Consider the following 57,671-nt stretch of genomic DNA (forward strand, 5'->3'; position numbering starts at 1 on the left):
CAAGTCGCGTGTGCTGCAGTTCGCGTCGCTGAGCTTCGACGCCGCCGTCTCCGAGCTGTGCATGGCGCTGCTCTCGGGCGGGACGCTGATCGTCGCGGGGGCGGACGAACTGCCGCCGCGGGTGTCGCTGGACGCGGTGCTGCGGGAGACGCGTGCGACGCATGTGACGGTGCCGCCGAGCGTACTGGCGGTCGAGGACGCCCTGCCGGACGAGCTGGAGACGCTGGTGGTGGCCGGGGAGGCGTGCCCGCCAGGCCTGGTGGACCGGTGGTCGCCGGGCCGGCGGATGGTCAACGCGTACGGGCCGACCGAGACCACGGTCTGCGCGGCGATGAGCGAGCCGCTGACGCCCGGCCGCGACATCGTCCCGCTGGGGCGGCCGATGACCGGCGTACAGGTCTACGTCCTGGACGAGTTCCTGCTGCCCGTGCCTCCGGGAGTGACCGGCGAGCTGTACGTGACCGGCGCGGGACTCGCCCGCGGCTACCTGGCACGTGCGGGACTGTCGGCGCGGCGGTTCGTGGCCTGCCCGTTCGGGGCGGGGGAGCGGATGTACCGCACGGGTGACCTGGCCCGGTGGACCGACCGGGGCGAGCTGCACTTCGTGGGCCGCGCCGACGACCAGGTCAAGATCCGGGGCCACCGGATCGAGCCGGGCGAGATCGAGGCGGTCATCGCCGCGCACCCGGACGTCGCGCAGGCCGCGGTCGTCGCGCGCCGCGACGGCCCCGACGACGCCCACCGCTTGGTGGCGTACGTGGTGGTCACCGACGGCGAGCGGCCTACCCAGCCTCCTGGCCCCGAGGGACCTCCCGGGTCCAGCGCCCTCCTTGAGCCCCCCGGGCTCCCCGCGTACGTCCGCGACCGGCTCCCCGAGTACATGGTGCCGACCGCCTTCGTCCCCCTGGAGCGGCTGCCGCTCACCCCCAACGGGAAGGTGGACCGGGCCGCCCTTCCGGCCCCCGACTTCGCCGGGCGGGTCACCGGCCGTGCGCCGCGCACCGCGACCGAGCGGGCCCTGTGCGACCTGTTCGCCGAGGTGCTCGGCCTTGAACGGGTCGGCGTCGACGACAGCTTCTTCGAACTCGGCGGCGACTCGATCATGTCGATGCAGCTCGCGTCACGGGCACGCAGGGCAGGATTGACACTCACCTCGCGGCAGGTGTTCGACGAGAAGACGCCCGAACGCCTCGCGCAGGTGACGGTGGCCGCCGAACCGGAGACCACACCCGACGACATCGGCGTCGGCGAGGTGCCCTGGACCCCCGTGATGCACGCGCTGGGCGAGCGGGCGACGAGCCCCGCGTTCGCGCAGTGGGTGGTCGTCGGCGCCCCGGCCGGGCTCGGCCTCGACGTCCTCTCGACGGGCCTCGCCGCCGTCCTGGACACGCACGACATGCTGCGCGCCCGGACCGTGCCCGGCGAGCCGAAGCTGGTCGTCGGGGAACGGGGGTCGGTCGACGCGGCGGCCCTGGTGTCACGCGTCGACGCGACGACGACCACCACCGCCACCACCGCAGCCGCGAAAGCCACCGCCGCCGTCACCCTCGACGAGATCGCCGGCCGCGCGGCCCAGAAAGCGGCGCGACAGCTCGACCCGTCCGCCGGAGTGCTGGCCCGGGCGGTCTGGGTCGACGCGGGCCCCGGCCGCACCGGCCGGATCGTGCTGGTGGTGCACCACCTCGTCGTCGACGGCGTGTCGTGGCGCGTCCTCGTCCCCGACCTGCGTGCCGCCTGCGAAGCGGCAGCGGCGGGCCACGCGCCCCAACTGGAGCCCGTCGGGACGTCGTTCCGCCGCTGGGCGGAGCTGCTGACCGCCGAGGCGGCCGACGAACGGCGGGTCGCGGAGACGGACGACTGGCTGGCCCTGCTCGGCAAGGACGAACAAGCCGTCGCCGCCCGCGCGTTGGACCCGGCCGTCGACACCGTACGTACCCTGCGCCACCGCTCGTGGGCCGTGCCGTCCGAACACGCCGCCACCCTCGTGGGCCGCACGCCCACCGCCTTCCACTGCGGCGTCGACGACGTGCTCCTCGCGACCCTCGCGGGCGCGGTCGGGCAGTGGCGGCCGGAGACCGCGTCCGGACTCCTTGTCGACATCGAGAGCCACGGCCGCCAACCCCTCGGCGACGTCGACCTGTTGCGGACGGTGGGCTGGTTCACCGGTGTGCACCCGGTGCGGCTCGAGGTGACCGGCGCCGACTTGGACGCCGCTAGGGCCGGCGGGCCCGCTGCCGGTACGTTGGTGAAGGCCGTGAAGGAGCAGGCCAGGGCGGTGCCCGGCGACGGACTCGGCCATGAACTGCTGCGCCGGCTCAACCCCGGGACGCGTCCCGTGTTCGAGGCCGCGCCGGCCGCGCAGATCGGCTTCAACTACCTGGGCCGGTTCGCCGCGGGCGGCGGCCGCGCCGCGGGACCGCCGGGGCCGTGGGAGATGACCGGTGAGACCGCGATCGGCGGCTCGGTGGACCCGGACATGCCCGCCACCCACGCACTGGACGCGAGCGCCGTGGTCAGGGACACCGCCGACGGGCCCGCACTGACCATCACGCTGAGCTGGGCGAGCCGGCTGCTGGAGGAGGCCGACGCCGAACAGCTCGGCAGGGCCTGGCTGGCGATGCTGGCCGGCCTGGCGGACCACACCGCCGACCCCACGGCGGGCGGACACACCCCATCCGACTTCCACCTCCTCAACCTCGCACAACACCAGATCGAGGAACTAGAAGCCGGATTCGCCGGCGAGAAGCCATGGCCCACAGCCACCAGCCGTTATGAGGAGACAGACCGATGACGACCCGATCCCGATCCCTCGTCGAGGACGTGTGGCCCCTCTCGCCGCTGCAGGAGGGGATGCTCTTCCACGCCTCCTACGACGACCAGGGCCCGGACGTCTACACCGTGCAGTCGGGCCTCGACATCGACGGGCCTGTGGACACGGATCGGCTGCGGGCGTCGTGGGAGGCGCTGCTGGCCCGGCAGGCCTCGCTGCGGGCCTGCTTCCGCCCGGTGACCGGCGCCCGGATGGTGCAGGTCATCCCGCGCGAGGTGGCGCTGCCCTGGCGGGAGGCGGACGTCAGCGGGCTCGTGGAGCCCGAGGCCCTCGCCGAGATCGACCGCCTCGCGGCCCGCGAGCGCGCCCAGCGGTTCGACCTCGCCGTCCCGCCGCTGCTGCGGCTCCTGCTCGTGCGGCTCGGCGACCGGCGGCACCGGCTCGTCATGACGTTCCATCACATCCTGCTCGACGGCTGGTCGATGCCGGTCCTCCTGAACGAGCTCTCCCAGGTGTACGAGGCGGACGGCGACGCCTCCGTCCTCGGGCGCGTGGCGCCCTACGGCGAGTACGTGGCGTGGCTGGCCCGCCAGGACAAGGACGCGGCACGCGCCGCCTGGCGCGCCGAGCTGGCGGGCGCCGACGGATCGACGCTCGTCGCACCGACGGACCCGAGCCGGGCCCCGGTGCTGCCCGACCACGTGCTCACCGACCTCCCAGCGGAACTCACCACAGGTCTGGTGGAGTTGGCGCGCGGCCGTGGCCTGACCGTGAACACCGTGGTGCAGGGCGCGTGGGCGCTGGTCCTGGCCCGGCTCGCCGGGCGCACCGACGTCGTCTTCGGCGCGACCGTCGCGGGCCGCCCGGCGGAGCTGCCGGGCGTGGAATCGATGGTCGGCCTGTTCATCAACACGCTTCCCGTGCGCGTACGCCTCGACGGCGCGCAGCCCGTGGCCGACCTCCTGGCGCGGCTGCAGGCCGCCCAGTCCGGCCTGATCGCGCACCAGCACGTCGGCCTCGCCGAGGTGCAGAAGCTCGCCGGGCCCGCCGCGGTCTTCGACACGCTCGTCCTGTACGAGAACTACCCGCTGCCGCCCGCGGGCCCCGAGCCCGGCCCGGACGCCGTGACCATCAGGCCCTCGGGAGCGTCGCGCGACGCCTCGCACTACCTGCTCACCCTGGTCGCCGTGCCCGGCGGCGACCGCATGCGCTTCAAGCTGGACTACCGGCCCGACCTGTTCGACCGGGCCGCCGCGGAGTCCGTCGTCCAGCGGTTCGTCCGCGTCCTCGAACAGGTCGTGGCCGACCCGTCGGCCCGCGTGAGCGACATCGACGTACTGGAACAGGCCGAGCGGACCTCGGTGATCGAGCACTGGAACGCGACCGGCCGCCCCCTGTCGGCCGGCTCGGTCGTCGAGGCGTTCGAGGGACGGGCCCGCCGGGCGCCCGACGCGACAGCCGTGCGATGCGGCGAAGACGCCCTCACCTACCGCGAGTTGGACGAGCGGGCGAACCGGCTCGCCCGGCACCTGACCGGACTCGGCGTCGGCCGCGAACACCGCGTGGGCCTCTGCCTGCCGCGCGGCACCGACATGATCGTGGCGGAGCTCGCGGTGTGGAAGGCGGGCGGCGCCTTCGTCCCGCTCGACCCCGACCACCCGGCCGACCGGCTCGCCTACATGATCGCCGACAGCGGCACCGACGTCGTCCTCGCCACCGGCACCGCCGTCGCCGGAGTACCCGTGGGCGCCGCCCGAGTGGTTCTCCTCGACGAGCCGGGGACCGCGCGGGCCATCGCGGCGGAGCCCGCCGGGCCACTGGGCATCCCGGTCGGCGCCGACCAACTCGCCTACGTCATCTACACATCGGGCTCGACCGGCCGCCCCAAGGGCGTCGCCCTCGCCCACCACGGTCTGCTGAACCTCGCCGAGGCGATGCGGCCCGCGCTGGACCTGCGCGACGGCGTCGTGATGCTGCAGTTCGCGTCCTTCAGCTTCGACGGAGCGGTCCTGGACGTCGCCGTCACCCTGGCGGCCGGCGGCACGCTCGCCATCGCCTCCGCGGAGGAGCGCACCGAGCCGACCGCCCTTGCGGACATGATCCGCACGACCGGCGTGGAGGCCGCGAGCGTCGTGCCGTCGGTGCTGCGCGCCCTGGACCCCGACACGGTCCCTGGCGTACGGAACTGGGTCCTCGGAGGCGAGTGGCTGACCGCCGACCTCGCGAGCCGGTGGACGACGCGGGCCCGGGTGTGGAACACCTACGGACCCACCGAGGCCACCGTGATGGCGACCGTCGGCCGGGTCGACGAGGGAATCAAACCGGTGGACGCCCCGCCGGCCATCGGCCGCCCGCTCGGCAACATGCGGACCTACGTCCTCGACGGCTTCCTGCGCCCGGTGCCCCCCGGCGTGACCGGCGAGCTGTACGTCGCAGGGCCGGGCGTCGCGCGCGGCTACGTGGGACGGCCCGACCTGACGGCGGAACGCTTCGTGGCGTGCCCCTTCGGGGACGCCGGGCGCATGTACCGCACCGGTGACCTGGCCCGCTGGACCGCCGACGGACAGCTGTCGTTCGCGGGGCGCGCGGACGAGCAGGTGAAGCTGCGCGGCTTCCGGATCGAGCCGGGCGAGGTCGAAGCCGTCCTCGCCGGACACGCGGCCGTGCGCGAGGCGGCGGTGATCGCCCGCGAGGACCTGCCCGGCGACAAACGCCTCGTCGCGTACGTCGTCCCCGCGACGGACGCCCCGCAGCCCGTGCAGGGGCAGGACGGCGCCGAGGGCCCCGCACTCGACACCGAGGCGCTGCGCGCCTTCGCCGCCACCCGGCTTCCCGAGTACATGGTCCCGGCCACGGTGGTCGTGCTCGACGCGCTGCCGCTCACCGTCAACGGCAAGCTCGACCGCTCCGCGCTGCCCGCCCCCGAACTCGCCGTGCCCGGCGGCCGTGACCCGCGGACGCCCGTCGAGGCCGTCCTGTGCGATCTGTTCGCCGAGGTGCTCGGCGTCGAGCGGGCCGGTGCCGAGGACTCGTTCTTCGCGCTCGGCGGCGACTCGATCTCGTCGATGATGCTGGTGTCCGGCGCCCGCCGCGCGGGCCTCGCGATCACCGCCCGGCAGGTCTTCGAGCACCGCACCCCGGCGGCCCTGGCACTGGTCGCCGTCCCGTCCGACACCGTCGGCACCGGCGTCGGCGACTCCGGCATCGGCGAGGTGCCGCTGACGCCCGTGATGCACGAACTGATCGACCGGGTCGGCGCCGACGCGGTGGGCCGGGTCGTCCAGTCCGCCGTGGTCGAGGCCCCCGCGGGCCTGCGCACCGAGACCCTGGCCGACGCGGTGCGGGCGCTGGTCGACCACCACGACGCGCTGCGGGCCCGCCTGGAGACCGGACCGGAGCGCCGCCTCGTGGTGTCCGGGCCCGGCACCGTGCCCGCCGGATCGTTCGTCCGCCGCTTCGACGCGACCGGTACGGCCCCCGACGACCTGCCGCGCACCATCGCCGAGGAGACCCGGGCCGCCGTGGAGCGGCTCGACCCGCGGGCCGGCGTCATGCTGCAGGTGGTCTGGCTCGACCTGGGCCCCGACACCGCCGGACGCCTCGTCCTGGTCGTGCACCACCTCGTGATGGACGCCGTGTCGTGGCGGATCCTGCTGCCCGACCTGGAGCAGGCGTGCGCCGCGACGGCCGCGGGCCGTACGCCCGAACTGGCGCCGGTGCCCACCTCGTTCCGCCACTGGGCGCGCGCCTTGGCGGAGCAGGCGACGGACGCGGCACGGACGGCGGAGCTCGACGCGTGGACCGAGCTGCTCCAGGGACCCGACCCGCAGCTCACCGCGGTGCCCATGGACCCGGCGCTCGACCTCGCCGACACCGTGCGGCGGGTGTCCGTGACCGTCCCCGCCGACGTCACGTCGGCGCTCCTGACCGGTGTGCCCGAGGCGTTCCACGCGGGCGTCGACGACGTGCTCCTGACCGGGCTCGCCGCCGCCGTCGCGGAGTGGTGCGACGGCGGCACGCCGGACGGCGGGTTCCTCGTCGACGTGGAGGGCCACGGCCGCGAGGCCCTGACCGAGACCATGGACCTCTCGCGCACCATCGGCTGGTTCACCGGCACCCACCCGGTACGCATCGACGTGGGAACGGCCGACGCCGACGACCTCGAAGACCTCCGCGACGGCGGCCCGGCCGCTGGCGAGGCCATCAAACGAGTCAAGGAACAACTGCGCGCGGTGCCCGGCGACGGGCTCGGCCACGGCCTGCTGCGCCGGCTCAACGCGGACACCGCCGCCGGGCTCGCGGCCCTGCCCACCGCCCGGATCGGCTTCACCTACCTCGGCCGGGTCCCCGGCGGCGCGCCGGACGACACCGGGGCACCCGCGGGCGACCCGGCGGGCGGCCGTTTCCCCGTGGCGCATCCGCTGGAGGTCACCGGCGTCGTCCACGACGCCACCGGCGGACCGCGGCTCACACTGAGCCTGGCCTGGCCGCGGCGGCTGCTCGACGAGACGGCGGCACGGGCACTGGTCGAGGCCTGGGCGGCGATGCTGACCGGCCTGGCCGCACACGTCGACGAACCCACCGCCGGCGGCCACACCCCCTCCGACTTCCCGCTGGTCACCCTCGACCAGGCACAGATCGAGAAGCTGGAGACGGCGGCCCCGGACCTGGTGGACATCTGGCCGCTGTCGCCACTGCAGGAAGGCCTCCTCTTCCACGCCCTGTTCGACCGGCAGAGCACCGACGTGTACGTCGAGCAGATGATCGTCGGCCTCGAAGGACCGCTCGACACGGCACGGCTGCGCGCGTCCTGGCAGGCGCTCCTCGACCGGCATGCCAGCCTGCGGGTGGGATTCCGTCAGGTGGCGGGCTCCGGGCAGTCCGTGCAGGTCGTCGCCGAGCGCGCGACCCTGCCGTGGCGCGAGGAGGACCTCTGCGGGCTCGACGAGGACGCGGCGTGGGAGGAGTCCGAGCGGATCGGCAGGGAGGAGCGGGCCAAGGGCTTCGACCTGGCGAAGCCGCCCCTGGTGAAAGTGCTCCTCGCCCGGATCGGTGAGGACCGCTACCGCATGATGGTGACGCTCCATCACATCGTGCTCGACGGCTGGTCGTTGCCCGTCCTGCGGCGCGAACTGTGGGCGTGCTACGAAGCCGGCGGCACAGCGGCGGGACTGCCGCCCGTGACGCCCTACCGCGAGTACCTGGCCTGGCTGGCACAGCAGGACAAGGAAGCGGCACAGGAGGCCTGGCGGGCGGAGCTGGCCGGCACGGACGAGCCGACGCAGGTCGTCCCCATGGCACCGGGCGCCGTCGCGGGGACGGACCCGAACGCGACGTCCGGCGAGGTCTTCGCCGTGGCGGGCCCCGCGCTCGACCGCGCGCTCGGCGAGCTGGCCCGCGCCCGCGGCGTCACCCTGAACACGGTCGTCCAGACCGCGTGGGCGCTGGTCGTCGGCCAGCTGGCCGGCCGCCAGGACGTGGTGTTCGGCGCCTCCGTGGCCGGCCGGCCCGCGGACCTGCCCGGCATGGAGAACATGCTCGGACTGTTCATCAACACCGTCCCCGTACGGGTGCGGTTCGACCCGGCGACGTCCGTCGCCGACGTCCTCGCGGACGTACAGACCCGGCAGTCCGTCCTGATGGACCACCAGTACCTGAGCCTGGGCGACATCCAGCGCGTGGCCGGCCGCGGGGCGACGTTCGACACCCTCATGGCGTTCGAGAGCTTCCCCACCGGCATGGACGCGTCGACGGAGGACGACGGGAGCACCCGCGAGCCGGGACCGGCCGGAGTGGAGCTCACCGAAGCCGGCATGCGCGAGTCCATCAACTACCCGCTCGGCCTGGTCGTGGACCCCTTGAACGGGCTGCGGATGCGGCTCACCTACCGCCCGGACGCCTTCGACGAGGAGACGGCCCGCGCCCTCCTCGACCGGCTGCTGCGCGCCCTGCGACAGATGGCCGCCGACCCGCAGGCCCCCGTCGGCAGGCTCCACATCTCCGACGCCGCGGAACGCACCCGCGTCCTGGAGACCTGGAACACCACGGACGTCCCCCACCCGGACACCTCCGTCCCCGAACTGTTCGCCGCGCAGGCGGTGCGCACGCCGGAGGCGGTGGCGGTGCGGTGTGGTGCGGATGCCTTGGCGTACGGGGAGTTGGAGGCGCGGGCGAATCGGCTGGCGCGTTATCTGGTCGGTCTTGGGGTGGGTCCGGAGTCGCGTGTGGGTCTGTGTCTGCCGCGCGGGGTCGACATGGTGGTGGCGGAACTCGCGGTGTGGAAGGCGGGTGGTGCTTTCGTCCCGCTGGATCCGGAGTATCCGGTGGACCGGTTGTCGTTCATGGTGGCCGACAGTGGTGCGGCCGTCGTGCTGGGCGTCGCGGAGAGCCTGGCCGAGGTGTCGCTCGGCGAGGCACGGACCGTACCGCTGGACGCTGCGGACATCGCGGAGGCCCTGGCGGCCGAGTCCGCCGAACCGCTGGCCGTGGCCGCGGGACCGGATCGACTCGCCTACGTGATCTACACATCGGGCTCGACGGGACGCCCCAAGGGTGTCGCGGTGGCGCATGGTGGCGTGGCGAACCTCGCGGCGGCGATGCGTCCGGTGTTGGGCGTCTCCGAGGGGACTGTCGTCCTGCAGTTCGCGTCGTTCAGTTTCGACGCGGCGGTGCTGGATGTGGCGGTGACGCTGTCCGGTGGCGGTACGTTGGCGATCGCCTCGTCGGAGGAGCGTGCGGAGCCTTCGGCGCTGGCGGAGATGATCGAGTCGGCCGGAGTGAGCACGGCCAGCGTCGTGCCCTCCCTGCTCACGATGCTCGACCCCGCCTCCGTCCCCGGAGTGCGCAACTGGGTCCTCGGCGCTGAGCTCATGACCGCCGGCCTCGCGAGCCGCTGGACGACGCAGGCGCGGGTGTCGAACACCTACGGCCCCACCGAAGCCACCGTCATGGCCACCGCCGGGCCCGTCGACGAGAACATCAGGCCGCAGGACAAGCCCCCGGCCATCGGACGCCCGCTGGACAACGTACGGACGTACGTCCTGGACGGCTTCCTGCACCCCGTCCCGGCCGGGGCGACGGGCGAGCTGTACGTCGCGGGGCCCGGCGTGGCCCGCGGATATGTGGGACGGCCCGACCTGACCGCGGAACGCTTCGTGGCGTGCCCGTTCGTCGAGGGCGGCAGCCGGATGTACCGCACCGGCGACCTGGCCCGCTGGACGGCCGACGGACAGCTGTCGTTCGTCGGCCGGGCGGACGAGCAGGTGAAGGTCCGCGGGTTCCGCGTCGAGCCGGGCGAGGTGGAGGCGGCGCTCGCGGCGCACCCCGGCGTGCGGCAGGCCGCGGTGATCGCCCGCGAGGACCGGCCCGGCGACAAACGCATCGTCGGCTACATCGTGCCGGAGACCAAGGACCTGGAGATCCAGTCCGTCCACGACCACCTGGCGAAGGAACTGCCCGAGTACATGCGGCCCGCCGCCGTGGTGGTCCTGGAGACACTGCCGCTCACCGCCAACGGCAAGGTCGACCGCGGCGCGCTGCCCCGGCCCGACTTCGCAGGACGCATCTCGGGCCGGGAGCCGGAGACCGAGCTCGAAGCGACCCTGTGCGCGCTGTTCGCCGAGGTCCTCGGCCTGGAGCGGGTCGGCGTCGACAACAACTTCTTCGACCTGGGCGGCGACTCGGGCCTGGCCATGCGCCTCTCCGCGCGGATCCGCGAGGAGCTCGGCCTCGAACTGAGCATGCGGCGGTTCTTCGGCGAATCCACCCCGCTGGGCGTGGCCCGCATGTTGACCTCGAAGGAGCTCCCGGAGCTGCGGCCGGTCGACCACCCCGACGAGATCCCCGTCACCGCCGGCCAGTTGCGCACCTGGCGGCTCGCCAAAGCCAACCCCGGTTCCGCCGCCCAGCGGACCTCGATCGCGCTGCGCCTCGGCGGCAGGCTCGACCGGGAGGCGCTGGAGGCCGCGCTGGGAGACGTCGCGGCACGGCACGACATCCTGCGGACGACGTTCGTCGGCACAGGTGCCGACAGCGCGGGCGATGACGTACGCCCCGAGAACGCCGGCCAGGACGACGTGCGCCAATGCGTTCTGGGCACCGAAGCCGCCCGTCCCGTCCTGCCCGTGACCTCCACGACCGAGGACGAGCTGCCGCGTCTCCTCGCCGACCATGCCGCGCACGAGTTCGACCTCGCCAGGGAAACGCCTTGGACGGCGCGCCTGTTCGCGCTCGCGGAGACCGACCACGTGCTGCTCCTCGTCGTGCACCGCATCGCCACGGACGACGCCTCGCTCATCGTCCTGGTCCGCGACCTGGCGGCCGCGTACGGCGCGCGCAGGGAGGGCCGCGCACCCGAACGGGCCCCGCTGCCCCTGCAGTTCGCCGACTACGCGCTCTGGGAGCAGGAGATGCTCCGGGACGAGGAGGACCGCGACAGCCTGATCGGCGAGCAGTTCGCCTACTGGAAGAAGGCCCTGGCGGACGCCGCCACCGAACTGGAGCTGCCGGCCGACAGGCCACGGCCGCCCCTGCCGTCCCACCGCGCCGACGAGGTGCCGCTGGCCCTCGACAGCGCCACGCACATCCGGCTCACGGAGATCGCCGAGGCCGACGGCGCGACCTTCTTCATGGTCGTGCAGGCCGCGCTCGCGCTGCTCCTGTCCGGGCTCGGCGCCGGCACCGACGTCACGCTCGGCACGGTGCTGCCGCGCCGGGACGAGGAGGGCGACCTGGACGGTCTCGTCGGCCCGTTCGCCGACCCGCTGGCCCTGCGCACGGAGACCTCCGGCGACCCCACGTACCGCGAACTGCTGCGGCGCGCACGCGACACCTATCAGCGCGCGGTCCAGAACCCCGACGTGCCCTTCGGCCGCCTCGTGGACGCGCTGGCGCTGCCCGAGGCGGGTCATCACCCCGTCTTCCAGGCGGTCCTCGAGATCCTCGGCGACTCCGCCGAGATGTGGGAGTCGCCGGAGCTGCCGGGCCTGCGCACCACCCGCCTGCCCGTCGGAACACCGGCGGCCGAGGCCGACCTCGTGGTCGGTCTCACCGAACGGCACGGCTCCGACAGCGGTCCGAACGGCGTCGACGGCACGATCCGCTACGCCACCGAACTGTTCGACCGGTCCACCGCCACCGCTCTCGCCCAGCGGTTCACCCGCGTCCTCCAGCAGGTCGCCGACGATCCCGAACTGCGGCTGAGCCAGGTGGAACTCCTCCTGGACGAGGCGGAGCGCCGCCGGGTCCTGGAGACCCACGACGCCACGGCGGCGCGGGTCCCGGACGGAACCGTCGTCGAGCTGCTCGCCGAGCAGGCGGCGCTGGCACCCGACGCCGTCGCCGTCATGGACCACGACGGTCTGCTCACCCACGGCGCGCTGGACGACGCGTCCGGCCGGCTCGCCCGGCGCCTCGCCGACCGGGGCATCGGCGCCGAGGACGTGGTCGTCCTGGCGCTGCCGCCCACCACCGGCCTCGTCGTCGCGCTGCTCGGAGTGCTCAGGTCAGGTGCCGCCTGCCTGATCGCCGACCCGAACCGGCCCATGGAGGACGTCGCCTCCTGCCTGCGGCAGGTCACCCCCGCCGCCCTGATCTGCGCGACGGCCCTGGCGCCGCTGCTCGGCGACGGCGTGACGGTGCCCGTCCTGCTGCTCGACGACCCGCGGCTCGCCGCGACCAACGGCGCCTCCCCGCAGGCCGGTCCACCGCTCGCGCCGCCCCTGCCCCGGCAGGCGGCACTCGTGCTCGGCGCCACCGCGGCGGACAGCGGCGACGGGACCGTCGCGGGCGCCGTCGTCGAGCACCGCACGCTCGTCGACCACGCGGTGCACCACCAGCACGCCGCCCCCGCACACCACGGGGTGACGCTCCTCGACGTACGGGCCCCGGTGTCCGCACTGCTGACACCACTGCTCTCCGCCCTGTGCGCGGGCGGCGGTGTCCGCCTCGGCACACCCGGCGAGGCCGCCGCGCCGGCCGCGGGCCCCACCGGCGCGCAACACCTCGTCACCACAAGGGAGTTGCTGCCGACCGCGCCGGACAGGGCGGCCGGTGAGGCGCCGTTCGCGGAGGTGACGGTGGTCGACACCGGCGGCCCCGCGGCCGTCGACGACACCCGGGCATGGCTGGCGGACCACCCCGGGACCACGCTGGTCGGCGCCCACGGCGCCGCGGAGACCGGTGGCCCGTGGCTCGGCCACCGGACCGGGCCCGGCGAGTCCCTGCCCGACCCGGCACCCGCCGGCAGGCCCGTGCCCAACACCCGCGCTCTCGTCCTCGACGACTTCCTGCGACCGGTCCCGCCGGGCGCCACGGGAGACCTGTACGTCGCAGGATCGTCCCTCGCCCGCGGCTACGCCGAGGCGCCGGGGACGACCGGTGAACGGTTCGTCGCCTGCCCGTTCGGGACCGGGGGCGAACGGATGCTGCGCACGGGCGAACGGGCCAGGCGGACCGCCGACGGCCTCCTCACGCTCCGCGGCAAGGGCCGTGCGGGCACCCGCACCGCCGGGCGGCGCGCGGGCGGCGACCACGGCGACCTGGAGATGCTGCTGCCGCTGCGTCCCAAGGGCAGCCTCCCGCCGCTGTTCTGCATGCACACCGGTACGGGACTGAGCTGGGCGTACGCCGCCCTGCTGCGGCACCTGCCGCAGGACCGCCCCGTGTACGGCGTGCAGGCCCGTGGGCTCGCAGAACCGGAACCGCTGCCGCAGAGCCTCGCGGAGATGGCGGCCGACTACGCGGAGCGGATCAGGACCGTCCAGCCCACCGGCCCCTACCACCTGCTCGGCTGGTCCCTCGGCGGCCTCATCGCCCAGGCGGTCGCCACCCACCTGGAGGAACAGGGCGAACAGGTCGATCTCCTCGCGGTGATCGACGGTTACCCCGAGGGCTTCGGCGGGGCCCAGTACAGCAACGTCGAACCCGCGGCGGGCCAGGACGACACCTCCACGCCCAGGGCAAGCGACCTCGGGCTGCCGCCCGACGAGAACATCGGCCAGGACATGGACGAAGGACTCAGGGCGAACATGCGCCAGGTCATCGACAACGTCGGACGGCTCACCCCGCACCACACGCCCCGCCGCTTCCAGGGCGACCTGCTGCTCTTCGTCGCGGCCGAGGACCGGCCCGCGGACACCCCGGCAGCCGTCTCCGGCGAGAGCTGGCGGCCGTACATCGGCGGCGACATCGAGTCCCACGAAATCGCCGCCGGCCACTACACCATGCTGCAGCCCGCGCCTTCGGCACAGATCGGAGGAATCGTCGCGGAAAAGCTCAGGGCCGCGACCGGCGCCGGAAAGGAGTGACACCGGAATATTGCCGTGGATTTCACAGGGCAAATTTCACAGGGCAAGGGCGAAAGGGACCCTGAATGTCGAAGGCAGTGAGCACCTCCGCGCACACGCGCAGGAACGGACTGGAACCCGTACCCGAACTGACGGAACTCAGCGCCCGCACACCGCTCGTCGAACTGGACACCGGCGGGCGCGCCCCGGCCCGCCACTGGCTCGCCACCGGCTACGACGAGGTGCGGGCGATCCTCGGCGACGACCGGTTCAGCATGCTGCCGCTCGACGACGGCAGGGGCGGCGGGAAACCACAGATCGAGGTCGGCAACCTGCGCCAGTACGACCCGCCCGAGCACACCCGGCTGCGCAGGATGCTCACCCCTGAGTTCACCCTCCGGCGCATCCGCAGGCTGGAACCCTTCATCGAGGAGATCGTGGCGCACTGCCTCGACGCCCTGGAGGGCGCGGGGCAACCCGCCGACCTCGTGCGGCACTTCGCCTGGCCCATCCCCGGCCTGGTGGGCTGCGCACTGCTCGGCGTGCCCCGCGACGACGCGGCGGAACTCGCCCGCAACCTGAATATCAGCAGGACCGGCACCGGCTTCGGCCGGCACACCAGCCGCGAGCAGCGGGAGCGGCAGCGGGCGGCCGTGAACGCGTACATGATCTACATGCGCAGGCTCGTCCGGCAGAAGCGCCGCGACCCCGGCGACGACCTGCTGGGCATGGTGATCCGCCGGCACGGCGCGGAGCTCACCGACGAGGAACTGACGGGCATGGCCGCCGCCATCATGGGCTCCGGCCTTGAGGACATCGGCGGCATGCTGGGCCTCGGCCCGCTGGCCCTGCTGGAGAACCCCGACCAGCTCGCCCTGCTCCAGGAGCGGCCGGACCTGATCACCTCGGCGGTGGAGGAACTCATCCGCTACGTCTCGTCCGTGCAGAACGCCACACCCCGTACCGCCCTGGTGGACGTGACCGTCGGCGGGCACCTGATCCGGGCCGGCGAGTCCGTGATCTGCTCCCTGCTCGCGGTGAGCCGCACCCCGGTCGACGGCGTGCCGCAGGACACCCTCGACATCACCCGCGACAACTCCGGACACCTCGCCTTCGGACACGGCGTCCACCACTGCCTGGGTGCCGTTTTGGCCCGGGTCGAGCTGCGCATCGCGATCGCGGCCCTGTTCCACCGGTTCCCGAAGCTGAGCGTCGCGGTACCCGCCGAGGAAATCCGATTCCGCACCTGGACACCGAACTACGGAATAGACGAACTCCTCGTCCGGTGGTGAGACTTGGACATCCTTGACGGTTGTGCGGCACCGAATTCAGACTCGTAGGAAAGGGCGAAAGGATTCCGAGAATGCCCAAGCCATTGGACGAAACCGAACAGTCGCCGCTCGTCGAGATGACCCCGCCGGGAACCATGGAACGCGCCTGGCTCGCCACGGGGTACGAAGAGGTGCGGGCGGTGCTCGGCGACACGGAGCGGTTCACCACGCTGCCGCCCGCGGACACCATCGAGGACTCCCGACGCCTCGTCCAGCCCGGCAACCTGCTGCACTACGACCCGCCCGAGCACACCCGGCTGCGGAAGATGCTCACCGGCGAGTTCACACTGCGGCGGGTGCGCACCCTGGAACCGCTCGTCGAGAAGATCGTGACCGAGCGCCTGGACGCCATGGAGGGCGCCGAGCAGCCGATCGACCTCGTACCGCACTTCGTGTGGCCCACCACCAGCCTCATCGGCTGCACGCTGCTCGGCATACCCCGGGACGACCAGGCCGAACTGGCCCGCCACCTCGACACCAACCGCATCGACAACCCCGACCGGGAGCAGCGGGACGCGGCGGGCAACTCGTACCTGATCTACCTGAGCAAGTTCACCGCGCGAAAGCGCCGCGACCCCGGCGAGGACATGCTCGGCCGGCTCATTCAACGGCACGGCGCCGACCTCAGCCCCGCCGAACTGACGGGCACCGCCGCGACGCTCCTCGCCTCCTTCATCCAGAACGTGGGCGGCACCCTGGGCCTCGGCATCCTCGCCCTGCTGGAGAACCCCGACCAGCTCGCCCTGCTCAAGGAGCGTCCCGAGCTGATCGACCACGCGGTGGAGGAGCTGATCCGGAGCGTGTCGATCATCTCGCACGCCTCGCCCCGCACCGCCCTTGAAGACGTCACCCTCGCGGGCAAGACGGTCAAGGCGGGGGAGTCCATCGCCTGTTCCCTGCTCGGCGCCAACAACACCAGCTCGCCGGGGGAGCCGCAGGAGCCCATCGACATCACCCGCGACAACAGCCGTCACATGGCGTTCGGGCACGGCATCCACTACTGCCTCGGCGCACCGCTGACCAGGATGGAACTGCGCATCGCCATAGCGGAACTGCTGCGCAGGTTCCCCGAGGTGCGGCTCGCCGTGCCGCGCGACGAACTCCGCTTCACGTCGAAGGCCGTGGAGACGCTGCCGGTGGCCTGGTAAGGGGCGACATGCCGCACGAGACCGCAGCCGTACCGCTGCACACCCGCCGCACCCGCTTCGACCCGGCCGACGACCTGCGCCGCCTCGCCGCCGACGGGCCCGTCACCCGCGTCAGCCTGGCCCCCGGCGCCGGTGGCGAGCCCCTGTGGCTGGTCACGGGCCACGAAGAGGTGCGCAGGGTCCTCGGCGACCACGTCCGGTTCTCCACCCGCCGCCGCTTCGGCTCGCGCGAGCCGGCCGGCGAGGACGACCGGCGGCCCGACGAGGGCGTCGGACTCCTGATGGACTACGATCCGCCCGAACACACCCGGCTGCGGAAGATGCTGACGCCGGAGTTCACGGTCCGACGGATGCGCAGACTCCAGCCGCGCATCGAGGACATCGTCGCCGAGCGCCTCGACGCCATGGAGCGCGCCGGGCGCCCCGCGGACCTCGCCGAGCTGTTCGCGTCGGCGATCCCGGGGCTGGTGCTGTGCGAACTGATCGGCGTGCCCCGCGACGACCGCGACGACTTCCTGCGCCGCTGCCACGCCCACCTGGCGACCGGCAGCGGACGCCAGGAGCGCACCGCCGCCGGCTCGGCGTTCACCCGCTACCTCGCCGCACTGGTGGCCCGGCAGCGCAAGGACCCCGACGAGGGCTTCCTCGGCATGCTGGTGCGCGACCACGGAGGCGAGTTCACCGACAAGGAACTGCGGGGCATCTGCATCCTGCTGATGCTCGCGGGACTCGACAACATCTCCGGCATGCTGGGCCTCGGCGCCCTCGCGCTCCTGGAGAACCCCGGCCAGCTCGCCCTGGTGCGCGACGACCCGGCGGCCCTCGACCGCGCCGTCGAGGAACTGCTCCGCTATCTGTCCGTGCCGCACGCGCCGACGCCCCGCACCGCCGTCGAGGACGTGACGCTCGGCGGCAGGCTGATCAGGGCCGGGGACACCGTCGTCTGCTCGATCCCGCTGGCCAACCGCGACCCGGCACTGACCCCCGAGCCCGACCGGCTCGACGTGACCCGTGAACCCGTGCCGCACGTCGCGTTCGGGCACGGCATCCACCACTGCATCGGTGCCGCGCTGGCCCGGATGGAGCTGCGCATCGCCTACGCGGCGCTGCTGCGGCGCTTCCCCGGCCTGCGGCTCGCGGTGCCCACGCGGGACGTCGAGTTCCGCATCCGGTCGACCGCGTACGGCGTGGAGCGGCTGCCGGTCACCTGGTGAGCCCGGGACCACCCGGCGAGAGGGGCGAGAGATGGAGGTACGTGTCGACCGCGGCAGGTGCGCGGGCTCCGGCCTGTGCATGAGCTACGTACCCGCTGTGTTCGACCAGTCGGAGGACGACGGGAAGGTGCTGCTCAAGGCGGCACGGCCCGGGCCCGGTGCGGCCGCCGCGGTACGCGGCGCGGCCGCGAGGTGCCCGGCCGGCGCGATCACGCTGAGCGGTCAGGACGAACGCGACCGGTAGGCCGCGGCGGGTGCATCGGTACGCCGACACACCGGCGCATCGGTGCATCCGCGCACCGGTGCTCAATCATCAAAGTGGGGTGGGGGAAATGACGCATGCTCCTGTACGTAACGTCGTCATCGTCGGCGGGGGCACGGCAGGCTGGATGACCGCCGCGTATCTGACGGCGGCCTTCGGCGACCGGATCAAGATCACGCTGGTGGAGTCGGCGGACGTCGGCACCATCGGCGTCGGCGAGGCCACGTTCAGCGACATCAGGCACTTCTTCGAGTTCCTGGGCCTGGCCGAGCGGGACTGGATGCCCGCCTGCAACGCCACGTACAAACTCGCCGTCCGCTTCGAGAACTGGCGCGAGCCCGGGCACCACTTCTACCACCCCTTCGAGCAGCTCAGGTCGGTCAAGGGCTTCCCCCTCACCGACTGGTGGCTGCGCCACCCCACCACCGAGCGGTTCGACGTGGACTGCTTCGTGATGGCCTCGGTGATCGACGCCGACCGCAGCCCCCGCTACCTCGACAACCGCCTCCTGGAACAGGACTTCGTCGAGGGTGAGGCGCCGCCGAACACGATCGCCGAGTACCAGGGCGCGCAATTCCCGTACGCCTACCACTTCGAGGCGCACCTGCTGGCCAAGTACCTCACGAAGTACGCCACACAGCGCGGCGTGCGGCACGTCGTCGACAACGTGGTGGACGTCGGCCTCGACGAGCGCGGCTGGCTCTCCCACGTGCGGACCGCCGAGCACGGCCTGCTGGAGGGCGACCTCTTCGTCGACTGCACCGGCTTCCGCGGCCTGCTCCTGAACAAGGCGCTCGAAGAACCCTTCGTGCCGTACCAGGACACCCTGCCCAACGACAGCGCGGTCGCCCTGCAGGTCCCCATGGACATGGACAAGGACCCGATCCGCCCCTGCACGACGGCCACCGCCCAGGACGCGGGCTGGATCTGGACCATCCCGCTGATCAGCCGCATCGGCACCGGATACGTCTACGCGCGCGACTACATCGACCCCGACGAGGCCGAGCGCACGCTGCGCGAGTTCGTCGGGCCCGCCGCGGCCGACGTGCCCGCCAACCACATCCGGATGCGGATCGGCCGAAGCCGCCGCTCCTGGGTCAACAACTGCGTGGCCATCGGCCTGTCCAGCGGCTTCGTCGAGCCACTGGAGTCGACCGGGATCTTCTTCATCCACTACGCCATCGAGCAGCTGGTCAAGTACTACCCGGCGGCCGACTGGGACCGTTCGCTGCGCGAGCAGTACAACAGCGCCCTGACCCATGTGATGGACGGCGTACGCGAGTTCCTCGTCCTGCACTACCGGGGCGCGAAGCGGGCCGACAACCAGTACTGGCGGGACACCAAGACCCGGAAGGTGCCCGACTCGCTGGCCGAGCGCCTCGAACTGTGGGAGAGCAAGGTCCCCGACACCGGCACGGTCTACCCGCGCTACCACGGCCTGCCGCCCTACTCGTACAACTGCATCCTGCTCGGCACCGGCGGCATCCCCGTGAAGCCGTCACCCGCACTCGACCTGGTCGACGAGAAGGAGGCGCTCGCCGAGTTCCAGGCGATCAAGGACAAGGCGCGGTCGCTGGTGCGCACCCTGCCGACGCAGAACGAGTACTTCAAGCGCATGCGCGACGGGGTGTGAGCGAGGCACATGGACACCGAGTTCCGCGACATGATGGCGTCGTTCCCGACCGGCGTGTCGGTCGTGACGGCCCGGGACGACAGCGCGGAGCCCCGCGGGATGACGTGCTCCTCGCTGTGCAGCCTCAGCGTGAACCCGCCGACGCTCCTGACGTGCCTGCGCAGCGGCAGCCCGACCCTGGGCGCGGTGCTCGCCAGCGGCGCGTTCGCCGTCAACCTGCTGCACGGGGAAGCCGACTGGGTCGCCGCGCTCTTCGCCTCCGGCGCGCCCGACCGGTTCGACCGCGTCGCCTGGCGGCCGTCCCGCCGCACCCGCAGCCCCGCCCTGATCGAGGCCGCGCACGCCGTCGCGGAATGCACCGTCGAACGCACCCACCCCTCCGGCGACCACGTGATCGTCGTCGGGGCGGTGCGTTCCGTCGAGCGCTTCCGCCACGAGAGCGCGCTCCTCTACGGCTTCCGCAGATACAGCGAACTCTCCCCGGGCGTCCCGGCCGCGGCCGGTGAGCGGGGCGCCGGATCCAGACCCGGGAGGTGAACACGGTGCACAGCACCGGGCCGACCGCGGCCGCCGACCTGGTGTGGGCGGCCGCGCCCGTGCCGCCGATCGCGGCGCACGCCCTGCTGGTCTTCCTGCTGCAGGTCGGCGTGCTGCTGCTGCTCGCCATCATGCTCGGCAGGCTGGCGGCCCGCTGCGGACTGCCCGCGATCGTCGGGGAGTTGAGCGCCGGCGTCCTCCTCGGCCCCTCGCTCTTCGGCTGGGTGGCGCCGGACGCCGCGGCCTGGCTGCTGCCCTCCGATCCCGGGCAGGTCCACCTCCTCGACGCGGTCGGACAGCTCGCCGTGCTCCTCCTCGTCGGCCTCACCGGCATCGAGATGGACCTGCGGATGATCCGTCGCCGGGGCGCCACGGCGCTGCGCGTCAGCCTCGCGGGGCTCCTCGTGCCCCTCGCCCTCGGGGTCGGTCTCGGCTTCCCGCTCGCGCGGATGCTCGGCATCGGCGCGGCCGACCGGCAGATGTTCGCGCTCTTCCTGGGCGTGGCGATGTGCGTCAGCGCCATCCCCGTCATCGCCAAGACCCTGATGGACATGGACCTCATCCACCGCGACGTGGGCCAACTGACCCTCGCCGCCGGGATGATCGACGACACCTTCGGCTGGCTCATGCTCTCCGTGGTCTCCGCCATGACCGTCGGCGGACTGACCGCGGGCGTGTTCGCCGAGGCCATCGGCTCGCTCCTGCTGGTCCTCCTGCTCGCGCTGCTGATCGGCCGCCCGGTCGTCCGAAGAGCCCTGCGGCTGTGCAGGGGTTCGGACGAGCGGACCGTCTCGGCGGCCGCCGCTATGATCCTGCTCGCTTCGGCCGGCACCCAGGCACTCGGCCTCGAAGCGGTCTTCGGGGCGTACCTCTGCGGCATGCTCATCGGTTCGAGCGGGGAGTTCGACCGGGCCCGCACGGTGTCGCTGCGCATGGTCGTCCTCGCCGTCCTGGCCCCCGTCTTCTTCGCCACCGCGGGACTCCGCATCGACCTGCGGGCACTGCGGCACCCGCCGGTGCTCGCGGCCGCGCTGCTCGTCCTGGCTGTCGCGATCCTCGGAAAGTTCGCGGGCGCCTACATCGGGGCGCGGCTGAGCAGACTGAGCCGCTGGGAGGCGCTGGCACTCGGCGCGGGGATGAACGCGCGCGGCGTCATCGAGGTGATCGTCGCCATGGTCGGGCTGCGGCTCGGCATCCTCGACACCAGGACGTACACGATCATCGTGCTGGTCGCGGTGGTCACCTCCGTCATGGCGCCGCCGCTGCTCAAGGCCGCCATGAAGCGGATCGACTCCACGCAGGAGGAGGAGCACAGGCTCACGGCGTGGCGCGGCGCACCACAGGCCCGGGGCAGCCCGGAGCGCGCCGAGCCCTGACCGGCCCCCGCGCACCGGGGGCGAACCGGAACGGCCGCGCGCCCTCGGCACGCGGCCGTTCCGGCCTGCCCCGGCGCGCTCTGCGCCACCCATGGCGGCACTGTGCGGACGCCCGGCTTTGTGCCCGCCGTGTGACCGCCCGCCGCGTAAAAGTTGGGTCCATGTTCACCACACAGAAGCGGGCATTCGCCCGCAAGCGAACCATCGCACCCGTACTCGTCGCCGCATCCGCTCTCGTCACCGGGTCGCTCCTCACGGGCTGCTCGGGAGACTCCTCGGCCGCCTCGTCGGACAAGGACCCGTCCGCCTCCCCGACCAGCCCGTTCGACCAGGGCCTCGCGTACTCCAAGTGCATGCGCGAGAACGGGGCGGCCGACTACCCCGACCCGCAGCAGGACACGGGCGGCGTCAGGCTCACCCCCGGAGACGGGGTCGACGTGAACTCGGAGTCGTACAAGAAGGCCGAGGAGGCCTGCCGGGACAAGGCCCCGCAGGGCCTCGGCGGCGGGGGCGGGGGCAAGGCCCTGGACTCGAAGAAGGTCTCGGCGTGGGCCAAGTGCCTGCGCGAGAACGGGCTGGACAAGTTCCCCGACCCGGAGATCGAGGGCAGCAACATGAAGATCGACATCAACGGCACCGGCATCACCCCGGGCGGCCCTGAGTTCACCAAGGCCATGGGCGCCTGCCAGAGCAAGTACCCCGGTGGCGGCATGATGATGAACAACGGTCAAGGGGGAGGCGTCCCCGAGTGACCGGCCGCGACGAGACCGAAGCACCACCGCTCTCCGGCGAGCCGTCCGGCGCGCTGGAACGCCACGGATCCGGCGAGGTGTCGGCGAACCGTACCGGCGGCGCCGCGCTCGACACGACCGCCGCGCCGGACACCGCCTCCGAGCTGGAGACCGTCTCCGCGGAGAACCGCGTCTCCGCGGCGGGTGCGGACGAGGAGGAGCCACCGGCCGGCAGCGGCCGCAGGCGCCGCCCGCTGCGCACCTCGCTGATCGCGCTCGCCGCGATCACCGTGACCGCGGCGGCCGGCGTCGCCGCCACCGGCACCATCGGCGGCGACAGCGGTGACTCGGGGGGCTCCGCGCCCGCGGGCCCGCCGGCCACCGCGAAGGTGGAGCGCACGACGCTCACCGACACCGAGAGCGTCGACGGCAACCTCGGCTACGGCGACGCGACCACCGTGCAGGCCCCGGCCGCGGCGGCCGGCACGGGCGACGGACAGTCCGCGCAGTCAGGACAGTCAGGGCAGTCGGGCCAGTCCGATCAGTCGGGCCAGGAAGGAGCTTCCGGCGGCAGCGCGGGCGACGGCATCGTCACCTGGGTGCCCGAGGAGGGCACCGTCGTCGAGCGCGGCGAGACCGTCTACCGCGTCGACCAGCAGCGGGTCCCGCTCCTGTACGGCTCGTTCCCCCTCTACCGCACCCTGCAGTCGGGCAGCGAGGGGGACGACGTCGAGATGCTGGAGAAGAACCTCCGCGCCCTCGGCTACAAGGGCTTCACCGTCGACGAGACGTACAACTCCGCCACGGCCGAAGCGGTCAAGGACTGGCAGGACGACCTGAACCGCGAGGAGACCGGCACGGTACGGGCCGGGGACGCCGTGGTCGCCCCCGACGCCCGGCGCGTCGCGGACGTGAAGGCCTCGCCGGGCGCCGCCCTGAGCGGCGACGTCCTCTCCTGGACCGGCACCGAGCGGATCGTCAGCGTCGACCTCGACGTGCAGTTCGAGGACCTCGTCGAGAAGGGCACCAAGGCCACCGTCCAGCTCCCGGACGACAACACGGTCGAGGCCGAGGTGACGGACATCGGAACGCCGTCCACCGGGCAGAGCGACGATTCCGCGGGCGGCTCCGGCGACGCGGGTTCCGGGGAGTCCGACGACAAGGCCACCCTGCCCGTCGAGCTGACGGTGAAGGACCAGAAGGGTCTCGGCCGCTACCAGGCCGCCGCCGTCGAGGTCACGCTGAAGGCGGAGTCCCGCAAGGACGTCCTCGTCGTCCCCGTGGCCGCCCTGGTGGCACAGCGCGGCGGAGGGTACGCCGTGGAGGTCGTCACCGCCGACGGCACCGAGTACCGGCCGGTCGAGCTCGGCATGTTCGCCGACAGCAGGGTCGAGGTGTCCGGGAAGGGCATCAAGGAAGGCACCGTCGTGGGGGTTCCCAAGTGAGCCTGGCCAGCCGCGAGCTCCCCGCGCCCGCCACGGACCGGCAGGACCGGCCGGTGGTCGAGCTGACCGGGGTCTCCAAGACGTACGAGGACGTCGCCGCCCTGCGCGGCGCGGACCTCGTCATCCGGCGCGGCGAGCTCCTCGCCATCGTCGGCCCGTCGGGGTCGGGCAAGTCCACGATGCTCAACATCATGGGCACCCTGGACCGCCCCTCGTCCGGACGGGTACGCATCGACGGACACGACGTGGCCGACCTGTCCGACCGTGAACTGTCCGCGCTGCGGGCCGACACCATCGGCTTCGTCTTCCAGCAGTTCCACCTGGCGTACGGCGTACCGGCGCTGGACAGTGTGGCGGACGGGCTGCTGTACAGCGGCAGGCCGCGCGGCGAGCGACGCCGCCTCGCCGAGCGCGCACTGCGCAGGGTCGGCCTCGGCCACCGGCTCTACCACGAGCCGCACCAGCTGTCCGGTGGCGAGAAGCAGCGCGTGGCCATCGCCCGCGCGGTGCTCGGCGACCCGCCGCTGCTGCTCGCCGACGAGCCGACCGGCGCCCTTGACTCACGGTCCGGAGCGGTCGTCATCGAGCTCCTCCACGAGCTGCACGAGGCCGGGACGACCGTGGTGGTCATCACCCACGACCGGGACATCGCCGCGACCCTGCCCCGTGAGGTGCGCCTCAAGGACGGTCGGATCGAGCACGACTCGGTCGCGGGCGGCGGCTCCTCGTCCCTCGTTCCCCACCAGGAGGCCGTGCGATGACCGGCATCAAGGAGCTGGAGCGGTCCGCCGCTCCCGAACCCTCCGAACCCGTGCGGCGGCCCCGGCCGGCCCGGATGAACCCGGCCGACGTGCTGCGGGTGGGCGGCTCCGGCCTGCGCTCCCGTCCCATGCGGGTCTTCCTCTCGGCGCTCGGCATCGCCATCGGCATCGCCGCGATGGTCGGCGTGGTCGGCATCTCCACCTCGTCCACCGAGGACCTCAACCGCAGGCTGCAGGCCCTCGGCACCAACCTTCTGACCGTCACCCCGGGGCAGAACTTCAGCGGCGGGGAGGCCCGGCTCCCCGTGGAGTCGGTCGACATGATCGCCAACATGGACGACGTCGAGTCGGTCTCCGCCATCGGCAAGACCGACGCCAAGGTCTACCGCAGTGACCACACGCCCGAGGAGGAGACCGGCGGCCTCAACGTCTCGGCCGCCAGGACGGACCTGCCGAAGTCGGTCGGCGCCGAGATCGTCGACGGCCGCTGGCTCAACGCCGCCAACAGCCGCTATCCCTCCGTCGTCCTCGGCCCCAAGGCCGCCGAACAGCTCGGTGTCCACCAGGCGGGGGAGGACGTGAAGGTCTGGCTCGGCGGCCGCTGGTTCACCGTCGTCGGCCTGCTCGCCCCCAACGAACTTGTGCCCTCGCTCGACTCGTCGGCCCTCGTCGGCTGGACCGCGGCGGAGCGCGAACTGGGCTTCGACGGCTCCCCGACCACCATCTTCACGCGGGCCGAGGAGTCGGCCGTCAACGACGTCCAGGCCGTCCTCGGCGCCACCACCAACCCCGAGAGCCCCAACGAGGCCAACGTCTCGCGCCCCTCGGACGCGCTGGCCGCCAAGGAAGCCACCGACGACACCCTCAGTGGACTGCTGCTCGGCCTCGGCGGAGTGGCGCTGCTCGTCGGCGGCGTCGGAGTGGCCAACACCATGGTCATCTCCGTCCTCGAACGCCGCTCCGAGATCGGCCTGCGCCGCTCGCTCGGCGCGACGCGGGGGCAGATCCGCACCCAGTTCCTGGCCGAGGCGCTGCTCCTGTCCGCCCTCGGCGGCCTCGGCGGCGTCCTGCTCGGCATCGCCGTCACCGGTGGGTACTCCGCCTACCAGGGCTGGCCGTCCGTCGTCCCGTTCTGGGCGATGGCGGGCGGCGTCGGCGCCACGCTGGTCATCGGCGGACTCGCGGGGTTCTACCCGGCCGTACGCGCCGCCCGGCTGCCCCCGACGGAAGCACTGGCGACCACGTGAGCGCCTTCGCCCGAGCCCACCCCCGAGGGCCCTGGCGAAGCAGCCGCGAGGGCCACTGGGACCGCGGTGCTTCCGCTGGAACCGTCCCCCGTGCCACGGGGGCACCGCGCCCGTCCGCGCCGCCTCCGGGCCGATCCCGGACCGCGACGCGGGCGGGACCCGAGCGGTGAACCGGGGGAGCGGGGCCCGAGCAGCGGGACCTGCCTAGGCGTCCCCGGCCGGCGCAAGGCCCGCCACCCGCGCCAGCCGCCTGAAGGAGTCCAGCAGGCCGGCGCGGTCGTACGTACTGGTCGTCACAAGCACCTCCTGCGCGGCACTCTCCTTGATCACCCGCCGCAGCGCGTCCGCCACCTGCTCCTCGGTGCCGTACACATGGCCGCTCAGCCCCGACTCGTAGAAGCCGCGCTCCTTGTCCGTCATGGCCATCGCCTCCACGCGCTCGGCCGGCGGGAGCGGCGGGAACGTGCCGTGCGTCCGGGAGTACGCCATCGACCAGGCCTCCGGAAGCAGCAGGCGACGGGCGGCCTCCTCGCTCTCGGCCACCGCGACGGTGCCCGAGATCATGACGTACGGCTCGGCCAGCCACGGCGAGGGCCGGAACCCGTCGCGGTACCGCTCGATGCCGCGCAGCATCTTCTCGCGGCCCCGGAGGTCGCCGATGACCAGCGGCAGACCCGCCTCGGCGGCGATCGCCGCGCCCTCGCCCACGGCCAGGACGTACGGCGGGACGCTCAGGCCCTCGGCGGGGCGGGCCCGCACCCCCGTGCCGGACGTGCCGCGGAACCAGTCGAGCAGTTCGGCCAGCTGAGCCGCGAAGTCCTCGGCGTCGTGCTTGTCGCGCCCCAGCGCCTTGCGCACCCCGTCGGTGAAGCCCACCGACCGGCCGAGTCCCATGTCGATCCGGCCGGGGAAGAGCGATTCGAGCACCCCGAACTGCTCGGCCACGACGAGCGACTGATGGTTCGGCAGCATCACGCCGCCCGTGCCGACCCGGATGGTGCGGGTGGCCGCCGCGACGGCGGCCGCGAGGACCGTCGGCGCGGACCCCGCGACACCGGGCACACCGTGGTGTTCGGAGACCCAGAACCTGTAGTAACCGAGAGCTTCCAGGTCCTGGGCGAGGCGCACGGTGTCGCGCAGGGCCTCCGGACCGTCGTGCCCCTCACGGGTGCGCGAACGGTCGAGGACAGAGAACCGGACTGCTTCCACAGGAGACCCCTTCACCTGGCCGGAAACCAACCTTGACCGCGTCTGGCCGAAGTCTATGGTCTGGACTAATCGGCAGCCGCGAACCCCCGGCCCCGCTCGACCGCAACGCCCGCATCACCCCCACCATTCCCCACCCACTCGCTCACCCCCACGAGAGCACTTCACGCCGCACCCCCCCATGAAGCAGCGCCCCGTGAAGGAGTACGCATGGACAAGAAGCGGAAGATAGCCGCGGCGATCGGCGCCGGGATGGCCCCCGTCCTCGCCCTCACCCTGCCGACCGGTTCGGCCAGCGCGCACGGCTACGTCAACGCCCCCGCGAGCCGGCAGGCCCAGTGCGCCGCGCGCACGGTGCCCTGCGGCGACATCAAGTACGAACCGCAGAGCGTCGAGGGGCCCAAGGGCCTGCGCAGCTGCAGCGGCGGCAACGCCCGGTTCGCGGAGCTCGACAACGACAGCAAGGGCTGGAAGGTCAGCGACGTCAGCAGGACGCAGACCTTCACCTGGACGTTCACCGCCCGGCACCGCACCGCGAACTACGAGTACTTCGTCGACGGCACCAAGGTCGCCACCATCGACGGCGGCAACCAGCAGCCACCGGCGACCGTCTCGCACCAGGTCAACCTCGGCAACTTCACCGGCAGGCACAAGGTCCTCGCGGTGTGGAACATCGGCGACACCGCCAACGCCTTCTACGCCTGCATCGACGTCAACATCCGCTGACCGGCGGCCCCGTCAGACAGCGCTGAGCGGATGGGCCGCCGTGGCGGAGCGCGGCGGCCACGCGCACGGGGCCAGGATGCCGAGGACATAGGCGCGCGCGACGAGAGCCGGCCGGGTCGCCGCGCCCAGGAGCTGCCGCAGGCGGCTGAGGTGATAGTCGACCGTCTGCCGGGACAGCTTCAGCGACGTGGCGATGTCGCCGTTGCTGCTGCCCTCCGCCAGCAGGGAGAGGATGCGGATCTGCGCGGCGGTGAGCGACGGGTGGGCCTCGTGCGCGAGGCTCTGGTGGGTCACGACGGCCCAGACGTACCGGGCCCGTACGGCGGAGTGACCGATCGTCGTCAGATGGAGCCGCGCGCGGCGCCTGAGCCCCTGGGCGTCCACGAGCACCACGGACGTCTCCATCCGTCTGGTGCGGCGGGACAGCAGGCCTTGCCAGCGGCGGTGCAGCAGATCAAGCCCCGGCTCCGGGGCGAGCAGCGTGTGCGCGCGGCGGCCGACCAGGTCGTGCGGGTCGAGCCGGAACAGCTCCGCGGCCGCCGCGCTCGCCTCGACGACGCGCCCGTTCGCCGAGAGCAGCGCGCAGGGCAGCCCGCTGTGGTCGCGCAGAGCCTGCAGATTCTCCTCCGCCTCCTGCCACCGGACCGTGACGCGCGCCTGATCCGTGACGTCCACGTAGATCCCGGCGACGCAGGTCCGCGCGTTCTCCCGGACGGGGAAGCGGTGGCCCACCGCCCGGCCCGTGCTGCCGTCCCTGCGCCGGTAGCCGAGCGTGTGCCGCACCGGCGCGCCCCTGCTGAGGACCTCCTGGTCGAGGGCGCGGAACCGGCCGGCTTCGGCGGGCGCGTCGAGATCCTCGATGTACTTGCCGACGACGTCTTCCGGGACCGTGCCGTAGAGGTGCGCGTAGGCGTGGTTTGCCCACAGGTAGCGTCCGTCGCCGTCCCGTATGAAGGCGGCGGCCGGGGCGAGATCCACCAGGTCCGCGAAGCTGTGGGCCCGGCTCTCGCTCGGGGGAAGTGCCTTGAGGCTGGAATCGTCCACAGCGGTCTCCGTCCGTCGTCTCTGACTCTCCGACGCGCGGTCACTCAGGCATTTGCCTGAGTCGTGGGCGCCCATCGAGGCGTCACGGGCGTCTGTGGCCTGGTCCCCTTGAGTGAGCGGGTGAACACGCCCCGCGATGTGGACCGGCTGATTCCCACGGCCTTGTCCCTCATCACGCACGGAGTACGGCGATCCGTGGCAACCGAGACGAATGGAGACGAACTTCCGTGAGCAAGGTGCTGTTAGTGCATGCCAAGGGTGGTCCGCCCCTCGGTCACGTCCTCTCCCGGACGGCCGCGAAGGCGGAAGTGCACCTGCTGGCGCTCAGCGCTCTTCCTCCCGCCGTGGCAGGTTCCGCCCACAGACTGTGCGCCTCGGTCGTGACGCCCGACGACGCGCACCACCCCGATCTCGTGTCCCTGATCGTCCGGCGGGCCGAAGCCGTGGGCGCGGACGCGGTGCTCACCTTCTCCGAGTACGCGGTCGTGGCCGTTGCCGAGGCGTGCGAGGCGCTCGGACTCGCGGGGGCGGGCGGCGCCGCCGCGCTCGCCCGCGACAAGCGGCTGATGCGGCACACCTGGCACCAACACGGCCTGCCGCAACCCGCGTTCCGCCCCGTCGCCACCGAGGCGGACCTGCACGCGGCCGCTCGCTCCCTGCCGGGACCGCTGCTGCTCAAGGCCGCCTGGAGCGCCGGGTCCACCGCCCACCAGATCATCCGCTCCCCGCACGAGGCGTCGGCCGCCTGGGCCCGCTCCCGCGACGTCATGGCCGAATCGGCGCAACTGGGCTACGCGGAGCTGCATGTGGCCGAGGCCGACGCGGACTTCGTGGTCGAGCAGATCGTCACCGGCACCGCGTCCGACTGGTTCGACGAGCCGGGCTGGGGCGACTACGTCAGCGTCGAGGGCGTCGTCACGGACGGCACCTTCCACCCGGTCTGCCTCAGCGGCCGGATGCCCACGGTCGAGCCGTTCACCGAACGCGCGAGCATCACCCCCGCCCCGCTGGGCCGGGACGCCCAGGACCGGATCGTGGAGCTCGCCCGGCGCGCGGTCGACGCCCTCGGCCTGCGCGACTGCGGAACCCACACCGAGATCAAGCTCGGCGCCGACGGCAGGATGTGGCTGATCGAGACGGCCGCGCGGTTCGGCGGCGCGATGACCGTGCCGCAGATCGAGGAGGTCTTCGGACTCGATCTGGTCGGCATGCTCGTCGATCACCTCCTCGGACGCCGGGTGGAATGGCCCGAGGAGGCTCTCACCCCCGCGCGGGCGCGCGGCGCGGCGGGCTCCCTCGTCGTCCTCGCGGTCGACGGGCGTGGCCGCGCCTGGCCGGACCGCAGGATCTGGGACTTCCCCGCCGTCTCGGCGAACACCTCCCTCAGCCGAGGCAGCCGCCTGTCGGTGGTCGCGGAGAGCTCGCTCCCCGACGGGAGTGCCGTGCCGGTCTACGAACCGGCCGCGGGCGCCAACACCATGGCGGCCCTGTGCCTGCTCTCGGCCACCGACGCGCGGACCGTACTCCGCGACTTCGAGACCCTGGTGGACGCCCTGCCCCAGGTCCTGCCCGCCGCCCGGCCCTCTGTCGTGGAACCCGAGGAGGTCTCGGCATGACCGCCCACCTGCTCACCGGCGCCGCCGAACCGGCCACGGACCGCACGGTCGTCGGCGAGAACCTCTCCCTGCCGCTCTTCCGCACCCTCTCCGGGGTCCTCGCGGGACACCCGTACCTCAAAGTCGTCGTCGACCGCGCCGAGAACACCTGGCACCTGCTCGACACCGCGGCCCACCCCTTCCACGTCGACTACGTCGCCACGCGCGTCCTGGGCATGGACCTCACCGCCCTCGACGCGGACCTCGACGCGTTCAACGCCTCCGTCTACATGGACCCCGAGCGCCGCTTCCTGCTCGGTGTGCTCTCCCTGCACACCGACGAGGAGGCCGACGGCCGCGAACGCACCTTCCTCGTCCTGGAGACGACCGAGGCCGACACCATGCACGGCGAACTGCTCGTCTACTTCTACGAGTTCGTACGCTCCCGGGTCGACGGCAGGCTGCCGCTGCTCCTCAAACCCGCCAACCACGGGCAGGAGGAGGAGCTTGCGGCGATCAGCGACCAGCGCGTGCCGCGCGTTCTCAGCCACGAACTCTTCGGCTCCCGGACCCGGACGCCGCTCAACCCCGGCGAGGCCACCGGCCGGCTGCGGTTCTTCCGCACGACCGAGGAGTACGAGGCAGCGGCGGCCCAGCTCGGCTGGGCGGACATCGTGGCCATGCCGTGCCTGCCCGACGACGTGCCCCGGGTGGCCGGATTCCTCAACACCGCGCCGATCACCCCGCTCTCCCACACCAACGTCCTCGCCTCCGGCTGGGGCATCCCCAACGCGATCGTGCGCGACCTCGAACAGCTCGTCGAGAAGGACGGCCTGGACGGCGCGTGGGTCCGCTACCGGGTCCGCGAGGACGAGATATCCCTGGAGCGGCTCGACCACGACCCCGCCCTGCGGGCCCCGGCCTGGCACCAGCAGCGCATCCGCCTCGAACCGCCCCTGCTCGACGACACCCCCGTCCTGTCCCTGCACCGGCTGCGCGCCGCCGACCGCGACCGCTACGGCACCAAGGCGGCCAACCTCGGCGAGCTGCACCACGTGCTCGACAGCCGTACGGCCGACCTGACCGCCTTCTACGGACGGCCCCGCCCGCCGCGCGAGCACCTCTACGGACACTTGGCGGCCCGCCTCGGCCTGACCGCGCCCGCCGAAGGCGAACTCCGCGCGCGTGCGGCCGAGTTCGTGTCCCGGACGGTCGGCGCCCCGGACGGCGTCGCGCTGCCCTTCGCGCTCCAGCAGCACTTCCTCTCCTCCTCGCCCGCCCTCCAACAGGGCATCGGCAAGCTGAAGATGGCACTCGAACTCGACGCGACCGACGTCCTGGACTCGCTCTGCCTGCAACTCCAGCACCTGATCCGGCAGGCCCCTGTCCCCGAGTCGGTCACCCGGCAGATCAGCCAGGCCTTTCCCGCCCCCGCCGGCTCGCGCGGCCGCCTGGTGGTGCGCTCCTCGTCCAACGCCGAGGACCTGCCGGGCTTCTCCGCCGCGGGCGTCTACGACTCCGTCACCACCGTCCACGGCACCGGCGAACTCCTGGAGGCCGTACGCCAGGTGTGGGCCTCACTGCTCTCGCCCCGCAGCGTGCGCCTCCGCCACCAGGTCGGCATCTCCCTGGACGACACCTACATGGGCGTCATCATCCAGGAGTACGTGCCCGCCTCCCTCGGCGGCGTCCTGGTGACCTGCAACCCCACCCGCCGCGAGGACTTCCGCAACGTCTACCTCAACTGTTCCCCCGGCTCCCCGGAACAGGTGGTCGAGGGCTCGGTCCTGCCGCAGCAGTACCTGTACAACACCGTGGAGGGCGGCGGCCGCACCGTCGCCCTGGGCTCCTGGGGCGACGCGCTCTCCGCCGCCACCCGCGCCCGGCTCGCCGACCTGTCCCTGACCGGGCGGCTCCTTCAGTCCCACTTCAGCGCGGACGACGTGGACCGGCCGCTGGACATCGAGTGGCTGATGACCGACCGGGGCGACTTCCGGCTGGTCCAGATCCGCCCGTACGCACTGTGAAGGCGCCCTCCGGCAAGGCGGCGCCAACCGGTCTCACGCCGACCGCCCAACGCATCATCCGGCTCAACTACGGCTTCCAGCTGCTGTTCAACCTGCTGTGGTGGATGCCCGTCTTCTACGCTTACCAGAAGGAGGCCGGGCTCTCCGACGGGCAGATCTTCGGCATCCAGAGCATCTACTACGTGGCCTTCTGCCTGTTCGAGATCCCGACCGGCCTGATCGCCGACCGGATCGGCACCCGCAACTGCCTGCGGGCCGGCGCGGTGGTCATGACGGCGGCGAACCTGGCTCCGGTGTTCAGCGCCTCCTACACCGGCTTCCTCGTCCACTTCCTGGCCATCGCCGCGGGCCGCTCCCTCACCTCGGGGGCGGCCAGCGCCTACCTGTACGACGGGCTGCGCGCCGAGAAGTGCGACGAGCACTACCTGAGGGCGGAGGGCACCGCACGGGCGCTGGGGCTGGTGGCGAAGGTCGTGTGCTGGCCGCTGGTCGGACCCTTGATGGCCGTGGCGCACCCGACCCCGTACGTGCTCAGCGCCGCGAGCGCGGCGGGCTCCCTCGCCTGCGCGGTCGCGCTGCCGCGCCTCGCGGGGGCGGACGGCGGCACGGGGAAGAGGGCGGGCGGGGGAGGCGCGTTCCTGCGGGACGCGGGCACCGCGCTCCGCTGCGTCGCCGCCTCGCGGTGGCTGGCCCTGGTGATGGTGCAGGGAGTTGCTGTCTTCACGCTCTCCCGGATCTGCCAGGTCAACCTCTTCCAGCCGATCCTCCTCGACCACGGCATCGCGGAGGCGTCGCACGGCGGTGTGATGGCGGCGATGACGGTGGCGGAGGCGGTGGCCTCGGCCCGCCCGCAGTGGCTGAGCCGCCGTCTGCCGCCGGTCGCCTGGGTCTCGATCCTCAGCCTCGCCCTCGCGGGCAGTCTGACGGCCATGACCCTCGGTGGACCGTGGGCCGTCGTCGCGCTGCTCTGCCTGTTCGCCGCCGCGACCGGCTTCGCGTACCCCATCCAGCGCAAGCTGGTGAACGACGCGGTGCCCGCGCACGCCCCGCGCGCCACCCTGCTCTCCGTCGAGAGCATCGTGGACCGCGCGGTGTGCGCACTGGCCGCGATCGCCGTGGGCGCCTATCTCGCCGCCGGGCGCCTGGACGCACTGCTGTGGCACAGCGCGCTCGCGACGGTGGTGCTGCTCGGCGTCTTCCAACTGCTCCTGCGCAGCGGGATGGTCAAGCAGGGGAGTGGTGCCGGTCCCCGAGCAGTTCCACCAGCCGGACCGGAAGAAACGCGGGCAGGTGCGGCCGGCCGACCTGATACGGCACGAAGCCGACCGCGGAAGCGGCTCTGACCTCCTCGGCGGTCTCCGCCTGATGGACGACTCGGCACCCGTCCGAACCGGCCTTCGCCCGCTGCCACAGGGCGGGGGCCGGTTTGCGCTCCGCCTCGGTACGCGGGGTGAGAATACGGTCGCCGAAGTCCTGCCACGCGAAGGGCGTGGACCCGCGCCACGTGGCGTCGACCTCCCGCTTCAGCCGGGCGGCACGCTCCGCGTCGGTCGCGCCCCAAGCGGACGGCACATTGGTGATCAGACCGACCCGGATGTGCCGTTCGCGCAGTTCACGCAGGTAGGAGGCCGCCGAGGGCCGATAGCTGGTGCCGCCGTCCTCGGCGGTGTGCACGAGGGTCTCGCCCAGGTCGAAGTACACGATGGGGCAGGCGGGCGCCGCCGCGCGCGCCGAACCACAGAGCACGGCAGGCGCCAGCGCCACGCTCAACGCGAGGCTCCCTCGCACGAGCCCCCTGAAGGCAGTTCGCTTCCATACGGCCACAGCCTTGTCCCCCCAACTTCCCTCACGCCCACCCAAGCACACTGCTCCACTGTGCTCTACCCCCGTTCTAGGCTGTCCACGTGACCGAAGACAACAGACCCCTGGCCGTGTTCGACCTGGACAACACTCTCGCGGACACCGCGCACCGGCAGCGGTACCTGGAGCGCAAGCCCCGCGACTGGGACGCGTTCTTCGCGGCGGCACCCCAGGATCCGCCGCTGGCCCGCGGCGTCGAACTGGCCCTGGCGAGCGCGGAGGAGTGCGAGGTCGTCTACCTCACCGGACGCCCCGAGCGCTGCCGCGCGGACACGGAGGAGTGGCTGGCCCGCCACGGCCTGCCTGCCGGACGCATCTGGATGCGCCGCAACGACGACCGCCGCCCCGCACGCCGCACCAAGCTGGAGATCCTCCGCGGCATCGCCCGCAAGCGTGAGATCCGCATCCTGGTCGACGACGACGAACTGGTCTGCGAAGAGGCAAAACGAGCAGGCTTCCCCGTCCACAGAGCCGACTGGGCAACACCATCAGCCCCCCTGAAGGACGCCCAAGAACGAGAGGGCCGCACCTGACCACTCCGCTGGGGGGCGCCCCGCCCAGGGGCGCGGGGAACGGCGCGAAATCCACGAACGCGCCTGCAGCAGACGACACACCAGAACGCCCCGTTCAGGGGCGCGGGGAACTGCGCGAGCAACCACAACGCACCCGCAGCAAACAACGCACCGTCGTACCCCGCCCCGCGAAGCGCTACTCGTCCTCCAGACGGAACCCCACCTTGAGCCCCACCTGATAGTGCTGGATCTCCCCGTCCTCGATGTGGCCCCGCACCTGCGTGACCTCGAACCAGTCCAGCGAGCGCAGCGTCTGCGCGGCGCGCGCGACGCCGTTGCGGATCGCCTGGTCGACGCCCTCGTGGGACGTGCCGACGATCTCGGTGACACGGTAGGTGTGGTTCGACATGAGGGTGATTCCTCCGGGCCGTCGGGAGTGAGGTCGCACGACCGATGTCGTACGACTCCGTGCAGTACCGTCACTCCACCGTGCCCCAACCCGCCCAGGAGCGCGAGATGGCACGCAAGATGACCGCTGCCCCTTGACCAGCGCATTGGTACGGACCAAACTCCAAGCCAGTAACCCGTTCGAGCCACGTGCTCACCCCCCCGCGTCGGGCTGACCTTCCCCTGTCCGCAGGCAGAAAGCGACCCACGTGAAACCGCACCGCCGCGCCACCGCGTCCCTGGCGCTCACCCTCTCCTCCACCGTCCTGCTCGCCGGCTGCGGCGTGCTCCCCGGCGGGGACGACAGCAGGACCGTCACGGTCTGGCTGATGCGGGGCAGCGCGTCGCCCGAGTTCGTGGAGCGCTTCACGGCGGACTTCGAGAAGGAGCACGACGGCATCGACCTGGACATCCGCGTCCAGGAATGGACCGGCATCGGCGCCAAGGTGAAGAAGGCGCTGAAGGAGGAGGGCGGCGACGGACCCGAGGTGATCGAGGTCGGCAACACCCAGGTGGCGCAGTACGTCGACGAGGGCGGCCTGTACGACCTCACCCTGGAGTCCGCACGCGACCTCGGCATGGACGACTGGCTCCCCGGCCTCGCCGAGCCGGGCCGCTACCGAGGGGCGCAGTACGGCATCCCCTGGTACGCCGCGAACCGCGTCGTCATCTACAACAAGGACCTCTTCGCCCAGGCGGGCATCACCGAGCCGCCCCGCACCCGCGAGGAGTGGATCACGGTCACCGAGAAGCTCAACACCGGCGGCAAGCAGGGGATCTACCTCGCCGGCCAGGACTGGTACACCCTCGCCGGGTTCATCTGGGACGAGGGCGGCGACCTTGCCAAGGAGACCAAGGAGTCGTCCGGCGACTGGCGCGGCGCCCTGCACACGCCCGCGGCGCTGCGCGGCATGGAGTTCTACCAGCGGCTGCAGGCGCTCGGGGACGGCCCGCGCGACGCCGACGAAGAACATCCGTCGCAGGCCGGCGTGTTCGCGGGCGGCGACGTCGCCCAGATCATCGCGGTGCCCGGCGCGGCCCGCGCCATCGAGGAGAAGAACCCCGAACTGAAGGGGAAACTCGGCTACTTCCCGATCCCCGGCAAGAAGGCCGGCAAGCCCGGCGCGGTCTTCACCGGCGGCTCCGACCTCGTCGTGCCCGAGCACAGCGACGACCACAAGGGCGCGGTCGAGGTCATCGAGGCGCTGGCGGGCAAGAAGTGGCAGATCGATCTCGCGCGGACCATGAACTACGTCCCGAACAAGGCGAAGCTGGCCCCCGCGGTCACCGGTGAGGAGGGCGTCGCTGCGATGGCCGTCGGCGCCGCGAACGGCCGGGCGACGCCCAACTCGCCGCGCTGGGCGGCCGTCGAGGCGGACAATCCCATCAAGGGCTACATGACGAAGGTCCTGACGGGCGGCGACCCGGCGACCGAGGCCCGTGCGGCGTCGCGCCGGATCACGGAGGCGCTGGACGTCGGCGGCCTGTGACGGGTGCCCGGCCCCGCCGCAGGGGGGCGGGGCCGGGCACCCGTCGGCACGGCTCTACGCCACCGTGCTCAGCGAAAGGGCGAAGCGCGCCCTCTCGTCCGTCCACCAGTGCGTCATCTCCAGGCCGGATCCGGCCAGTTCGGCGCGCACGCCGTCCTCGCGGAACTTGGCCGAGATCTCCGTGCGGAGCTCCTCGCCCGCGGCGAAGTCGACCGCCAGGTCGAGCGCGTGGATCTTCACGGTCTGGTCGGCCGTGGAGCGCAGCCGCATCTCGATCCACTCGCGCTCGCGGTCCCAGACGGCGACGTGCTCGAAGGCGTCCGGGTCGAAGTCCCCGGCCAGTTCGCGGTTGATCACCGCCAGGACGTTCTTGTTGAACGCGCCCGTCACGCCCGTCGCGTCGTCGTACGCCGAGACGAGCACCGACTCGTCCTTGACGAGGTCCGTGCCGAGGAGCAGCGCGTCGCCGGGGGCGAGGAGGTCGCGTACCGAGGCCAGGAACGTGGTGCGTTCGGCGGGCAGCAGGTTGCCGATCGTGCCGCCGAGGAACGCGACCAGGCGTGGACCCGGCGTGCCCGGCAGCGCGAGGCCGCGGGTGAAGTCGACGATCAGGGCGTGCACTTCGAGCCGGGGCCGCTGCGCGAGCAGGGTGTTCGCGGCGCCGGTCAGAGCGCTCTCGCTCACGTCCACGGGGACGTAGGTGTGCAGATCTGGCAGGGAGTCGATCAGGTGGCGGGTCTTCTCCGAGGATCCCGAACCCAGCTCGATCAGCGTGCGCGCCTTCGTGATCTCGGCGATCAGTGCCGAGCGGGCGACCAGGATCTCGCGCTCGGCGCGGGTGGGGTAGTACTCGGGCAGGGTGGTGATCTCCTCGAAGAGGGCGCTGCCGCGCGCGTCGTAGAACCACTTGGGCGGCAGGGTCTTCGGGGTGCGGGTGAGGCCGTGCAGGACGTCGGCGCGCAGCGCGGCGTCGGTGGCGTCCTCGGGCAGGGTGCGGGTCAGCAGGAACGGGCTCACGCAGGGGGCTCCTTGAGCGGGGTCAGCAGTACGTCGGTGCGGCTGGCGGCGAGCAGGGTGCGGTCGGGCACCTCGCGCCAGTGCGGGTCGTCGTCGTAGGGCTCGGAGGCCACGACGGTGCGGCGGCCGGGCTCCGCGAGATACCAGAGGGTGTCGCCCCAGGCGGTCGCGGTGATCGTCTCGCCGTTGGTGAGCAGGAGGTTGAGGCGGGAGGCGGGGGCCGCCTCCGCGACCTCCAGGACGGTGTCGGCGAGCGCCTGCCCCTCCTCGTCGCCGCGGCGCAGCCGGTGCAGGACGAGCGCCCACACCAGCGCGGAGTCGCAGCGCGCCTCCATCGAGAGCAGCTCGTCGGGCGGCAGGGTCGCAGTGAGCGGGGCGAGCGAGCGGGGCCAGCCGGTGACCGCGCCGTTGTGGCTGAACAGCCACGGCCCGGAGGCGAACGGCGCCGCCGCGGCCTCCCCGTCCGCGCCCGCCAGGGTCGCGTCGCGCACCGCGCCGAGCAGCGCCCCGGAGCGCACGACCCGGGCCAGGTCGGCGAAGGACGCGTCGCCCCAGATGGGCCCGGAGCGGCGGTACCGTCCGGGGACCGGGTCCCCTTCGGCGTACCAGCCCACGCCGAAACCGTCGGCGTTGACGGTGCCGTAGCGCTGTCTGCGGGGCGCCCACGACTGCCGGAACAGGCTGTGGGCGGGCGTCACGAGGACGCCGCCCAGCGGCTTCGGCGGGCCGAGATAGGCGAGATGACGGCACATCAGGCGGTCTCCGGTTCCGGCGCGTCGGCGGGCCCGGCGTCCCGTGCCGTGCGGAACCCGGCGAATATCTGCCGCCGCACCGGGTGGTCCCAGTTGCGGAACGTGCCGCGGCAGGCCACCGCGTCGACGGAGAAGGCGCCGCCGCGCAGCACCTTGTAGTCGCCGCCGAAGAAGACGTCGGAGTACTCGCGGTAGGGGAAGGCGGAGAAGCCCGGGTACGGCAGGAAGTCGCTGGCCGTCCACTCCCAAACGTCGCCGATCAATTGCCGCACGCCGTAAGCGGATTCGCCCGCCGGGTAGCTTCCCGCCGGGGCGGGGCGCAGGTGGCGCTGCCCCAGGTTGGCCCGCTCGGGCGTGGGGTCGGCGTCACCCCACGGGTAGCGCATCGACCGGTCGGTCACCGGGTCGTGCCGGGCCGCCTTCTCCCACTCCACCTCGCTGGGCAGGCGCCGGCCGGCCCAGCGAGCGTAGGCGTCCGCCTCGTACCAACTGACGTGCAGCACCGGCTCGTCGGCGGGCACCGGCTCGACGGTGCCGAAGTGCCGCCGCAGCCACTGGCCGCCCTCGCGCCGCCAGAACAGCGGCGCCCGGAGCTCGTGCCGCCGGACCATCGCCCAGCCGGCCGGATCCCACCACTGGATCCGTTCGTAGCCGCCGTCCTCGATGAAACGCTGGTACGCGGCGTTCGTCACCGGAGTCGTGTCGATGAAGAACGGCGGGACGAGGCGGCGGTGCGCCGGACGTTCGTTGTCGAGCGCCCAGGGCTCGGTGGAGGTGCCCATGGTGAACGGGCCGCCGGGCACGAGGACTTCGGAGGGTCCGGCGAAAGGCTCCCCGACGGGAGGTTCCGGCGCGGTGAGAGCGGTCGGGCCCGACCGCAGCTGATGCGTGATCAGCATTGTCTCGTCGTGCTGCTGCTCGTGCTGCGCGATCATGCCGAAGGCGAAACCCGCGTCGGTGAGCGGCGTGCCGCGGAACGGCGTCTTCTCCAGCACGTCGAGCGCGCGGCCGCGCACCTCGGCCGCGTAGCCGCGGGCCTCGGCGGGCGCAAGGAGCGGCAGGCTCGGGCGCTCGGCGCGGGGATGCTCGAAGGCGTCGTACAGCGGGTCGATCTCGGGCCGCATGGCGTCACGGCCGGCGACCGCGCGCAGCAGCCACTGCTCCTCCTGGTTGCCTATGTGCGCGAGGTCCCAGACCAGCGGCGACATCAGCGGGGAGTGCTGCGCGGTGAGTTCGGCGTCCTCCACGCAGCTGGTGAGGAGGGTCGTACGGTCCCGTGCGGCCAGGAGCGCGGCCAGGGCGCGCTCCCGCAGGGCTTCCGGGTCGGCGGTGGGGCCTGTCATCGGCGGGAGTCCTTCCCAGGTGTGTCAAGGGGGCGACGGCCGTCACGCAGGCCGTCCAGCAGGTCGTCGGCCGGGCAACGGCCCCGCGCGACGTACTGCGCGGCATACGTCGCCACGGCGTCCCGCACGGACGCGGGCGCGCCGAGCCGGGGCAGCGCGTCGACGGCGGCGGCGAAGCAGAGGACGGCGGCCTCGCGCAGTTCGGGGTCCGCCGGGCCGTGGCGCGCCGCGTCCAGCCAGAGCGGGCTGTGCGGCGCGGCGGGCGAGCCCGGCGGCCCGGACCGCTCGGCCAGCGGCTTCACGGCGCGGTAGGCGGTCTCGGCCGCCTCCGGGTCGTCGAACAGCGCGCTCGTCACGGCGAGCGGCACGATCCAGCCGTCCTCGCCGGGCTGCGCGTCGACCATCCGCAGCTCCAGGTGACCGCGCGGGCGGACCGGCGGAAACAGCGTGGTCAGGTGGTAGGCGAGGTCCTCGCGGGTGGGTCTGCGCGGCGCGCCGCGACGGGCCCACGTACGGAAACTCATCCCCTCCGGGACGCTCCAGGGCCCCTCGCCGGGCTCTCTCCGCACGCACATGACCGGCGCGTCCAGGGCGTGCCGGGTCCAGGCCTCCCGCGGCTCCACGTCGAGCGGCGGTGCGCCGGATCTGCCGGGCTCGATGCCCGCCCACACGGCCTGCCTGGTCGAACGCCAGCCGGTGGGCCGGCCGTCCTGCAGCGGCGAGTTGGCGAACGCGGCGACCAGGACGGGCCCCAGCAGATGCGCGAGACGCCAGCGCCGCGCGTAACCGAGCGGGCCCGGCTCCTCGTGGCCGGCGTCGAGACAGATCTGCACGGACGCCGTCGAGCACATCATGCGGCGGCCGGCCGGGCCCCCGCGGTCGAGGCAGGACTCCAGCGCGTCATAGCGGGGCTCGCGCAGCACCCGCGACGGCGGCCGCCACGGATCGGCGCCGACACCGCTGAGGGTGAGGTGGTGGGAACGTAATACGTCGCGTACGACGGCGAGATCGGCCTGCATGGCCGAGATGCACTCCGTCAGCGAGGCGGCGGGCAGCGAGCTGAGCTCCAGCTGACCGCCGGGTTCGACGGTGACGGACGAGTGCAGGGGCAGGGCCCGCAGTGCGGCATAGGCCGCTTCACGGCGGGCGGCCGGCACGGGCAGGTGGGGCGCACCTGGCGCGTGGACGAGCCACTCCAGCTCGACACCGGTGGTGCGAGGTGGTCCCGTCTTGAAGCAGATGCCGCGGACCAGCGCCTCCACTTCGGCTTCCGACACCGTGTCGCGCGCCTTCGTGCGGCGCGCGGTGCGGTGTTCCGTACAGTCTCCCTCAGGCATGCCGGGATCCTTCCTTCCGATGCTGCTCGTCACACCCAAAACCTTCACGGGCGTCCGCACAAGAGTGCCCCTCAGGCCGTTCCCGCACCAGGAATTTCCGTGACGCCGCCCACCGCACGAGGCTCACGACGCGTTCGCGACCGGACTCGGCCACTCCTCGTACCACCGCCGGTCCGCCTCCAGCTGGGCCGCCAGGGAGATCAGGAGAGGCTCGCTGCCCGCCGGTCCGAGGAGCTGGGCGCCGACGGGGAGGCCGCCCGGGGTGCGGCCCGCGGGGACGTTGACGCCGGGCCAGCCGAGCACGTTCCACGGCCACGCGTAGGGGCACGCGGCGATCATCGCCCGGTCGGTGCGCCAGCCGCTCATGGCGGCCAGCGTGCCGACGCGCGGCGGGGGAGCGGCCGTCGTCGGCGCGATGACCACGTCGTACGTCGAGAAGATGGCGCCCACCCGGCGGTGCAGCGCCGCCTCCGAGCGGCGCGCGAGCCGCAGCGGGGCGCCCTGCAACAGCCGCCCCATGCGGGCCGCTTCCCGGGTGCGCCGGTCGAGGAGGGAGACGTCCGGCACCTGCCGCGCCCACTCCGCGATGCCCGCCGTGGCCCGCGGCACGAACGCCAGGCCGATCTGCCCGTACCGCGGATCCGCCTCCGCCACGTCGTGCCCGAGCGCGGCGAGCCGTTCCGCGAGCGCCACCACCCGGTCCCGCACCACGGGGTGCAGGTGCTTGGGCGTCGCCGTGAACGGCATCCGCAGCGACAGGGCGATCCGCAGCCGCCCCGGATCGCGGGTCGCGGCCTCGGCGGCCCGCACGGCGGGCGGCCTGTGCAGATCGCCCGCATGGCTGCCGCTCGCCGCGTCGAGCAGCAGCGCGGCGTCCGCGACCGTCCTGGCCAGCGGCCCGTTGACGGTGATGCCGTGGAAGGCCTCCGGCCACGGCCACGTCGATATGCGGCCGCGCTGCGGCTTGATGCCGACCAGGTGTGTCCAGGCGGCGGGGATCCGCACCGAGCCGGCGCCGTCCGAGCCCAGCGCCGCGGGGACGAGCCCCGCCGCGACCGCGGCCGCCGAACCGCCCGACGAGCCCCCGGGCGTGTGAGCGGGGTTCCACGGATTGCGGGTGTCCCCGAAACCGGGACCCTCCGTGAACGGCCACTGCCCCAGCTCGCACGTGTTGGTCTTGCCCACGATCACGGCCCCAGCGGCGCGCAGCCTGCGTACGGCCTCCGAGTCCGCCGCACTCGGCGGGAATTCACCCCTGCATCCGAACGCGGTCGGCTCGCCCGCCACGTCCATGTCGTCCTTCACGGCCAGCGGCACCCCCAGCAGCGGCCGCTCCGAAGAGGCACCGCCCGCCGCCAACTCCCGGTCGGCGGCGTCCGCCTCCGCCAGCGCGGCCTCGGCCCGCACCCGCTTGAAGGCATTGAGCACGGGCTGCGACGCCTCGATCCTGGCCAGCGTCCGCTCGGTCAGCGCACGCGCGGACACTTCTCCCTCGGCCAGCGCGCGGGCGGTGCGCGCCAAACCCTCAGCCCGGTCGGCACGGTCGGCAGTCATGTGGGGGGCACCTTCGCTCGACGAACGGATGCCCGAACGTTAACCGGCGAGTAGCCCAACGCGGAATGCGTCAGGGGGCGTTGCCGCGCCCGACGGTGTCCCGCGCGAGGGTGCTCCGCCCGCCTCGGGGCCCCCGACGCCGGTCTGCGAGGATGCCCATGTCATGGCGCAGATACCGAAGCAGCAGATACCCGAGCAACAGACACCGAAGCAGCGGCCCACGCAGCCCACGCAGCGCTCCGTGCCGACGAGCGCCGACGTCGCCCGCCTGGCGGGGGTCTCCCGCGCGACCGTCTCGTACGTCCTCAACAACACCAGCGCCGTCCGCATCAGCGAGCCCACCCGGCGTCGCGTCCACGAGGCGGCCAGGGAACTCGGCTACGTCCCGCACGCGGCCGCCCGCAGCCTCCGCGCCGGACACAGCCGCATGGTCCTCATGCCCACGTCGGAGATCCCGCTGGGCCCGCTCTTCAGCCGGTTCTTCAACGAACTGCAATGGGCGCTCAGCCGGTTCGACTACACCGTCGTGCAGTACGCCAGCCTCGGCCTGACCGGCGAGGACGCCGCACGCGCCTGGGCCGAGCTGCGCCCCGTGGCGGTCCTCGCGCCCGACGCCTCCGCGCTCAACCCGCGCGGGGTCGCGGTCCTCAAACGGTCCGGCGCCAGGGCCGTCTTCACGCTCGGGCCCCACCGCGTCGAGGGAGCACACGCCCTGCTCATGGACGGCCGCAGGGTCGGCGAAGCCGCCGCCCTGCACTTCCTCGCCCGCGGACGGCGCAACATCGGCGTCGTCGTCCCCGCGGAAGGCGGCCTGGAACACTTCTCGCGGCCCCGCCTCGAAGGGGTCCGCCAGGCCGTGGCGAGCGCGCGCACCACCGGCGCCTCCGTCACCGAGCTGCCCCTCGCGTACGACGAGGAGTCCGCCGCCCGGCTCGCGACGCGCTGCCGCACCCTGGGGATCGACGCCGTCTTCGCCTACAACGACGAATACGCCATGCTCCTGATGCGCGCCCTCCAGGACGAGGGCATCGACATACCCGGCGAGACCGCCGTGCTCGGCTCGGACGACCTGATGCTCGGCAGGCTCCTGAGGCCCCGGCTCAGCACCGTCCGCATCGAGCTGCCGTCGGGCCGCGGCCTCGCTGAACTCGTCGACCGAGTGGTGCGCGACCCCGGCGCGGAACCCGAGGTACACGACGTGCTCGGGGCCGACGTCGTGCACCGCGAGTCCAGCTGAGTCCAGCTGACGGCTACGGCCCTTCTTGCTCCACGCCCGCGCTCACTGCCCCTGCTGCTTGGCCTGCTCCTCGGCGACCTGCCGGCGCACCTCGTCCATGTCCAGGTTCCTCGCCTGGCCGATGACGTCCGTCAGGGCGGCCTCGGGCAGCGCGCCAGGCTGGGCGAACACCGCCACCTGGTCGCGGACGATCATCAGCGTCGGGATGGACTGGATGTCGAAGGCCTGGGCCAGCTCAGGCTGGGCCTCCGTGTCGACCTTGGCGAAGACCAGGTCGGGATTGGCTTCGGCGGCCCGCTCGTAGACGGGGGCGAACTGCTTGCACGGCCCGCACCAGTCAGCCCAGAAATCGATCAGAACGAATCCGTTGTCCGTGACCGTCTGGTCGAAGTTCTCCTTGGTGAGCTCCACTGTCGCGCTGCTCATGGTGTTCCCTACTTCCTGCTGTCGGGCGTAGCCGCTGTGCACAACGGCCGATGGTGCGAACGTATTCCGCACGCCGCACGCGCGGACGGTGCCGTGCGTGCATGGGCGTGTTCCGCGCGCGTACCCGTGTGGCCACGGCGCACACCTGCCGACAGACTGTCCTCATGACGGATGCCATCACGTACGACGTAGTAGTCATCGGAGCAGGTCCCGTGGGGGAGAACGTGGCGGACCGGGCCCGCGCCGCGGGGCTCAGCGCCGCGATCGTGGAGAGCGAACTGGTCGGGGGCGAATGCTCCTACTGGGCGTGCATGCCCAGCAAGGCCCTGCTGCGCCCCGTGATCGCCCGCGCCGACGCCCGCCGCGTCCCCGGCCTGCGCCAGTCCGTGCAGGGCCCCCTCGACGCCCCGGCCGTGCTCGCCCACCGCGACGACTACACCTCGCACTGGAAGGACGACGGCCAGGTCGGCTGGCTGGACGGCATCGGCGTCGACCTCTACCGCGGCCACGGCCGCCTCGCGGGCCCCCGCAAGGTCACGGTCACCGGCACGGACGGCACGGAGCACACGCTCCAGGCCCGCCATGCCGTGGCCGTCTGCACCGGCACCCGTGCGGCCCTGCCCGACCTGCCGGGACTCGCCGACGTCAAGCCCTGGACCAGCCGCGAGGCCACCGCCGCCGACCACGTGCCCGGCCGCCTCCTGGTGGTCGGCGGCGGCGTCGTCGCCGTCGAGATGGCCACCGCATGGCAGGCGCTCGGGTCGCACGTGACGGTCCTCGTGCGGGGCGACGGCCTGCTGCCCCGTATGGAGCCGTTCGCGGGCGAGCTGGTGCAGGAGGCCCTCACGGAGGCGGGCGCCGAGGTCCGCTGCGGCGTCTCGGCCACCGCCGTCAAGCGCGAGAACGGCACCGTCACGGCGACCCTGGACGACGGCTCCACACTCCAGGCCGACGAGATCCTCTTCGCCACGGGCCGCGCCCCGCGCACGGACGACATCGGCCTGGAGACCGTCGGCCTCGAGCCCGGCTCCTGGCTGCCGGTCGACGAGAGCCTGCGCGTGGAGGGCAGCGACTGGCTGTACGCGGTCGGCGACGTGAACCACCGCGCGCTCCTCACCCACCAGGGCAAGTACCAGGCCCGCATCGCGGGCGCCGCCATCACCGCCCGCGCCCAGGGCGTCCCGCTCCTGGAAACCGACCGCTGGGGCGTCCACTCCGCCACCGCCGACCACGCCGCCGTCCCGCAGGTCGTCTTCACCGACCCCGAGGCGGCCTCCGCGGGCCTCACCCTCGCGGAAGCGGAAGCCGCCGGCCACCGCGTCCGCGCCGTCGACTACGACATGTCCGGCGTCGCGGGCGCCGGCCTCTACGCCGACGGCTACCGCGGCCGCGCCCGCATGATCGTCGACCTGGACCGCGAGATCCTCCTCGGCGTCACGTTCGTCGGCCCCGGAGTCGGCGAACTCATCCACTCGGCGACGATGGCGGTAGCGGGCGAGATCCCCCTGGACCGCCTGTGGCACGCGGTCCCCGCATACCCGACGATCAGCGAGGTGTGGCTGCGGCTGCTGGAGACGTATCGGGGCTGAGGCCCCGCCGCCCCCCTGCCGCTCCGGTCGCGGGCGGTCCTATGATCGTCACTCAGCGTAGGAGGGGGCTGGGTATGGCGGCAGGCTGGTCGGCGTCGCGACGGGCGCAGGAGGCGCGGCGTCAGGAGCGGCTGCTGCGTGAACAGTGGCAGGCCGCCCGCCGCCAGGCGCACCGGTGGGAGGCGGCGAGCGAGGGAGAACGCCGGGTCGCCGCCCAGCTGCTGGTGCTGACGGAGCGCGGGTGGCGGCTGCTGGTGGACCGGCGGTGGCCCGGCACGCGGTCCGCCAATGTGGACATGCTGCTCGTGGGGCCCGGCGGGGTCTTCGTCATCGACGTCAAGAACTGGCGTGCCGCTCCCGAGACGTCGGGCGGCAAGCTGAGCGCCGGAGGCCGGCCGTGCGACGAACACGCCGCCAAGCTCCTGGCCGTCACGAAGGCGGCCGAGGGCGCGGTGGCCTCTCTCGGCATGTCTCCCGTGGCGGTCCAGCCGCTCATGGTCTTCGCGGGCAGGCGGCTCGACGCCGGACTGGGCAGGATACGGCTCCTCGGCGAACACGAGGTCGGGCCCGCGCTCCTGGCGGAGCGCCACCGACTGCGTGCGGAGTCTGTCCGCGCGGTCGCCGACCATCTGGAACGCGTCTTCCCCGATTACGAGGGCTCGGCGGTCGGCGGACCGCCTGCCGCCACGCCCCCGCCCCAACAGGCCGAACCCGACGGCCTGTTCGACCTCGAAGGGCTCCGGGACGCCGCACTGGAGGAGGCGTTACGCGCCCCGATCGAGCAGTGGATGACCTTCCTCCACCCCGACCAGGTCGCACTGGTCCGCCGCAACTGGTCGGGCCCGGCCCGTATCAGCGGTCCGGCCGGCACGGGTAAGACGGTCGTCGGCCTGCACCGCGCGGCCCACCTGGCCCGGCGTACCGGCGGCCGGATCCTGTACGTCACGTTCGCCAACAACCTGCCCCGGGTGCAGGGCACCTTTCTCAGGACCATGTCCCCGGCGGTCGCGGACCGGGTGGACTTCAGCAGCCTGCACTCCTGGGCGCAGGAGTTCCTGCAGGAGCATGGCGTGCCGGTCCGCCTGCACCCGGACAAGGCCGAGACCGCCTTCAGTCTCGCCTGGAAGCACGTCGGACGCGACAGCCGACTGGCGCAGATCGACGCCGCGCCGACCTACTGGCGCGACGAGATCCACCACGTCATCAAGGGGCGCGGCATCACCACGTTCGAGGAGTACGCCGTCGTGCCCCGGCGCCGTCGCAGGACCATCCTCCGTCGACCGCACCGGCAGGCGGTGTGGGAGCTGTACGAGGCGTACGAATCCCTGCGTATCGAGCGGGGCGTGCACGACTTCAACGACATCCTCTCCCTCGCCCTGGCGGAAGCGACACGGCACAAGAGCTCGCGCCGGTACGCGGCCGTGATCGTGGACGAGGTGCAGGACCTCACCCTCGTCGGAGTGCGGCTGCTGCACGCACTGGTCGGAGACGTCCCCAACGGACTGCTGCTGGTGGGCGACGGCCAACAGGCCGTCTATCCGGGCGGTTTCCGCCTCACCGACGCGGGCATCGACATCCGCGGCGACCGCGGACAGGTGCTGCGCACCAACTATCGCAACAGCAGGCAGGTCCTCGATGCCGCCCTCGCGGTCGTCGCCGACGACGCCTTCGAAGACATCGACGGCCTGCGCACACCGGGCCGCAGGGACGTCGATCTCACCTACCACGACGGGCAGGTCGTCCGGGTCGCGAAACCCACCGTGGCCGACCACGACGAGGCTCTGCTGGACGCCCTGCGCGCCTTGTCCGCCGCCGAGCGGGGCGACGCCGCGGTGTTGTGCCCCTCGAAGCGGGCCATCGTTCACTATCAGCGCCTGCTCGCCCGAGCCGACATCCCGGTCTGTCAGCTGGAGCACTACGACGGCCACCCGGTGGAGGCGGTCAAGCTGGGCACGTACCGCAGGGCCAAGGGCCTGGAGTTCAAGCGTGTGTACCTGCCCCAGCACGATGCCGCCCTGCGGCACGAACCCCCAGCCGGCCCGGGGGCCACGGACCCGCCCGAAACGGCACGGGAGCACGAAGAGCTCCTGCGCAGCCAGCTTTTCGTGGCGATGACGCGAGCGCGTGACGTCCTGTGGCTAGGGAGCGTCACGCGCTGACACCGGGCCGAGCGGGTGCCCCGCCCCTCAGGCGCTCACATACACGTCCTCCACATATCGCCCCTCGGCGACCAGCTCCCGCCACCACGCTTCCGCGTCCGAGGCGTCGCCGCCCGTGTGCTTCATGTGGAGGTGGTGGAAGGCCTCGCGGACGCCGGGTGCCATGCGGGCGCCGTCGCCGCAGACGTAGACCCGGGCTCCGGTCTCCATGAGGCGCCAGACCTCCTCGGCCTCCGCCGCGATCCGGTGCTGGACGAAGAGGAGATCGCCCTCGGGGGACTTGGAGTACGTCGGGCGCATGGACACCGCTCCCGCGCGCTCCGCGGCTTCGAGTTCGGCGCGGTGGAGGTAGTCCACGTCGGGGTGGTCGCAGCCGAAGTAGCAGAGGGCGGGGGCGAGGCCGGCGCCGCCCCGCAGGAGTTCCAGGCGGTCGGCGATCGCTCCGCGGAACGGGGCGAGCCCCGTGCCCGCGCCGATCATGATGACCGGGCTCGTCGCGTCGGCGGGGATCCGGAAAGCGTCGCGGCAGGGCTGCACGCGCGCGTGGAGCGTGTCGCCGGGCCGCAGGCTGTGGAGGTACGACGAACCGGTGCCGCGGAACGTCCCGCGCCCGGAGCGGTCCGGTGCCGACAGGAGCGAGACCATCAGGTCGGCGTGGCCCGGCGAGGCGGCGGGTGAGGACGAGATCGAGTAGTGGCGGGGGCGCACCGCCGGCAGCAGTTCGAGCAGAACGGGCCAGGGGACCTGACCGCGCAGCGCCGGGTGGTCCTCGAAAAGGTCGAGGATGCCGCCCTGTCGTGCCGCCAACGCCGTCGGGTCGGCGGCCAGGTGCTCCAAGGCGGTCCGCTCGGGCGGGCACGGGTTGTGCTCGGCGAGCAGGGTGACCTGCGCCGCGGTCGGGGCGTCCCGCAACTCGGCGTACCGGCTGAGGAGTTCGCGTACGGTGACCGGCCGGTCGAGCGGCAGGGTGGACCGTCCGGGCCGGTGCGCACGGATGTTGAGGAGCACGTCCAGGTCGACGCCGAACAGCGCCGCCGCGCGCTCCACCGAGCGGGGGTCGTTGACCGGGAGTACGGACAGATGGTCGGCGGTGCGGTAGGTCACCCCGTCGGGAAGCGCCACGCGCAGGAAACGCTTCGGGCGGGCGAGCGGATGGGTGAGGTCGGCGAGGTCGGCGGTCTCCGTCACGGTCATCGGCGCCGTGCCGTACCGGGCGTCCAGCGCGTCCAGCGGCCCACCGGAGACCTCCGCGACGTCATAAGCCCTGGCCGGCGGCGTGCTCTCGGCGGCGGCTCCCGCGCTCTCCGGGTCCCCGTACTGCCGCAGCAGGGCGTGACGCAGCGCTGACGTGAAGCGGTGTACCGACCCGGCGAGGTCCCCGGAGGCGTCGGCCTCGGCGCGCTCCAGGAGGCGGGTCGCGCCTGAGGCGGCCAGGCCGTCGTCGATGAGGGTCGGCACCTGCTGGTAGGTGCCCGCCCAGTTGCGGTCGCCGACACCGAGGACCGCGTACCGCACCCCGTCGGCGGCGTCCGGCGCGGCCCCGGCCAGCCAGGACACGAACTCGCCCGCGTCGTCGGTGGGCCTGCCGTTGTAGGAGGCGGCGACGATCACCACGGGGGAGTCGGCGGGCAGCGCGTCGGCGGCTTCGTCGAGCGGGGCGACGCGCACGTCGAAGCCCAAGTCGGTGCCGAGCTCCCCGAGTTGCTCGGCGTACCCCCGGCAGGTTCCGAAGTTGGAGCCGTGCAGCAGCGTCAGGGCGGTGCCCGGCACGGCCCGCGTGGGCAGGTCGCCCTCCGGCCGGTCGCCCCCGCCCTGCTGCGCGCCCGCGGAACCGGGCCCCGACGTGCCGCCCAGCGCACTCAACCCCGCGAGGGCGGACCGGCTGCGCTCACGGTCCCGGGGGGTGCGCGCGGCCAGCGTCATGGTGAAGCCGTCGGGCTTGAGGGTCAGAGTCTCCTTGACCTTCAGGCGGTAGTCGGCGTGGTCGATGAACCGGTAACGGTGCACCAGCATGCCGAGCAGCATGGTCGCCTCGTGCAGCGCGAACTGCCGCCCGATACAGGCGCGTTCACCCGTGCCGAACGGCTTGTACGCGTGCGGGGACCGGGCCGCCTCCACCTCCGGGGCGAAGCGCTCGGGGTCGAACTCCTCGACGTTGTCGCCCCAGACCGGGTCCCGGTGCAGCATCGGCGTCAACACCACCACGTACTGCCCCGCCTTGATCGGATGCCGCCCGCCGATGACGGTGTCGGCACGGGCCCGGCGCTGGAACGCGGGCGCGGTGGGCCACAGCCGAAGCGCCTCGTTCAGCACCTGGCGTACGTAACGCAACTTGCCCACGTCCTCGTACGTCGGCTCGGGGTCGGGATCGTCGCCCCACAGCGCGTCCACCTCGGCCTGCGCGAGGTGCAGGACCGCGGGGTTCTTCACCAGGTGGTGAAGGGCGAAGGCGAGCGTGCCCGAGGTCGTCTCGTGCCCGGCGATGAGGAACGTGATGACCTGGTTGCGGATGTTCGCCTCGTCCAGCGTCTCTCCGCTGTCGGGGTGCGGGGAGTTGAGCATCAGGCCGAGCAGGTCGTCGGCGGAGGTGTCCCCCGACGCCTTGCGCGCCTCGATCACCTCGTCGACGACCCGCGCGAGGTAGGCGGCGTCGGTCTCGAACGCCGCGTCGTCGGCGGCGTAATCACCGGCGGGGTCCCGCGCCAGCTTCGCCTGACTGTGCGCCAGACCCCGTACGAGCGCCTGGACGAAGGGGTGCGGATCGGTGCGGCCGAACGACTCGAAGTCGTAGCCGAAGCCGGACAGGCCGATGGTGTCCAGCGTCATCCTGGTCATGTCCTCGGAGACCTCCACCGGCGCGGACTCGGCCGCGCCCGGCGTGAACCGGCCGTCCCAGGAGGCGATGAGGCGCCGGGCCACGCGCAGCATGTGCGGGTGGTACGTCCGCATCGAGTTCATGGCGAACGCCGGGAGCAGGATGTCGTGCGCCTTGGCCCAGTTGGGTTCTTCGTCGTACGCCGTGAACAGGCCGTCACCGGCGATGCCGCGGACGTTCTGCAGAGCAGGACCGACGCCCTTGGAGAACCGCGTCTCGTCGGACAGTTCCTCGACCAGCTCCAGCGAGCTGACCCAGACGGTCTCACGGCCGTGGTAGCGGCGGACGTAGAGAGGGCCGTGCCGCCGCGCGAGCTCCACGGACTGCTGGACCGGCGTGCTGGTCGGCCCGGCCGCCGTCACATCGACGGTGGGCAGTACGAGGTCCGGGTAGTCCCGGAGACCGCAGACCTCGACGGGGTGTTCTTCGCTCATCGGGCAGTGCCTCTTCCCATGGACGCGGGGGAGTTGAGCGCCCGGTACGCGGGGCGCCGCATCCACGGTGGCCTGCCCGGGGCGGTGGCCCCGCGCGAGAACTACATAATCTTGTAGGGCTCTTTTGCGCGTTGCCGGTTGCGCGATGAGCGACGAGGTGTGAGGCGGCGTGTGGGCGGCCTGGAGTGTGAAGGACTGGGGTGTGAAGGAGGTCAGAGGTGTGAAGGAGGCCGGGGGTGCGCAGGAGGCCGGGGGTGCGAAGGACGTCAGGGGTGCGAAGGGGGCTAGGGGCGTCGAGGGAGCTGGGGGCGTGAACGAGGTGAAGGAGGCCGAAGAGGCGGACGCGGCGATATGGCGCGGCCGTTTCCTCACCCTGCTCGACCGTTCCCCCGTGCCGACCGCCATAGCCGGCACCGGCGGCCTCGTCTCCGTCGCCAACCCCGCCTTCGCGTCGGCCCTCGGCCTCCAGCCGGGCCGGGTGGCGAACCAGCTCCTGCTCGACCTGCTCACCCCCACCAACAGACAACAGCTCCGCAAACTCGACGAGGCCATGCGCTCCGGCCGCAGGTCCCGCTACCCGGTCGAAGTGAGCTGGACGGCACGGGGAACGGCCCGCCACGGGCAGGTCACCGTCGAACCCGTCACCGACCCGCTCGCTGACACACCGCCCCTGCTGGTGACGCTGCGCGTCGCGGAGGCGCGAGCGGAGACGCCGGGAAACGACACGTCAGCCCGCGCCGACAGCACGGGGGAGGAGTTGGCCCACCCGGCCCTGAGCGCACAGGAGGCCCGCATCCTGCGGCTGGTCGCGGGCGGCGCCACGACATCGGTCGTGGCACGCGCGGTGGGAATCGGCGTCGACGGCGTCAACTACCACCTGACGCGGCTCTGCCGCCGCCTGCGGGCCCAGAACCGGACGGCGCTGGTGGCGAGGGCGTACGTACTCGGGCTCCTGGACCCCGAGGCGTGGCCGCCGCGGGTGGCGGGGCCGGCCGGACGCCGCGGCGGCGCCGCAGGGAGCGGGCCCTGAGCGCCTAGGCCCCTAGGACTCCAGGAGACTCCAGGCTCCTGACAGGCCCACGTATCCTTCCGGCGTGACGATGCGCGAGACGGCCGACGTAAGTGACGTACATACCGTAGGTGACGTACATACCGTAGGTGACGTACATACCGTGAGCGACGTGAATGTCGACGCGATGATCGAGGACCTCAGGACTCTCGTCGAAGTCGAGTCGCCGTCGCGCGACCTCGACGCCCTGACGGAGTCGGCGAAAACCGTCGCGGCGGTGATCGAGAGCCGGCTCGGCGGGCGGGCCGTCCTCGTCGCGAGCGAAGCAGGCCCGCACGTCCACTGGTCGGGCGGCGGCGACCCTCGTGTGCTGATCCTCGGTCACCACGACACGGTGTTCCCGCTCGGCACCCTCGAACGCCGCCCGTTCAAGGTCGAGGACGGTCGCGCGACCGGCCCCGGCGTCTTCGACATGCTGGGCGGACTGGTGCAGGCCGTGCACGGCTTGGCGGCGCTCGACGACCGCTCGGGCGTCGAGATCCTGGTGACCGCCGACGAAGAGGTCGGTTCCCGCTCCTCCCGCGCCCTCATCGAGGAACGGGCCCGCGCCTGCGGTGCCGTCCTGGTGTTCGAGGGTGCCGCTGACGGCGGCGCGCTGAAGACGGGACGCAAGGGCTGCGGCACGTTCGAAGTCGTGGTCACGGGCCGCGCGTCCCATGCGGGCCTCGAACCCGAAGCCGGCATCAACGCCCTGGTCGAAGCGGCCCACCAGGTCCTGGACATCGTGGCGCTCGGCCGCCCCGACATCGGCACGACGGTCACCCCGACCGTCGCGTCCGCGGGAACCTTGGACAACGTGGTCCCCGCGGAGGCGACCGTCGTCGTCGACGTCCGGGTCGAGTCGGCCGAGGAGAAGGAACGCATCGAGACCGCGTTCGCGGCGCTGACTCCACACCTGGCAGGGGCGGAGCTCACGGTCCGGGGATCCGTCGGCCGTCCCCCGATGCCCGAGTCGGCGGCGGCCGGGCTCTTCGCGATGGCGGAGCGACTGCTCCCCGGCGTCGGGAGCGAGGCGGTCGGCGGCGGCAGCGACAGCAACTTCACGGCCGCGATCGGCGTGCCGACGCTCGACGGCCTCGGCGCGGTCGGGGGCGGTGCGCACGCCGACCACGAGTACGTGCTGGTCGACGCGATGGCCGAGCGGGCACATCTCGTCACCGGCCTGGTACGCGCGATCCGCGACACCGGGACTGGGCGGTGACCCTTCCCCGCCGGTGAGCGGGGCGGATGACGCGGGGCCCGGGCACCCCGGTTAATGTGGACTGAGCGGTGATCTTTCCCGGGTGCTGCCGAAAATTCTCGAGGTTCTCGGGGTTCCGGGGCTTTCCGGGGCGCCGCGCGGCGGTGGGGCTCGCCGTACCCGAACCGCGGCGAAGGATGCCGCCAACAGTCCCTACTTGCGCACGAGTGCGCCCGAGGACGGGCGACGGCGAGTAGGAGGAGTGGTGACGCGGACGCGGCACGAGTGGCAGGTCGTCGCGGCGGTCGCCGTCGGCGGCGGCATCGGCGCGGTGGCCCGGTACGCGGCGTCGCTGTGGTGGCCGGTGGCCCCCGGCGGATTTCCCTGGACGACCCTCGCGGTGAACGCCGTGGGGTGCGCGGCGATCGGCGTCCTCATGGTGCTGGTCACGCGGGCGCGGCCCGTCCACCCCTTGGTGCGGCCCTTCTTCGGCACGGGCGTCCTCGGCGGCTTCACCACGTTCTCGACGTACGCGGTGGACATCGAGCACCTCTTGAGCGGCGACCACGTCCGCACGGCCCTGCTCTACCTGGCCCTGACGCCACTCGTGGCGCTCGCGGCCGTCTGGGGCGCGACGTGGGCGACGCGCCGCGTGGTGACGCGCCGTGCGGTGCAGGGGAGGCAGGCATGACGTGGCTGCTCGTCCTCGCCGGCGGAATGATCGGCGCCCCGCTCCGTTATCTGACCGACCGCGCCGTGCAGGCCCGGCACGGCACCGCCTTCCCCTGGGGCACCCTCACCGTCAACATCATGGGCTGCCTGATCCTCGGAGTGCTCACCGGCGCGGTCGCGGCGGGCGCCGCGTCGTCGCACGTCCAGCTCTTCCTCGGCACGGGGCTGTGCGGGGCACTGACGACGTACTCGACGTTCTCGTACGAGACACTGCGGCTCGCCGAGAGCGGCGCGCGGCTCCACGCGGTGGCGAACGTGCTGGTGAGCGTGGGTGCGGGCCTCGGCGCGGCGTGCGCGGGGGTGGCCGCCGCCGAGGCCCTGTGGCTGTGAGGGGAGGCGTCCCCCGGGGGGCCTGAGCAGGCCTGGTCAGGCCCGCTCAGGCCTGCTCACGCCTGAGCGAAGTGCCCGTTCAGCGCGGCGGCCATGCGCAGATGGGGCGCCGCGTCGTCCGGACGGTTCTGCCGCTCCAGCGTGCGGCCCAGCATGAGCCGGGCGTAGCTCTCGACTGGATCGAGGTCGAGCACCTTGCGCAACTCGGCCTCGGCGCGCCCGAGTTGGGCCGAGTGGTAGTAGGCGCGGGCGAGCAGCAGACGCGGGGCGACCTGCTCGGGCACCTCGTCGGCCAGGGCGTCGAGGATGCGCGCCGCTGTCGCGTACTCCTTGGCCTCGAAGAACTGCCGCGCGCGCTCCCAGCGCTCCGCCGCGGTCCCGTGGTCGTAATAGGTCATGTCCACTGTCTGCCTCCTTCGGGGGCTGCAACGACCCGGATTAGTTGAATATTCCACCATGCCCCCTCCATCTCTGTGGCGGTCGGGCGGCTGCCGTCGGGCGCCCCGCGGGGCTAGGTTGTGCGACATGAGCAATCTTGATCGCGAGGCGGTTCCTTCCTTGTGCGGCGGGCGAGGGTTCGTCGTCGCGGAACCGGTACGGGAACTCCTCAGTCCCCGCCGGGTCAAGCTCGGCGAGTCCACGGAGGTCCGTCGCCTGCTGCCGAATCTCGGCCGCCGCATGGTCGGAGCCTGGTGCTTCGTCGATCACTACGGCCCCGACGACATCGCCGACGAGCCCGGCATGCAGGTCCCGCCGCACCCGCACATGGGCCTCCAGACCGTCAGTTGGCTGCACGACGGGGAAGTGCTGCACCGCGACTCCACCGGCAGCCTGCAGACCATCCGCCCCCGCGAACTGGGCCTCATGACCTCCGGCCGGGCCATCTCCCACTCCGAGGAGAGCCCCAGGTCCCACGCCCGCTTCCTGCACGGCGCGCAGCTGTGGGTGGCCCTGCCCGACAGCGACCGGCACACGGCTCCACGCTTCGACCACCACGCGGAGCTGCCGCAGGTCACGGCACCGGGGCTGACGGCGACACTGATCCTGGGCACGCTGGACGGCACGACCTCGCCCGGCACGACGTACACGCCCATCGTCGGCGCGGACCTCGCCCTGTCCGACGGCGCGGACGTACGCCTCCCCTTGGACCCGGACTTCGAGTACGCCGTCCTCTCCATGTCCGGCGAGACACACGTCGACGGCGTACCCGTACTCCCCGGCTCGATGCTCTACCTGGGCTGCGGCCGCACCGAACTCCCCCTGCGCGCAGCATCGGACGCGTCCCTGATGCTCCTGGGCGGCGAGCCGTTCGAGGAGGAACTGGTGATGTGGTGGAACTTCATCGGCCGCACGCATGCGGACATCGCGCAGGCGCGAGCCGACTGGATGACCGGCAACCGCTTCGGTGTGGTGAAAGGATACGACGGGGACCCACTCCTCGCCCCCGAACTGCCGAACGTGCCGCTGAAGCCGCGGGGGCGGGTGCGCTGAGCTGGGGTTTGCGTCAGCAGTCCGACGGGGGAGGGCACGTGTGCCGGGGCGGACCCGCGATGGTAGGCGGCACCCTGCTCGATGTCGCCTCCACCAGCGATCGGCAGTCCAAGTCGAACTACATGGCCACCGCCGCGTACACCAACTGGATACAGTCCGCCGCCTCCAACAGCTGACGACAGACAGCGGGTAAGCATGCGCCGCCGCCTTGGTTCGGCACTGCGTCGTCGTCACGGGCCCTCAACCAACCAGTTGACACGGTTGGCATGTTCGCGACACTCGTCTTGGTCCCCTCTTTCGGTCCCCCAAGGGTCCGAGAGCCCCCACGTGTGAGAGGACAGTGATGGTGCACTTTTTACGGTTGGGTATAGCCGGTGCCGCGGCCGGGATGCTCTTGACCGCGGTCCCGGCGGCACACGCCGTGTCCGCGGCCGAGCCCACCATGCCGAAGCACGTGGCCGCGCAGGTCACGCTCCGCTACGACGCCAGCCGAGCGGCAGGCTGGGAGCAGGCGATCTCTGCCGGGGTCGCCTCATGGAACGGCAACGTCGGCAACGTCAAGCTGGTCAAAGCCGCCCCTGGTAGCCGAGCAGAGATCCAGATCGTGGCTACCACCGGCTGGCCGCAGGCCACACTCGGACCGGTCCGGCCGGGCGGCCGGGCACGGGTCGAACTCGGCAGCCAGGCGGTCTCCCAGGGCTACGACAAGACCCGCATCGTCGCCCACGAACTCGGCCACAACCTGGGCCTGCCGGACACCAAGCCCGGCCCCTGCTCGCAGCTGATGTCGGGCTCCAGCGCCGGTACGAGCTGCCGTAACGCGGTGCCCGACGCGGCCGAGCGCTCGCGCGTCGAGAACGCGTACGCGGGCGGCGCCGCGGCACACACCCGGACCGGCGGCCGCGTGCTGGTGGACGCGCCCTAGTCGGCAAGGGCCACCCCGACGTGACGATGCCTGCCCCAGCTATATCGCGGTCAGGCATCGTCACCCGCGCGTGTGCGGCGGTAAGCGACCATGCCTCCGACCAAGGCCGGCCTCCGGCAGGCCCACAGCTTCTCCCTCAACGTCTCCAACTGCCTGACCACGGCCGAGAACACCGCGTACGGCAACGCCATCAAGCGCGAACTCGGCGCCCGGTACGGCTGCACCAAGCCGTTCGTGGTGGACACCAGCCGCAACGGCAACGGCTCCAACGGTCAGTGGTGCAACCCCTCGGCCCGCCGCATCGGCACCCCCACCCAACTGGGCGGAGGCGCCGAGATGCTCCTGTGGATCAAGGCCCCGGGCGAGCCCGACGGCAACTGCGGCGTCGGAACCGGCTCCTCGGCCGGGCAGTTCCTCCCCGTAGTCGCCTACAAGATGATCTACGACTGCTGATCCGGGGACCCTTGTCCGAGGATGAGCATCGCCTCGGCGATCTCACCGGCCGCCGCCCCGGGGATCGCGGTGGCGGCCTCATCGAGGACGAGCAGCCGCGCCCCGGGGATCTCGCGCGCGA

General features: G+C 72.7%; 41 protein-coding genes and 1 pseudogene (2 of these 42 running past the window's edge). 29 read left to right on the top strand and 13 right to left on the bottom strand.

What is annotated here, in order from left to right; translation table 11 throughout:
• The 13 genes from ACZ7LU_RS07215 to ACZ7LU_RS07275 all read left to right on the top strand — a co-directional run.
• Positions 1-2,791: the 3' end of an amino acid adenylation domain-containing protein gene (locus ACZ7LU_RS07215; RefSeq protein WP_471915969.1), read on the top strand. 11,285 nt of this gene lie to the left of the window's left edge; the window shows 2,791 of its 14,076 coding nt (coding positions 11,286-14,076); the start codon falls outside the window, past its left edge; it ends in the stop codon at positions 2,789-2,791.
• Positions 2,788-14,076: an amino acid adenylation domain-containing protein gene (locus tag ACZ7LU_RS07220; protein ID WP_471915970.1), complete on the top strand. Its 11,289-nt coding sequence runs from the start codon at positions 2,788-2,790 to the stop codon at positions 14,074-14,076. Before ACZ7LU_RS07215 ends, ACZ7LU_RS07220 begins: the two co-directional genes overlap by 4 nt.
• Before the next feature lie 65 nt (positions 14,077-14,141).
• Complete coding sequence (locus ACZ7LU_RS07225) at positions 14,142-15,347, top strand: cytochrome P450 (protein ID WP_468084118.1); 1,206 nt, start codon at positions 14,142-14,144, stop codon at positions 15,345-15,347.
• 71 nt (positions 15,348-15,418) lie between these two features.
• Positions 15,419-16,534: a cytochrome P450 gene (locus ACZ7LU_RS07230; protein WP_398298692.1), complete on the top strand. Its 1,116-nt coding sequence runs from the start codon at positions 15,419-15,421 to the stop codon at positions 16,532-16,534.
• A gap of 8 nt (positions 16,535-16,542) precedes the next feature.
• Complete coding sequence (locus ACZ7LU_RS07235; RefSeq protein WP_471915971.1) at positions 16,543-17,748, top strand: cytochrome P450; 1,206 nt, start codon at positions 16,543-16,545, stop codon at positions 17,746-17,748.
• Between the two features lie 31 nt (positions 17,749-17,779).
• Positions 17,780-17,992: a ferredoxin gene (locus ACZ7LU_RS07240; protein WP_471915972.1), complete on the top strand. Its 213-nt coding sequence runs from the start codon at positions 17,780-17,782 to the stop codon at positions 17,990-17,992.
• 88 nt (positions 17,993-18,080) lie between these two features.
• The gene (locus tag ACZ7LU_RS07245) at positions 18,081-19,643 is read left to right on the top strand and encodes a tryptophan halogenase family protein (RefSeq protein WP_468084123.1); all 1,563 of its coding nucleotides are present in this window, start codon (positions 18,081-18,083) and stop codon (positions 19,641-19,643) included.
• Between the two features lie 9 nt (positions 19,644-19,652).
• Positions 19,653-20,180, top strand: coding sequence for a flavin reductase family protein (locus ACZ7LU_RS07250; protein WP_468084124.1), 528 nt, complete (start codon positions 19,653-19,655; stop codon positions 20,178-20,180).
• A gap of 5 nt (positions 20,181-20,185) precedes the next feature.
• Positions 20,186-21,556 (top strand): cation:proton antiporter, encoded by a 1,371-nt coding sequence (locus ACZ7LU_RS07255; protein WP_468084125.1) that lies wholly within the window; start codon positions 20,186-20,188, stop codon positions 21,554-21,556.
• A gap of 161 nt (positions 21,557-21,717) precedes the next feature.
• Positions 21,718-22,308, top strand: coding sequence for a hypothetical protein (locus tag ACZ7LU_RS07260; protein WP_468084126.1), 591 nt, complete (start codon positions 21,718-21,720; stop codon positions 22,306-22,308).
• Positions 22,305-23,732, top strand: coding sequence for a peptidoglycan-binding protein (locus ACZ7LU_RS07265; protein ID WP_471915973.1), 1,428 nt, complete (start codon positions 22,305-22,307; stop codon positions 23,730-23,732). The genes ACZ7LU_RS07260 and ACZ7LU_RS07265 overlap by 4 nt, the downstream gene beginning before the upstream one ends.
• Positions 23,729-24,493, top strand: coding sequence for an ABC transporter ATP-binding protein (locus ACZ7LU_RS07270; protein WP_398298676.1), 765 nt, complete (start codon positions 23,729-23,731; stop codon positions 24,491-24,493). The genes ACZ7LU_RS07265 and ACZ7LU_RS07270 overlap by 4 nt, the downstream gene beginning before the upstream one ends.
• Positions 24,490-25,740: an ABC transporter permease gene (locus tag ACZ7LU_RS07275; RefSeq protein ID WP_468084131.1), complete on the top strand. Its 1,251-nt coding sequence runs from the start codon at positions 24,490-24,492 to the stop codon at positions 25,738-25,740. The genes ACZ7LU_RS07270 and ACZ7LU_RS07275 overlap by 4 nt, the downstream gene beginning before the upstream one ends.
• 204 nt (positions 25,741-25,944) lie before the next feature.
• Here ACZ7LU_RS07275 and ACZ7LU_RS07280 read toward each other — a convergent pair whose 3' ends face one another.
• Positions 25,945-26,949, bottom strand: a complete 1,005-nt coding sequence (locus tag ACZ7LU_RS07280) for an MsnO8 family LLM class oxidoreductase (RefSeq protein WP_471915974.1) — start codon at positions 26,947-26,949, stop codon at positions 25,945-25,947.
• A 207-nt stretch (positions 26,950-27,156) separates the two neighbouring features.
• Between ACZ7LU_RS07280 and ACZ7LU_RS07285 the strand changes: the two genes are divergently transcribed.
• A complete protein-coding gene (locus tag ACZ7LU_RS07285) occupies positions 27,157-27,672 on the top strand; it encodes a lytic polysaccharide monooxygenase auxiliary activity family 9 protein (RefSeq protein WP_398298670.1) in 516 nt (171 codons plus the stop codon).
• Between the two features lie 12 nt (positions 27,673-27,684).
• Here ACZ7LU_RS07285 and ACZ7LU_RS07290 read toward each other — a convergent pair whose 3' ends face one another.
• A complete protein-coding gene (locus tag ACZ7LU_RS07290) occupies positions 27,685-28,716 on the bottom strand; it encodes a PAS domain-containing protein (protein WP_468084135.1) in 1,032 nt (343 codons plus the stop codon).
• A gap of 227 nt (positions 28,717-28,943) precedes the next feature.
• Between ACZ7LU_RS07290 and ACZ7LU_RS07295 the strand changes: the two genes are divergently transcribed.
• The 3 genes from ACZ7LU_RS07295 to ACZ7LU_RS07305 are packed head-to-tail and all read left to right on the top strand — an operon-like array spanning position 28,944 to position 33,681.
• Positions 28,944-30,332, top strand: coding sequence for an ATP-grasp domain-containing protein (locus ACZ7LU_RS07295; RefSeq protein ID WP_470979394.1), 1,389 nt, complete (start codon positions 28,944-28,946; stop codon positions 30,330-30,332).
• On the top strand, positions 30,329-32,338 hold the full coding sequence (locus tag ACZ7LU_RS07300; RefSeq protein ID WP_470979391.1) for a PEP/pyruvate-binding domain-containing protein: 2,010 nt from the start codon (positions 30,329-30,331) through the stop codon (positions 32,336-32,338). The genes ACZ7LU_RS07295 and ACZ7LU_RS07300 overlap by 4 nt, the downstream gene beginning before the upstream one ends.
• Positions 32,335-33,681, top strand: a complete 1,347-nt coding sequence (locus tag ACZ7LU_RS07305; RefSeq protein WP_471915975.1) for an MFS transporter — start codon at positions 32,335-32,337, stop codon at positions 33,679-33,681. The genes ACZ7LU_RS07300 and ACZ7LU_RS07305 overlap by 4 nt, the downstream gene beginning before the upstream one ends.
• Here ACZ7LU_RS07305 and ACZ7LU_RS07310 read toward each other — a convergent pair.
• Positions 33,563-34,102, bottom strand: coding sequence for an HAD family hydrolase (locus tag ACZ7LU_RS07310; RefSeq protein WP_471916498.1), 540 nt, complete (start codon positions 34,100-34,102; stop codon positions 33,563-33,565). The two genes, ACZ7LU_RS07305 and ACZ7LU_RS07310, sit on opposite strands and share 119 nt — an antisense overlap.
• Positions 34,103-34,242: 140 nt before the next feature.
• Here ACZ7LU_RS07310 and ACZ7LU_RS07315 point away from each other — a divergent pair, with 140 nt between their 5' ends.
• Positions 34,243-34,731, top strand: coding sequence for a phosphatase domain-containing protein (locus ACZ7LU_RS07315; protein WP_468713845.1), 489 nt, complete (start codon positions 34,243-34,245; stop codon positions 34,729-34,731).
• Between the two features lie 175 nt (positions 34,732-34,906).
• Here the strand turns inward: ACZ7LU_RS07315 and ACZ7LU_RS07320 are convergent, their stop codons facing one another.
• Entirely contained in the window at positions 34,907-35,119 is a 213-nt protein-coding gene (locus ACZ7LU_RS07320; RefSeq protein WP_468084143.1) for a dodecin, read from the bottom strand.
• 247 nt (positions 35,120-35,366) lie between these two features.
• On the opposite strand from ACZ7LU_RS07320, the gene ACZ7LU_RS07325 reads away from it, so the two are divergent.
• On the top strand, positions 35,367-36,647 hold the full coding sequence (locus ACZ7LU_RS07325) for an extracellular solute-binding protein (protein WP_471915976.1): 1,281 nt from the start codon (positions 35,367-35,369) through the stop codon (positions 36,645-36,647).
• A gap of 54 nt (positions 36,648-36,701) precedes the next feature.
• Here ACZ7LU_RS07325 and egtD read toward each other — a convergent pair whose 3' ends face one another.
• The 5 genes from egtD to ACZ7LU_RS07350 all read right to left on the bottom strand — a co-directional run bounded on the left by egtD (position 36,702) and on the right by ACZ7LU_RS07350 (position 42,650).
• The gene (gene egtD / locus ACZ7LU_RS07330; protein WP_471915977.1) at positions 36,702-37,664 is read right to left on the bottom strand and encodes an L-histidine N(alpha)-methyltransferase; all 963 of its coding nucleotides are present in this window, start codon (positions 37,662-37,664) and stop codon (positions 36,702-36,704) included.
• On the bottom strand, positions 37,661-38,416 hold the full coding sequence (egtC, locus tag ACZ7LU_RS07335) for an ergothioneine biosynthesis protein EgtC (RefSeq protein WP_471915978.1): 756 nt from the start codon (positions 38,414-38,416) through the stop codon (positions 37,661-37,663). Before egtC ends, egtD begins: the two co-directional genes overlap by 4 nt.
• Positions 38,416-39,759, bottom strand: a complete 1,344-nt coding sequence (gene egtB, locus ACZ7LU_RS07340) for an ergothioneine biosynthesis protein EgtB (protein ID WP_471110711.1) — start codon at positions 39,757-39,759, stop codon at positions 38,416-38,418. The genes egtC and egtB overlap by 1 nt, the downstream gene beginning before the upstream one ends.
• Entirely contained in the window at positions 39,756-41,096 is a 1,341-nt protein-coding gene (gene egtA / locus ACZ7LU_RS07345) for an ergothioneine biosynthesis glutamate--cysteine ligase EgtA (protein WP_471915979.1), read from the bottom strand. The genes egtB and egtA overlap by 4 nt, the downstream gene beginning before the upstream one ends.
• A 123-nt stretch (positions 41,097-41,219) precedes the next feature.
• A complete protein-coding gene (locus ACZ7LU_RS07350; RefSeq protein ID WP_471915980.1) occupies positions 41,220-42,650 on the bottom strand; it encodes an amidase in 1,431 nt (476 codons plus the stop codon).
• A gap of 163 nt (positions 42,651-42,813) precedes the next feature.
• Between ACZ7LU_RS07350 and ACZ7LU_RS07355 the strand changes: the two genes are divergently transcribed.
• The gene (locus tag ACZ7LU_RS07355; RefSeq protein ID WP_471915981.1) at positions 42,814-43,887 is read left to right on the top strand and encodes a LacI family DNA-binding transcriptional regulator; all 1,074 of its coding nucleotides are present in this window, start codon (positions 42,814-42,816) and stop codon (positions 43,885-43,887) included.
• 42 nt (positions 43,888-43,929) lie between these two features.
• On the opposite strand, the gene trxA is transcribed toward ACZ7LU_RS07355, so the two are convergent.
• Complete coding sequence (gene trxA / locus ACZ7LU_RS07360) at positions 43,930-44,355, bottom strand: thioredoxin (RefSeq protein ID WP_398298642.1); 426 nt, start codon at positions 44,353-44,355, stop codon at positions 43,930-43,932.
• A gap of 122 nt (positions 44,356-44,477) precedes the next feature.
• On the opposite strand from trxA, the gene ACZ7LU_RS07365 reads away from it, so the two are divergent.
• Together ACZ7LU_RS07365 and ACZ7LU_RS07370 are read left to right on the top strand one after the other, a co-directional pair.
• On the top strand, positions 44,478-45,902 hold the full coding sequence (locus tag ACZ7LU_RS07365) for a dihydrolipoyl dehydrogenase family protein (protein ID WP_471915982.1): 1,425 nt from the start codon (positions 44,478-44,480) through the stop codon (positions 45,900-45,902).
• A 74-nt stretch (positions 45,903-45,976) separates the two neighbouring features.
• Positions 45,977-48,061: a nuclease-related domain-containing DEAD/DEAH box helicase gene (locus ACZ7LU_RS07370; protein ID WP_471915983.1), complete on the top strand. Its 2,085-nt coding sequence runs from the start codon at positions 45,977-45,979 to the stop codon at positions 48,059-48,061.
• Between the two features lie 27 nt (positions 48,062-48,088).
• Here ACZ7LU_RS07370 and ACZ7LU_RS07375 read toward each other — a convergent pair whose 3' ends face one another.
• The gene (locus ACZ7LU_RS07375; protein ID WP_471915984.1) at positions 48,089-51,370 is read right to left on the bottom strand and encodes a bifunctional cytochrome P450/NADPH--P450 reductase; all 3,282 of its coding nucleotides are present in this window, start codon (positions 51,368-51,370) and stop codon (positions 48,089-48,091) included.
• Between the two features lie 310 nt (positions 51,371-51,680).
• Here ACZ7LU_RS07375 and ACZ7LU_RS07380 point away from each other — a divergent pair, with 310 nt between their 5' ends.
• The 4 genes from ACZ7LU_RS07380 (at position 51,681) to crcB (ACZ7LU_RS07395) (ending at position 54,681) form a co-directional block, all read left to right on the top strand.
• Entirely contained in the window at positions 51,681-52,400 is a 720-nt protein-coding gene (locus ACZ7LU_RS07380; RefSeq protein WP_471915985.1) for a PAS domain-containing protein, read from the top strand.
• A 166-nt stretch (positions 52,401-52,566) separates the two neighbouring features.
• The gene (locus tag ACZ7LU_RS07385; RefSeq protein ID WP_471916499.1) at positions 52,567-53,640 is read left to right on the top strand and encodes a M20 family metallopeptidase; all 1,074 of its coding nucleotides are present in this window, start codon (positions 52,567-52,569) and stop codon (positions 53,638-53,640) included.
• Between the two features lie 244 nt (positions 53,641-53,884).
• Positions 53,885-54,310 carry a fluoride efflux transporter CrcB gene (gene crcB, locus ACZ7LU_RS07390; protein ID WP_471110688.1) on the top strand — a complete coding sequence of 142 codons (426 nt, stop codon included), beginning with the start codon at positions 53,885-53,887 and terminating at the stop codon, positions 54,308-54,310.
• The gene (gene crcB / locus ACZ7LU_RS07395; RefSeq protein WP_468310490.1) at positions 54,307-54,681 is read left to right on the top strand and encodes a fluoride efflux transporter CrcB; all 375 of its coding nucleotides are present in this window, start codon (positions 54,307-54,309) and stop codon (positions 54,679-54,681) included. The genes crcB (ACZ7LU_RS07390) and crcB (ACZ7LU_RS07395) overlap by 4 nt, the downstream gene beginning before the upstream one ends.
• A 56-nt stretch (positions 54,682-54,737) precedes the next feature.
• Here crcB (ACZ7LU_RS07395) and ACZ7LU_RS07400 read toward each other — a convergent pair whose 3' ends face one another.
• Entirely contained in the window at positions 54,738-55,079 is a 342-nt protein-coding gene (locus tag ACZ7LU_RS07400) for a tetratricopeptide repeat protein (RefSeq protein ID WP_471915986.1), read from the bottom strand.
• Between the two features lie 127 nt (positions 55,080-55,206).
• On the opposite strand from ACZ7LU_RS07400, the gene ACZ7LU_RS07405 reads away from it, so the two are divergent.
• The 3 genes and pseudogenes from ACZ7LU_RS07405 to ACZ7LU_RS07415 form a co-directional block, all read left to right on the top strand.
• Positions 55,207-56,172, top strand: coding sequence for a pirin family protein (locus tag ACZ7LU_RS07405; RefSeq protein WP_471915987.1), 966 nt, complete (start codon positions 55,207-55,209; stop codon positions 56,170-56,172).
• A 343-nt stretch (positions 56,173-56,515) separates the two neighbouring features.
• Positions 56,516-57,097 carry a snapalysin family zinc-dependent metalloprotease gene (locus ACZ7LU_RS07410; protein WP_362988345.1) on the top strand — a complete coding sequence of 194 codons (582 nt, stop codon included), beginning with the start codon at positions 56,516-56,518 and terminating at the stop codon, positions 57,095-57,097.
• A 102-nt stretch (positions 57,098-57,199) separates the two neighbouring features.
• A pseudogene (locus ACZ7LU_RS07415) lies at positions 57,200-57,550 on the top strand (glycoside hydrolase family 6 protein); the annotation flags it as partial.
• Here ACZ7LU_RS07415 and ACZ7LU_RS07420 read toward each other — a convergent pair.
• On the bottom strand, positions 57,538-57,671 hold the final stretch of the coding sequence (locus ACZ7LU_RS07420; RefSeq protein ID WP_471915988.1) for an alpha/beta fold hydrolase. It continues 733 nt past the right edge of the window; 134 of the gene's 867 nt are visible here — the last part of the coding sequence; its start codon lies off the right edge, out of view — the gene reads right to left on this strand; the stop codon is at positions 57,538-57,540. The pseudogene ACZ7LU_RS07415 and the gene ACZ7LU_RS07420 overlap by 13 nt on opposite strands.

The organism is Streptomyces sp. NPDC039462, assembly GCF_055639375.1.

Coding starts and splice junctions, on each gene's coding strand:
- ACZ7LU_RS07250 (WP_468084124.1), top strand. CDS start 19,653: ATGGACACCGAGTTCCGCGACATGATGGCGTCGTTCCCGACCGGCGTG.
- ACZ7LU_RS07240 (WP_471915972.1), top strand. CDS start 17,780: ATGGAGGTACGTGTCGACCGCGGCAGGTGCGCGGGCTCCGGCCTGTGC.
- ACZ7LU_RS07370 (WP_471915983.1), top strand. CDS start 45,977: ATGGCGGCAGGCTGGTCGGCGTCGCGACGGGCGCAGGAGGCGCGGCGT.
- ACZ7LU_RS07375 (WP_471915984.1), bottom strand. CDS start 51,370: ATGAGCGAAGAACACCCCGTCGAGGTCTGCGGTCTCCGGGACTACCCG.
- ACZ7LU_RS07220 (WP_471915970.1), top strand. CDS start 2,788: ATGACGACCCGATCCCGATCCCTCGTCGAGGACGTGTGGCCCCTCTCG.
- ACZ7LU_RS07350 (WP_471915980.1), bottom strand. CDS start 42,650: ATGACTGCCGACCGTGCCGACCGGGCTGAGGGTTTGGCGCGCACCGCC.
- crcB (WP_468310490.1), top strand. CDS start 54,307: ATGACGTGGCTGCTCGTCCTCGCCGGCGGAATGATCGGCGCCCCGCTC.
- ACZ7LU_RS07385 (WP_471916499.1), top strand. CDS start 52,567: ATGATCGAGGACCTCAGGACTCTCGTCGAAGTCGAGTCGCCGTCGCGC.
- ACZ7LU_RS07245 (WP_468084123.1), top strand. CDS start 18,081: ATGACGCATGCTCCTGTACGTAACGTCGTCATCGTCGGCGGGGGCACG.
- ACZ7LU_RS07275 (WP_468084131.1), top strand. CDS start 24,490: ATGACCGGCATCAAGGAGCTGGAGCGGTCCGCCGCTCCCGAACCCTCC.
- ACZ7LU_RS07300 (WP_470979391.1), top strand. CDS start 30,329: ATGACCGCCCACCTGCTCACCGGCGCCGCCGAACCGGCCACGGACCGC.
- ACZ7LU_RS07320 (WP_468084143.1), bottom strand. CDS start 35,119: ATGTCGAACCACACCTACCGTGTCACCGAGATCGTCGGCACGTCCCAC.
- ACZ7LU_RS07400 (WP_471915986.1), bottom strand. CDS start 55,079: ATGACCTATTACGACCACGGGACCGCGGCGGAGCGCTGGGAGCGCGCG.
- egtA (WP_471915979.1), bottom strand. CDS start 41,096: ATGCCTGAGGGAGACTGTACGGAACACCGCACCGCGCGCCGCACGAAG.
- ACZ7LU_RS07230 (WP_398298692.1), top strand. CDS start 15,419: ATGCCCAAGCCATTGGACGAAACCGAACAGTCGCCGCTCGTCGAGATG.
- ACZ7LU_RS07235 (WP_471915971.1), top strand. CDS start 16,543: ATGCCGCACGAGACCGCAGCCGTACCGCTGCACACCCGCCGCACCCGC.
- ACZ7LU_RS07405 (WP_471915987.1), top strand. CDS start 55,207: ATGAGCAATCTTGATCGCGAGGCGGTTCCTTCCTTGTGCGGCGGGCGA.
- ACZ7LU_RS07260 (WP_468084126.1), top strand. CDS start 21,718: ATGTTCACCACACAGAAGCGGGCATTCGCCCGCAAGCGAACCATCGCA.
- ACZ7LU_RS07410 (WP_362988345.1), top strand. CDS start 56,516: ATGGTGCACTTTTTACGGTTGGGTATAGCCGGTGCCGCGGCCGGGATG.
- ACZ7LU_RS07355 (WP_471915981.1), top strand. CDS start 42,814: ATGGCGCAGATACCGAAGCAGCAGATACCCGAGCAACAGACACCGAAG.
- ACZ7LU_RS07285 (WP_398298670.1), top strand. CDS start 27,157: ATGGACAAGAAGCGGAAGATAGCCGCGGCGATCGGCGCCGGGATGGCC.
- ACZ7LU_RS07365 (WP_471915982.1), top strand. CDS start 44,478: ATGACGGATGCCATCACGTACGACGTAGTAGTCATCGGAGCAGGTCCC.
- egtC (WP_471915978.1), bottom strand. CDS start 38,416: ATGTGCCGTCATCTCGCCTATCTCGGCCCGCCGAAGCCGCTGGGCGGC.
- egtB (WP_471110711.1), bottom strand. CDS start 39,759: ATGACAGGCCCCACCGCCGACCCGGAAGCCCTGCGGGAGCGCGCCCTG.
- ACZ7LU_RS07225 (WP_468084118.1), top strand. CDS start 14,142: ATGTCGAAGGCAGTGAGCACCTCCGCGCACACGCGCAGGAACGGACTG.